53 protein-coding genes, 1 tRNA gene and 2 pseudogenes (1 of these 56 running past the window's edge) are annotated in these 57671 nt (G+C 38.9%); 50 read left to right on the top strand and 6 right to left on the bottom strand.

The window, feature by feature from the left end; all coding sequences use genetic code 11:
• The 28 genes and pseudogenes from KUA57_RS07900 to KUA57_RS07765 all read left to right on the top strand — a co-directional run.
• Nucleotides 1–235: the final stretch of a ribonuclease J gene (locus KUA57_RS07900; protein ID WP_218494023.1), read on the top strand. Its footprint begins 1427 nt before the window's first position; 235 of the gene's 1662 nt are visible here — the last part of the coding sequence; its start codon lies off the left edge, out of view; its stop codon occupies nucleotides 233–235.
• Between the two features lie 67 nt (nucleotides 236–302).
• Entirely contained in the window at nucleotides 303–1082 is a 780-nt protein-coding gene (locus KUA57_RS07895) for an alpha/beta hydrolase (protein WP_218494022.1), read from the top strand.
• A gap of 62 nt (nucleotides 1083–1144) precedes the next feature.
• Entirely contained in the window at nucleotides 1145–1846 is a 702-nt protein-coding gene (locus KUA57_RS07890) for a M57 family metalloprotease (protein WP_218494021.1), read from the top strand.
• A gap of 38 nt (nucleotides 1847–1884) precedes the next feature.
• Nucleotides 1885–3732, top strand: coding sequence for an excinuclease ABC subunit UvrC (gene uvrC, locus KUA57_RS07885; RefSeq protein WP_218494020.1), 1848 nt, complete (start codon nucleotides 1885–1887; stop codon nucleotides 3730–3732).
• On the top strand, nucleotides 3722–4576 hold the full coding sequence (locus KUA57_RS07880; RefSeq protein WP_218494019.1) for a metallophosphoesterase family protein: 855 nt from the start codon (nucleotides 3722–3724) through the stop codon (nucleotides 4574–4576). Before uvrC ends, KUA57_RS07880 begins: the two co-directional genes overlap by 11 nt.
• A 174-nt stretch (nucleotides 4577–4750) precedes the next feature.
• Nucleotides 4751–5356: a nitroreductase family protein gene (locus KUA57_RS07875; protein ID WP_061589892.1), complete on the top strand. Its 606-nt coding sequence runs from the start codon at nucleotides 4751–4753 to the stop codon at nucleotides 5354–5356.
• A 12-nt stretch (nucleotides 5357–5368) separates the two neighbouring features.
• Complete coding sequence (gene pepV / locus KUA57_RS07870; protein WP_218494018.1) at nucleotides 5369–6769, top strand: dipeptidase PepV; 1401 nt, start codon at nucleotides 5369–5371, stop codon at nucleotides 6767–6769.
• A 53-nt stretch (nucleotides 6770–6822) separates the two neighbouring features.
• A complete protein-coding gene (locus KUA57_RS07865; protein ID WP_218494017.1) occupies nucleotides 6823–7401 on the top strand; it encodes a uracil-DNA glycosylase family protein in 579 nt (192 codons plus the stop codon).
• A gap of 113 nt (nucleotides 7402–7514) precedes the next feature.
• The gene (locus KUA57_RS07860; protein WP_218494016.1) at nucleotides 7515–7802 is read left to right on the top strand and encodes a rhodanese-like domain-containing protein; all 288 of its coding nucleotides are present in this window, start codon (nucleotides 7515–7517) and stop codon (nucleotides 7800–7802) included.
• A gap of 171 nt (nucleotides 7803–7973) precedes the next feature.
• On the top strand, nucleotides 7974–9299 hold the full coding sequence (gene brnQ, locus KUA57_RS07855; RefSeq protein ID WP_049492399.1) for a branched-chain amino acid transport system II carrier protein: 1326 nt from the start codon (nucleotides 7974–7976) through the stop codon (nucleotides 9297–9299).
• Between the two features lie 96 nt (nucleotides 9300–9395).
• Complete coding sequence (locus KUA57_RS07850; RefSeq protein WP_218494015.1) at nucleotides 9396–10433, top strand: M42 family metallopeptidase; 1038 nt, start codon at nucleotides 9396–9398, stop codon at nucleotides 10431–10433.
• A gap of 1 nt (nucleotide 10434) precedes the next feature.
• Entirely contained in the window at nucleotides 10435–10905 is a 471-nt protein-coding gene (locus tag KUA57_RS07845; protein WP_218494014.1) for an HIT family protein, read from the top strand.
• Nucleotides 10906–10907: 2 nt separating this feature from the next.
• On the top strand, nucleotides 10908–11624 hold the full coding sequence (gene ldcB / locus KUA57_RS07840) for an LD-carboxypeptidase LdcB/DacB (RefSeq protein WP_049510676.1): 717 nt from the start codon (nucleotides 10908–10910) through the stop codon (nucleotides 11622–11624).
• A gap of 122 nt (nucleotides 11625–11746) precedes the next feature.
• Nucleotides 11747–12172, top strand: a complete 426-nt coding sequence (gene rplK / locus KUA57_RS07835; protein WP_001085806.1) for a 50S ribosomal protein L11 — start codon at nucleotides 11747–11749, stop codon at nucleotides 12170–12172.
• 207 nt (nucleotides 12173–12379) lie between these two features.
• Entirely contained in the window at nucleotides 12380–13069 is a 690-nt protein-coding gene (gene rplA, locus KUA57_RS07830; protein ID WP_001085675.1) for a 50S ribosomal protein L1, read from the top strand.
• A gap of 487 nt (nucleotides 13070–13556) precedes the next feature.
• The gene (locus tag KUA57_RS07825; protein ID WP_218494013.1) at nucleotides 13557–14315 is read left to right on the top strand and encodes a class I SAM-dependent methyltransferase; all 759 of its coding nucleotides are present in this window, start codon (nucleotides 13557–13559) and stop codon (nucleotides 14313–14315) included.
• An 86-nt stretch (nucleotides 14316–14401) separates the two neighbouring features.
• Nucleotides 14402–14914, top strand: coding sequence for an adenine phosphoribosyltransferase (locus tag KUA57_RS07820; protein ID WP_001049318.1), 513 nt, complete (start codon nucleotides 14402–14404; stop codon nucleotides 14912–14914).
• 182 nt (nucleotides 14915–15096) lie between these two features.
• Entirely contained in the window at nucleotides 15097–16041 is a 945-nt protein-coding gene (metA, locus tag KUA57_RS07815) for a homoserine O-acetyltransferase MetA (RefSeq protein ID WP_054367748.1), read from the top strand.
• Between the two features lie 8 nt (nucleotides 16042–16049).
• The gene (locus KUA57_RS07810; protein ID WP_061864300.1) at nucleotides 16050–16727 is read left to right on the top strand and encodes a DnaD domain-containing protein; all 678 of its coding nucleotides are present in this window, start codon (nucleotides 16050–16052) and stop codon (nucleotides 16725–16727) included.
• A gap of 97 nt (nucleotides 16728–16824) precedes the next feature.
• Complete coding sequence (tpiA, locus tag KUA57_RS07805) at nucleotides 16825–17583, top strand: triose-phosphate isomerase (RefSeq protein ID WP_000087891.1); 759 nt, start codon at nucleotides 16825–16827, stop codon at nucleotides 17581–17583.
• A gap of 90 nt (nucleotides 17584–17673) precedes the next feature.
• Nucleotides 17674–18248, top strand: a pseudogene (locus KUA57_RS07800) (ATP-binding cassette domain-containing protein); the annotation flags it as partial.
• 217 nt (nucleotides 18249–18465) lie between these two features.
• Nucleotides 18466–18984 carry a Dps family protein gene (locus KUA57_RS07795; protein WP_049510669.1) on the top strand — a complete coding sequence of 173 codons (519 nt, stop codon included), beginning with the start codon at nucleotides 18466–18468 and terminating at the stop codon, nucleotides 18982–18984.
• A 207-nt stretch (nucleotides 18985–19191) separates the two neighbouring features.
• A complete protein-coding gene (locus tag KUA57_RS07790; RefSeq protein WP_001061584.1) occupies nucleotides 19192–19530 on the top strand; it encodes a zinc ribbon domain-containing protein YjdM in 339 nt (112 codons plus the stop codon).
• A 2-nt stretch (nucleotides 19531–19532) separates the two neighbouring features.
• Nucleotides 19533–20162, top strand: a complete 630-nt coding sequence (locus tag KUA57_RS07785; protein WP_124787806.1) for a Pr6Pr family membrane protein — start codon at nucleotides 19533–19535, stop codon at nucleotides 20160–20162.
• A 239-nt stretch (nucleotides 20163–20401) separates the two neighbouring features.
• Nucleotides 20402–21553, top strand: a complete 1152-nt coding sequence (locus tag KUA57_RS07780; protein WP_049510666.1) for an MFS transporter — start codon at nucleotides 20402–20404, stop codon at nucleotides 21551–21553.
• A gap of 99 nt (nucleotides 21554–21652) precedes the next feature.
• Nucleotides 21653–22402, top strand: a complete 750-nt coding sequence (gene truA / locus KUA57_RS07775; RefSeq protein ID WP_125416066.1) for a tRNA pseudouridine(38-40) synthase TruA — start codon at nucleotides 21653–21655, stop codon at nucleotides 22400–22402.
• A complete protein-coding gene (locus KUA57_RS07770) occupies nucleotides 22392–23165 on the top strand; it encodes a bifunctional hydroxymethylpyrimidine kinase/phosphomethylpyrimidine kinase (RefSeq protein WP_218494012.1) in 774 nt (257 codons plus the stop codon). Before truA ends, KUA57_RS07770 begins: the two co-directional genes overlap by 11 nt.
• Nucleotides 23143–23604 (top strand): ECF transporter S component, encoded by a 462-nt coding sequence (locus tag KUA57_RS07765; RefSeq protein ID WP_061864297.1) that lies wholly within the window; start codon nucleotides 23143–23145, stop codon nucleotides 23602–23604. Before KUA57_RS07770 ends, KUA57_RS07765 begins: the two co-directional genes overlap by 23 nt.
• Before the next feature lie 252 nt (nucleotides 23605–23856).
• Here KUA57_RS07765 and KUA57_RS07760 read toward each other — a convergent pair whose 3' ends face one another.
• From KUA57_RS07760 to KUA57_RS07745, 4 genes are all read right to left on the bottom strand, one after another.
• Nucleotides 23857–24939: a M24 family metallopeptidase gene (locus KUA57_RS07760; protein ID WP_061864295.1), complete on the bottom strand. Its 1083-nt coding sequence runs from the start codon at nucleotides 24937–24939 to the stop codon at nucleotides 23857–23859.
• Between the two features lie 127 nt (nucleotides 24940–25066).
• Nucleotides 25067–25849, bottom strand: a complete 783-nt coding sequence (gatD, locus tag KUA57_RS07755; RefSeq protein WP_218494011.1) for a lipid II isoglutaminyl synthase subunit GatD — start codon at nucleotides 25847–25849, stop codon at nucleotides 25067–25069.
• On the bottom strand, nucleotides 25849–27192 hold the full coding sequence (gene murT, locus KUA57_RS07750; protein WP_218494010.1) for a lipid II isoglutaminyl synthase subunit MurT: 1344 nt from the start codon (nucleotides 27190–27192) through the stop codon (nucleotides 25849–25851). Before murT ends, gatD begins: the two co-directional genes overlap by 1 nt.
• A 98-nt stretch (nucleotides 27193–27290) precedes the next feature.
• Entirely contained in the window at nucleotides 27291–28607 is a 1317-nt protein-coding gene (locus KUA57_RS07745) for an FAD-containing oxidoreductase (RefSeq protein ID WP_000958933.1), read from the bottom strand.
• 329 nt (nucleotides 28608–28936) lie between these two features.
• Here KUA57_RS07745 and cshA point away from each other — a divergent pair, with 329 nt between their 5' ends.
• From cshA to KUA57_RS07695, 10 genes are all read left to right on the top strand, one after another.
• Nucleotides 28937–30514, top strand: a complete 1578-nt coding sequence (gene cshA, locus KUA57_RS07740; RefSeq protein ID WP_004269842.1) for a degradosome RNA helicase CshA — start codon at nucleotides 28937–28939, stop codon at nucleotides 30512–30514.
• A 255-nt stretch (nucleotides 30515–30769) separates the two neighbouring features.
• Complete coding sequence (gene codY / locus KUA57_RS07735; RefSeq protein WP_000940721.1) at nucleotides 30770–31558, top strand: GTP-sensing pleiotropic transcriptional regulator CodY; 789 nt, start codon at nucleotides 30770–30772, stop codon at nucleotides 31556–31558.
• Complete coding sequence (locus tag KUA57_RS07730; RefSeq protein ID WP_050390880.1) at nucleotides 31558–32133, top strand: cysteine hydrolase family protein; 576 nt, start codon at nucleotides 31558–31560, stop codon at nucleotides 32131–32133. Before codY ends, KUA57_RS07730 begins: the two co-directional genes overlap by 1 nt.
• 80 nt (nucleotides 32134–32213) lie before the next feature.
• Nucleotides 32214–32299, top strand: a tRNA-Leu gene (locus KUA57_RS07725).
• Between the two features lie 136 nt (nucleotides 32300–32435).
• Nucleotides 32436–33713: an ABC transporter permease gene (locus KUA57_RS07720; RefSeq protein ID WP_218494009.1), complete on the top strand. Its 1278-nt coding sequence runs from the start codon at nucleotides 32436–32438 to the stop codon at nucleotides 33711–33713.
• 12 nt (nucleotides 33714–33725) lie between these two features.
• On the top strand, nucleotides 33726–34373 hold the full coding sequence (gene vex2, locus KUA57_RS07715; protein WP_000173751.1) for an ABC transporter ATP-binding subunit Vex2: 648 nt from the start codon (nucleotides 33726–33728) through the stop codon (nucleotides 34371–34373).
• A gap of 55 nt (nucleotides 34374–34428) precedes the next feature.
• Nucleotides 34429–35808, top strand: coding sequence for an ABC transporter permease subunit Vex3 (gene vex3 / locus KUA57_RS07710; protein WP_218494008.1), 1380 nt, complete (start codon nucleotides 34429–34431; stop codon nucleotides 35806–35808).
• 141 nt (nucleotides 35809–35949) lie between these two features.
• Nucleotides 35950–36606, top strand: a complete 657-nt coding sequence (gene vncR / locus KUA57_RS07705) for a response regulator transcription factor VncR (protein WP_004269838.1) — start codon at nucleotides 35950–35952, stop codon at nucleotides 36604–36606.
• Nucleotides 36603–37931, top strand: a complete 1329-nt coding sequence (gene vncS, locus KUA57_RS07700; protein WP_218494007.1) for a sensor histidine kinase VncS — start codon at nucleotides 36603–36605, stop codon at nucleotides 37929–37931. Before vncR ends, vncS begins: the two co-directional genes overlap by 4 nt.
• Nucleotides 37932–38071: 140 nt before the next feature.
• Complete coding sequence (locus tag KUA57_RS07695) at nucleotides 38072–38953, top strand: class II fructose-bisphosphate aldolase (RefSeq protein WP_001019001.1); 882 nt, start codon at nucleotides 38072–38074, stop codon at nucleotides 38951–38953.
• Nucleotides 38954–39190: 237 nt separating this feature from the next.
• Here the strand turns inward: KUA57_RS07695 and KUA57_RS07690 are convergent, their stop codons facing one another.
• Nucleotides 39191–39412: a hypothetical protein gene (locus KUA57_RS07690; protein WP_218494006.1), complete on the bottom strand. Its 222-nt coding sequence runs from the start codon at nucleotides 39410–39412 to the stop codon at nucleotides 39191–39193.
• A 437-nt stretch (nucleotides 39413–39849) separates the two neighbouring features.
• Here KUA57_RS07690 and KUA57_RS07685 point away from each other — a divergent pair, with 437 nt between their 5' ends.
• The 12 genes and pseudogenes from KUA57_RS07685 to KUA57_RS07635 all read left to right on the top strand — a co-directional run bounded on the left by KUA57_RS07685 (nucleotide 39850) and on the right by KUA57_RS07635 (nucleotide 56560).
• Nucleotides 39850–40155 (top strand): helix-turn-helix transcriptional regulator, encoded by a 306-nt coding sequence (locus tag KUA57_RS07685; RefSeq protein WP_169446481.1) that lies wholly within the window; start codon nucleotides 39850–39852, stop codon nucleotides 40153–40155.
• The gene (locus KUA57_RS07680; RefSeq protein ID WP_218494005.1) at nucleotides 40148–41356 is read left to right on the top strand and encodes an AbiTii domain-containing protein; all 1209 of its coding nucleotides are present in this window, start codon (nucleotides 40148–40150) and stop codon (nucleotides 41354–41356) included. Before KUA57_RS07685 ends, KUA57_RS07680 begins: the two co-directional genes overlap by 8 nt.
• Nucleotides 41349–41927, top strand: coding sequence for a hypothetical protein (locus tag KUA57_RS07675; RefSeq protein WP_218494004.1), 579 nt, complete (start codon nucleotides 41349–41351; stop codon nucleotides 41925–41927). Before KUA57_RS07680 ends, KUA57_RS07675 begins: the two co-directional genes overlap by 8 nt.
• Before the next feature lie 9 nt (nucleotides 41928–41936).
• The gene (locus tag KUA57_RS07670) at nucleotides 41937–43373 is read left to right on the top strand and encodes a beta-carotene 15,15'-monooxygenase (protein WP_218494003.1); all 1437 of its coding nucleotides are present in this window, start codon (nucleotides 41937–41939) and stop codon (nucleotides 43371–43373) included.
• 177 nt (nucleotides 43374–43550) lie between these two features.
• On the top strand, nucleotides 43551–43943 hold the full coding sequence (locus KUA57_RS09645; RefSeq protein ID WP_250646339.1) for a hypothetical protein: 393 nt from the start codon (nucleotides 43551–43553) through the stop codon (nucleotides 43941–43943).
• Nucleotides 43944–43946: 3 nt separating this feature from the next.
• Nucleotides 43947–44312: pseudogene (locus KUA57_RS09640) on the top strand (N-acetylmuramoyl-L-alanine amidase family protein); the annotation flags it as partial.
• A 492-nt stretch (nucleotides 44313–44804) separates the two neighbouring features.
• The gene (locus KUA57_RS07660; RefSeq protein ID WP_001240792.1) at nucleotides 44805–45797 is read left to right on the top strand and encodes an ABC transporter ATP-binding protein; all 993 of its coding nucleotides are present in this window, start codon (nucleotides 44805–44807) and stop codon (nucleotides 45795–45797) included.
• 1 nt (nucleotide 45798) lies between these two features.
• Nucleotides 45799–46617 carry an ABC transporter permease gene (locus tag KUA57_RS07655; protein WP_218494002.1) on the top strand — a complete coding sequence of 273 codons (819 nt, stop codon included), beginning with the start codon at nucleotides 45799–45801 and terminating at the stop codon, nucleotides 46615–46617.
• A gap of 1 nt (nucleotide 46618) precedes the next feature.
• Entirely contained in the window at nucleotides 46619–47404 is a 786-nt protein-coding gene (locus KUA57_RS07650) for an ABC transporter permease (protein ID WP_218494001.1), read from the top strand.
• Between the two features lie 582 nt (nucleotides 47405–47986).
• Nucleotides 47987–54478 (top strand): S8 family serine peptidase, encoded by a 6492-nt coding sequence (locus KUA57_RS07645; RefSeq protein ID WP_218494000.1) that lies wholly within the window; start codon nucleotides 47987–47989, stop codon nucleotides 54476–54478.
• A 601-nt stretch (nucleotides 54479–55079) separates the two neighbouring features.
• Nucleotides 55080–55991: a DUF6287 domain-containing protein gene (locus KUA57_RS07640; RefSeq protein WP_185756780.1), complete on the top strand. Its 912-nt coding sequence runs from the start codon at nucleotides 55080–55082 to the stop codon at nucleotides 55989–55991.
• Nucleotides 55992–56242: 251 nt separating this feature from the next.
• A complete protein-coding gene (locus KUA57_RS07635; RefSeq protein ID WP_004269832.1) occupies nucleotides 56243–56560 on the top strand; it encodes a hypothetical protein in 318 nt (105 codons plus the stop codon).
• A 31-nt stretch (nucleotides 56561–56591) separates the two neighbouring features.
• On the opposite strand, the gene KUA57_RS07630 is transcribed toward KUA57_RS07635, so the two are convergent.
• The coding region (locus KUA57_RS07630; protein ID WP_218493999.1) for an N-acetylmuramoyl-L-alanine amidase at nucleotides 56592–57671 on the bottom strand (1080 nt) is incomplete at its 5' end.

The following is a 57671-nucleotide window of genomic DNA, read 5'->3' as shown; positions in this document are numbered from 1 at the left end:
AATCGTGGCTAAGGCCCGTGTTCATACGCGTGGATTTGTTTATCTCAAGAAGAGTCGTGATATTCTCCGTGAAAGTTCAGAATTGATTAACCAAACTGTAGAAGACTATCTGCAAGGAGATGACTTTGACTGGGCAGATCTTAAAGGGAAGGTTCGTGATAATCTGACCAAGTATCTCTTTGACCAAACCAAGCGTCGTCCAGCTATTTTACCAGTAGTCATGGAAGCAAAATAATTGTTGAAATAAACAGAGAGAAAGTCGAGTTTCGGCTTTTTCTTATAGAAAAATAGAGGAAAAAATTATGGCAGTAATGAAAATCGAGTATTACTCACAAGTTTTGGATATGGAGTGGGGGGTGAATGTCCTCTATCCTGATGCCAATCGAGTTGAAGAACCAGAGTGTCAAGATATTCCCGTCTTATACCTCTTGCACGGGATGTCTGGTAATCATAATAGCTGGCTCAAGCGGACCAATGTAGAACGCTTGCTTCGAGGAACCAATCTCATCGTTGTCATGCCCAATACCAGCAACGGTTGGTACACCGATACCCAATATGGTTTTGACTATTACACAGCTCTAGCAGAGGAATTGCCACAGGTTCTGAAACGCTTCTTCCCTAATATGACTAGCAAGCGTGAAAAGACCTTTATCGCTGGCCTCTCTATGGGAGGCTATGGCTGTTTCAAATTGGCTCTTGCTACAAATCGTTTTTCTCATGCAGCTAGTTTTTCAGGTGCGCTTAGCTTTCAAGATTTTTCTCCTGAGAGTCAAGATCTGGGAACACCAGCGTATTGGAGAGGTGTGTTTGGGGAGATTAAGGATTGGACAGCTAGCCCCTATTCTCTTGAAAGTCTGGCTAAAAAATCGGATAAAAAGACCAAGCTTTGGGCTTGGTGTGGTGAACAGGATTTCTTGTATGCATCCAATAATCTGGCAGTGAAAAACCTCAAAAAAATAGGATTTGATGTGACCTATAGCCATAGCGCTGGAACTCACGAGTGGTATTATTGGGAAAAACAATTGGAACGGTTTCTAGCAACTCTGCCAATTGATTTCAAATTAGAAGAGAGATTGTCATAATTTAGCTTTCTTTCAGCTTGTTTTAGTAAAATAGACTTTATTTGCTAGAAAGGTGGAGAGACATGCGCTGGATTTTTCGTTTGATAGGGGCTTTCTTTTCTTTTGTGTGGCGTTTGTTTTGGCGTCTAGTTTGGATAGTTTTTCTTTTGTGTGCTTTTGCTTTTGGACTTCTCTGGTATCTGAACGGTGATTTTCAAGGAGCGCTAAAGCAAGCAGAGCGGTCAGTAAAAATTGGTCAACAAAGTATCGACCAATGGGAAAAAACAGGGCAACTGCCTAAGTTGAACCAGACAGATAGCCACCAACACTCTGAAGGAAGGTGGCCACAGGCTTCAGCTCGTATTTATCTAGATCCGCAAATGGATTCACGTTTTCAAGAGGCTTATGTAGAAGCAATTCAGAACTGGAATCAAACAGGTGCTTTTAACTTTGAAATTGTGACTGAGTCTAGTAAGGCAGATATTATGGCTACGGAGATGAATGACGGAGGCGCTCCTGTGGCGGGAGAGGCGGAAAGTCAGACTAATCTCTTAACAGGGCAGTTTTTGTCTGTAACGGTTCGGTTGAATCATTATTATCTGTCCAATCCTGACTATGGCTATTCCTTTGAGCGCATTGTCCATACGGCAGAACATGAGTTGGGGCATGCGATTGGCTTGGACCATACAGATGAGAAGTCTGTGATGCAACCTGCAGGTTCCTTTTATGGTATCCAGGAAGAGGATGTTGCAAACCTCCGAAAAATATATGAGACTAGTGAGTAGGGAACAATCTTTCCCTACTTTTTTGTTATAATGGAACTATGAATAACTTGATTAAATCAAAACTAGAGCTCCTGCCGACCAGCCCTGGTTGCTACATTCACAAGGATAAAAACGGCACGATTATCTATGTAGGAAAGGCTAAAAATCTGCGAAACCGTGTGAGGTCCTATTTCCGCGGAAGTCATGATACTAAGACAGAGGCTCTGGTATCTGAAATTGTGGATTTTGAATTTATCGTTACGGAGTCTAATATTGAGGCGCTTCTCCTAGAAATTAATCTGATTAAGGAAAATAAGCCTAAATACAATATCATGCTCAAGGATGATAAGTCCTATCCTTTTATCAAAATTACCAATGAACGCTATCCTCGTTTAATTATTACCCGACAGGTCAAGAAGGACGGAGGTCTTTATTTTGGACCTTATCCAGATGTGGGAGCAGCCAATGAAATTAAGCGACTACTGGATCGGATTTTCCCTTTTCGCAAGTGTACCAATCCACCGTCTAAGGTCTGTTTTTACTACCATATCGGCCAATGTATGGCCCACACCATCTGTAAAAAAGATGAGTCTTATTTCAAGTCTATGGCCCAGGAGGTTTCTGACTTTCTAAAAGGGCAGGATGATAAAATCATCGATGACCTAAAGGGCAAAATGGCAGCTGCAGCCCAGTCTATGGAGTTTGAACGTGCGGCAGAATACCGTGACCTGATTCAGGCTATTGGAACACTTCGAACCAAGCAACGGGTCATGGCTAAGGATCTCCAAAATCGCGATGTTTTTGGCTACTATGTGGACAAGGGCTGGATGTGTGTGCAGGTTTTCTTTGTCCGTCAGGGCAAGCTCATTGAGCGCGATGTCAATCTTTTCCCCTACTACAATGATCCGGACGAGGACTTCTTAACCTATGTGGGACAATTTTATCAAGAAAAATCTCACCTAGTTCCCAATGAGGTGCTGATTCCACAGGATATTGACGAAGAAGCCGTTAAGGCCTTGGTGAATACCAAGATTCTCAAACCCCAGCGTGGAGAGAAAAAACAGCTGGTCAATCTAGCCATAAAAAATGCTCGTGTTAGTCTGGAGCAGAAGTTCAATCTACTAGAAAAATCTGTCGAAAAGACTCAGGGTGCAATTGAAAATCTAGGACGCTTGCTCCAAATTCCGACCCCAGTCCGTATCGAATCTTTCGATAACTCCAACATCATGGGAACCAGTCCTGTTTCAGCCATGGTGGTCTTTGTCAACGGCAAACCAAGTAAGAAGGATTACCGTAAGTACAAGATAAAAACCGTTGTTGGACCAGACGACTATGCCAGTATGAGAGAAGTCATTCGCAGGCGCTATGGTCGAGTACAGCGTGACGGTTTAACTCCTCCAGATTTGATTGTCATTGATGGGGGACAAGGTCAAGTCAATATTGCCAAGCAAGTCATTCAAGAGGAGCTGGGCTTGGATATCCCCATTGCAGGTCTGCAAAAGAATGATAAGCACCAAACCCATGAATTGCTCTTTGGAGATCCGCTTGAGGTGGTGGAGTTGTCTCGCAATTCTCAGGAGTTTTTCCTCCTCCAACGCATTCAAGATGAGGTCCACCGATTTGCCATTACTTTCCACCGCCAACTGCGCTCCAAAAATTCCTTTTCATCACAACTGGATGGAATTGAAGGGCTGGGACCTAAACGCAAGCAGAATCTCATGAAGCATTTCAAGTCTCTCACTAAAATCAAGGAAGCCAGTGTGGATGAGATTGTCGAAGTTGGAGTACCTAGAGCGGTTGCAGAGGCTGTGCAGAGGAAGTTGAATCCGCAGGAGGAAGAGGAATTAGCTCAAGTTGCGGAAGAACAAGTAGATTACCAAACAGAAGGAGAACACAATGAATCATAAAATTGCAATTTTATCAGATATTCATGGCAATACGACAGCCTTAGAAGCAGTGATTGCAGATGCTAAAACTCAAGGAGTCAGTGAATATTGGCTTATGGGAGATATTTTTCTTCCCGGTCCCGGTGCAAATGACTTGGTCGCTCTGTTAAAGGACCTTCCTATCACAGCCAGTGTTCGAGGCAATTGGGATGATTGTGTCCTTGAGGCCTTGGATGGTGAATATGGTTTGGAACATCCACAAGAAATCCAATCAATGCGAATGACCCAGTTTTTGATGGAGCGAATGGATCCTGCAACGATTGTCTGGCTACGAAGCTTGCCTTTGCTGGAAAAGAAAGAAGTTGAGGGATTGCGTTTTTCTCTCTCACATAATTTACCTGACAAAAATTATGGGGGTGACTTGTTGGTTGGGAATGATACAGAAAAATTTGACCAACTGCTAGATGAGGAAACGGACGTGGCAGTCTATGGTCATGTTCACAAGCAATTGCTTCGTTATGGAAGTCAGGGTCAACAAATCATCAATCCAGGTTCGATTGGTATGCCTTATTTTGATTGGGAGGCGTTAAAAAATCATCGTGCCCAGTATACCGTGATAGAAGTTGAAGATGGGGAATTGGTAAATATCCTATTTCGTAAAGTTGCTTATGACTATGAAGCGGAGTTAGAATTGGCCAAATCCAAGGGGCTTCCTTTTATCGAAATGTATGAAGAGCTACGACGAGAAGACAACTATCAGGGGCACAATCTGGAACTCTTAGCAAGCTTAATAGAAAAGCATGGGTATGTAGAGGATGTGAAAGATTTCTTGGAGGCTATAAAGTCAGAATATAAGATAGACTAGTTTCTTTAAGCCGCTGAAAAATAGTTGGAACTGGATGAGGGGAGTCCCTGATTTAAATGATGGGCTTCATTTTGTTTCTTATTTTTGCTGCAGTTTGTTTCTATGAAAAATCTCTGCAAGCTCTTTCAAATTATGGTAGAATGGAAGCAGTAGAATTAGAAAAGGAAATCGATTATGAAATTTCTTGAATTAAATAAAAAACGTCATGCGACTAAGCAGTTCACTGATAAGCCAGTTGATCCAAAAGATGTGCGTACGGCTATCGAAATTGCAACCTTGGCTCCAAGCGCCCACAACAGCCAGCCTTGGAAATTTGTGGTGGTTCGTGAGAAAAATGCTGAATTGGCAAAGTTGGCTTACGGTTCCAACTTTGAGCAGGTATCATCAGCGCCTGTAACTATTGCCCTCTTTACAGATACGGACTTAGCGAAACGCGCTCGCAAGATTGCCCGTGTCGGTGGTGCAAAGAATTTCTCAGAAGAACAACTTCAGTACTTTATGAAGAATTTGCCTGCTGAATTTGCCCGTTACAATGAACAGCAGGTCAGTGACTATCTAGCCCTCAATGCAGGTTTGGTTGCTATGAACTTGGTTCTCGCTCTTACAGACCAAGGAATCGGGTCAAATCTGATTCTTGGTTTTGACAAATCAAAAATCAACGAAGTTTTGGACATCGAAGACCGTTTCCGCCCAGAACTTTTGATTACGGTAGGCTATACGGACGAAAAATTAGAACCAAGTTACCGCTTGCCAGTAGATGAAATCATCGAGAAAAGATAGAAGGAAGATATTATGACAGCAATTGATTTTACAGCAGAAGTAGAAAAACGCAAAGAAGACCTCTTGGCTGACTTGTTTAGCCTTTTGGAAATTAACTCAGAACGTGATGACAGCAAGGCGGATGCTGAACATCCATTTGGTCCTGGGCCAGTAAAAGCCTTGGAGAAATTCCTTGAAATCGCAGACCGTGATGGCTACCCAACTAAGAATGTTGATAACTACGCAGGGCATTTCGAGTTTGGTGATGGAGAAGAAGTCCTCGGAATCTTTGCCCATATGGACGTAGTGCCTGCTGGTAGCGGTTGGGACACAGACCCTTACACACCAACTATCAAAGATGGTCGTCTTTATGCGCGTGGTGCTTCTGATGACAAGGGACCTACAACAGCTTGTTACTATGGCTTGAAAATCATCAAAGAACTAGGCCTTCCAACTTCTAAGAAAGTTCGCTTCATTGTCGGAACTGATGAAGAATCAGGCTGGGCAGACATGGACTACTACTTCGAGCACGTAGGACTTGCAAAACCAGACTTCGGTTTCTCACCAGATGCTGAATTCCCTATCATCAACGGTGAAAAAGGAAACATTACAGAATATCTCCACTTTGCAGGTGAAAATGCAGGTGCTGCTCGTCTTCATAGCTTTACAGGTGGTTTGCGTGAAAATATGGTACCTGAATCAGCAACAGCAGTCGTTTCAGGTGACTTGACTGACTTGCAAGTTAAATTAGATGCCTTTGTTGCAGAACACAAACTCAGAGGAGAAATTCACGAAGAAGCTGGTCAATACAAGGTGACTATCATTGGGAAATCAGCCCATGGTGCCATGCCTGCTTCAGGTGTCAATGGTGCGACTTACCTAGCCCTCTTCCTCAGCCAGTTTGACTTTACTGGACCAGCAAAAGACTACCTTGATATTGCTGGTAAGATTCTTTTGAACGACCATGAGGGTGAAAGTCTCAAGATTGCCCATGTGGACGAAAAGATGGGCGCCCTTTCTATGAATGCCGGTGTCTTCCGCTTTGACGAAACAAGTGTTGATAATACCATTGCCCTTAACATTCGTTATCCGAAAGGAACAAGTCCTGAGCAAATCAAGTCAATCCTTGAAAACTTGCCAGTTGCTTCTGTTAGCCTTTCTGAACACGGTCACACGCCTCACTATGTGCCAATGGAAGATCCACTTGTTCAAACCTTGTTGAATGTCTATGAAAAACAAACAGGCCTACAAGGTCATGAGCAAGTCATTGGTGGTGGGACCTTTGGTCGTTTGCTAGAACGCGGTGTTGCCTACGGTGCTATGTTCCCAGACTCAATTGATACCATGCACCAAGCCAATGAATTTATCGCCTTGGACGATCTCTTCCGAGCTGCAGCAATCTATGCCGAAGCTATTTACGAATTGATCAAATAAAACGATAGAAGTCTGAGATTGTATGCTTAGACTTCTTTTTGGAGGGAAAGTAGATGTCTCAAATTGAAAGAATCAAGCAGGCTATTATGGCAGATCCGCAGAATGCTACCTATACAAAGCGTGGCATCGAGCCTCTCTTTGCAGCGCCAAAGACTGCTCGCATCAATATCGTCGGTCAGGCACCGGGACTTAAAACCCAAGAAGCAGGCCTTTACTGGAAGGACAAAAGTGGTGACCGCTTGCGGGACTGGTTAGGTGTGGATGAAGATACCTTTTACAATTCAGGTTATTTTGCGGTTTTACCCATGGATTTCTACTTTCCAGGGCATGGCAATTCAGGTGATTTGCCACCGCGAGCAGGTTTTGCTGAAAAATGGCATCCTCAGCTCTTGCAAGAATTGCCAGATATTCAATTGACCCTCTTGATTGGGCAATATGCTCAAGCCTACTATTTACAGGAAAAAATTAGTGGCAAGGTGACAGAACGGGTAAAACATTACCAGAACTACTTGCCAACCTATTTTCCACTAGTTCACCCCTCACCGCGAAATCAAATCTGGATGGCCAAAAATCCTTGGTTTGAGTCAGAAGTGGTGCCAGATTTGAAAAAAAGAATTAAAGCAATTTTATAGTCAATGAAAATCAAAGAACAAACTAGGAAGCTAGCCGCAGGCTGTACTTGAGTACGGTAAGGCGACGCTGACGTGGTTTGAAGAGATTTTCGAAGAGTATTAGGAGAAAAAGAATGAAAGAAATTTCCTTTGACGCATTTTACCAGCTTTACCAAAACGACCAACTTTCTCTAGTGGACGTGAGAGAAGTGGATGAGTTTGACGCTCTTCATTTAGAAGGCGCACATAACCTGCCACTTAGTCAATTGGCTGATACCTATGATCAGTTGGACAAAGATCGCTTGCATTATATTATTTGTAAATCTGGAATGAGATCGGCGCGTGCTTGTCAATTTCTAGCTGAACAAGGTTATGAGGTTATCAATGTCCAAGGTGGCATGATAGCTTTTGAAGAATTTTAAACATTACAATTTTCTCCTACTTGGTGTGAACTAGGTAGGAGAATGTTATTTTTAGATAATTCTCATTTTTAAGAATCTTGAAAACATTCAATATTTACTTCGTGAAGCTTTTTTCATACTCCTATTCATGATATACTAGGTCAGTATTTTATAAATATGAAGGAGATTTACATGGCTAAAAAAGGTGCCCTAACAGGTTTACTCCTGTTTGGAATATTTTTTGGTGCGGGAAACTTGATTTTTCCGCCTTCTCTGGGTGCTCTATCTGGAGAACATTTTCTTCCTGCCATCGCAGGTTTTGTCTTTTCAGGCGTCGGTATCGCCGTCTTGACCCTTATTATTGGAACGCTAAATCCTAAAGGATACATCTACGAGATTTCAACAAAGATAGCGCCTTGGTTTGCGACTCTTTACCTCTCAGTTCTTTACTTGTCAATCGGTCCATTCTTTGCTATTCCACGTACTGCTACAACGGCTTACGAAGTAGGGATTAGCCCCCTTTTGTCGGATGCAAATAAAGGGCTTGGCTTGATTGTCTTTACCGTGCTTTACTTTGCAGCGGCGTATTTAATCTCGCTTAATCCATCAAAAATCTTGGACCGTATCGGCCGTATTTTAACACCAGTCTTTGCGATTTTGATCGTTATCTTGGTTGTTTTAGGAGCTTTCAAATACGGTGGAACAAGTCCTCAAGCTGCTTCAGCTGCTTATCAAGCTTCTGCCTTTGGGACAGGTTTCCTAGAAGGTTATAATACCTTGGATGCCCTTGCCTCTGTTGCTTTTAGTGTAATCGCAGTTCAAACCTTGAAACAACTTGGATTTTCAAGTAAGAAAGAATACATTTCAACTATTTGGGTTGTTGGTATCGTTGTTGCCCTTGCCTTCAGCGCTCTTTATATCGGTTTAGGTTTCCTTGGAAATCATTTCCCGGTACCAGCTGAAGCTATGAAGGGTGGAACACCAGGTGTTTACATCTTGTCACAAGCCACTCAAGAAATCTTTGGCTCAACAGCCCAACTCTTCCTTGCAGCTATGGTTACCGTAACCTGCTTCACAACAACAGTTGGTTTGATTGTGTCAACAGCTGAGTTCTTTAATGAACGCTTCCCACAAATCAGCTACAAGGTTTATGCGACAGCCTTTACCTTGATTGGATTTGCCATTGCTAATTTGGGTCTTGATGCGATTATCAAGTACTCCATTCCAGTACTGGTTATCTTGTACCCAATCACCATTGCCATCGTTATGATTGTCATTGTCAACAAATTTGTGGCTCTTTCAAAACCTGGTATGCAATTGACAATTGCTGTGGTTACAGCTATTGCCATTGCAAGCGTATTAGGAAGCTCGTTTAAGGTTGAGTTTCTTGCAAGCCTTGTCAACGCTCTTCCTTTTGCCAAGGCATCTCTCCCATGGTTGGTGCCAGCTATTGTCGGAATCTTGCTCTCATTGGTTCTACCAAACAAGCAAGAAAGCGATGTTTTTGAAATGGAATAATCATTAAAATCACTTTTGTAGTCAAGTCTACAGGAGTGATTTTCTTTTTTATCCGATGATAAATGTGTTATAATAGGTAGCAAAAGAGGTGAAGAAATGAATCAAACAGTAGAATATATCAAAGAACTGACAGCCATCGCATCGCCAACTGGTTTCACTCGTGAGATTTCGGACTATTTAGTCAAGACTCTAGAAGGTTTTGGTTACCAGCCGGTTCGCACAGCTAAGGGTGGTGTCAATGTAACCATTAAAGGTCAAAATGATGAAGAACACCGCTATGTGACTGCCCATGTAGATACGCTGGGTGCTATTGTCCGTGCTGTTAAAGCAGATGGTCGTCTCAAAATGGATCGTATCGGTGGTTTTCCTTGGAACATGATTGAAGGAGAAAACTGTACCGTTCACGTAGCTAGTACAGGTCAAAAGGTATCAGGAACCATTCTCATCCACCAGACTTCTTGCCATGTCTATAAGGATGCAGGAACTGCAGAACGCACGCAAGACAATATGGAAGTGCGTTTGGACGCAAAAGTAAGGAGTGAAAAAGAAACTCGTGCCTTGGGAATTGAAGTCGGTGATTTTATCAGCTTTGACCCACGAACCGTCGTGACAGAGACAGGTTTTATCAAGTCTCGTCATTTGGACGATAAGGTCAGCGCAGCGATTTTGCTTAACCTCCTTCGTATTTATAAGGAAGAGAAGATTGAATTGCCAGTAACAACCCATTTTGCTTTTTCAGTCTTTGAAGAAGTGGGACATGGTGCTAATTCTAATATTCCTGCTCAGGTAGTCGAATATCTGGCTGTGGATATGGGAGCCATGGGAGATGACCAGCAAACAGATGAATATACAGTGTCTATTTGTGTCAAGGATGCTTCAGGGCCTTATCACTATGACTTCCGTCAACATTTGGTCGCCTTGGCGAAAGAACAAGATATTCAATTTAAGCTGGATATCTATCCATTTTATGGTTCTGACGCTTCAGCGGCCATGTCCGCAGGTGCAGAGGTCAAACATGCCCTTCTCGGTGCTGGTATCGAGTCTAGCCACTCATATGAGCGTACCCATATTGACTCGGTGGTTGCAACGGAACGTATGGTTGATGCCTATCTTAAGAGCGATTTGGTAGATTGATATGTGCCTTATTTGCCAGAGAATTGAGCTCATCAAGAAGGGAGAAAATCCCTATTTTGTCAAAGAGTTGGAAACAGGCTATCTTGTGATTGGAGACCACCAGTATTTTGTAGGCTATAGTCTCTTTCTAGCCAAGGAACATGTCACGGAATTGCATCATTTAGAGAAGGAAACTAGAATCCGTTTTCTAGAGGAGATGAGTTTAGTCCAAGAGGCAGTTGCTAAGGTCTTTGATGCCGAGAAAATGAATATCGAACTGCTAGGAAATGGTGATGCCCATCTTCATTGGCATCTTTTTCCTAGACGAAGAGGTGACATGAATGGTCACGGTCTAAAGGGGCGTGGGCCAGTCTGGTGGGTTCCCTTTGAAGAAATGACAGCAGAAACCTGCCAAGCAAAACCGGATGAGATTAAAAAATTAGTCAATTGTTTATCGCCAGAAGTAGACAACCTATTAGAAATAAAGGAGTAGAAATGAAGAAAAGATACCTTATCTTGACAGCCTTGCTAGCCTTGGGTCTAGCAGCTTGTTCACAAGAAAAAGCAAAAAATGAAGATGGAGCAGCTAAGACAGAACAAACAGCCAAAGTTGATGGAACAGTCGGAAATAAGTCTCAAGAAGCTACCCAGAAAAAAGCAGAAGTGGTTAATAAGGGTGACTACTACAGTATCCAAGGGAAATACGATGAAATTATCGTAGCAAATAAACACTATCCATTATCGAAAAACTACAATCCAGGTGAAAATCCAACAGCTAAGGCTGAGTTGGTCAAACTCATCAAAGCGATGCAAGAGGCAGGCTTCCCAATTAGTGATCAATACAGTGGTTTTAGAAGTTACGAGACTCAGACTAACCTCTATCAAGATTATGTCAATAAAGATGGAAAGGCTGCAGCAGACCGTTACTCTGCCCGCCCTGGCTATAGCGAGCACCAGACAGGCTTGGCCTTTGATGTGATTGGGACAAATGGTGATTTGGTGACAGAAGAAAAAGCGGCCCAATGGCTCTTGGACCATGCGGCTGATTATGGTTTTGTTGTCCGTTATCTTAAAGGTAAGGAAAAGGAAACAGGCTATATGGCTGAGGAATGGCACCTTCGTTATGTCGGAAAAGAGGCTAAAGAGATTGCAGCTAGTGGCCTCAGTTTGGAAGAGTATTTCGGCTTTGAAGGTGGAGATTACGTCGATTAAAAAATAAACTTTTCTCTTGCAATTCTAGATAAATAGTGTATAATAGATGAGTATGTGTAAAGCATACTTGTGGGAGGTAAAAATCTTTAATTACCGCCAAAACCACAAAGGAGGATTTAAAAATGGCTAAAAAAGTCGAAAAACTTGTAAAATTGCAAATCCCTGCTGGTAAAGCTACACCAGCTCCACCGGTTGGACCTGCTCTTGGTCAAGCTGGTATCAACATCATGGGATTCACAAAAGAGTTCAACGCTCGTACAGCTGACCAAGCTGGTATGATCATTCCAGTTGTTATCTCAGTTTACGAAGATAAATCATTTACTTTCATCACTAAAACACCACCAGCTGCTGTTCTTTTGAAAAAAGCTGCAGGTGTTGAAAAAGGATCAGGTACACCTAACAAAACTAAAGTTGCTACAGTTACTCGTGCACAAGTACAAGAAATTGCAGAAACTAAGATGCCAGATTTGAACGCAGCAAACATTGAGTCTGCAATGCGTATGATCGAAGGTACTGCTCGTTCTATGGGATTCACTGTTGTTGACTAATCAATAACACGGTAGAAAATCTCACAGCAGTCTATTAGTTGCTTTTCATACTAGGCAAGTGACTGATGCTTGTACATGAGTACAGCAAGGGAACTTAACGACGTAGGAAAAGAAAAATAATAGACTGAAAACCCGCAAGACTTCATCATTTCGAGAAGTGACGTGGGAGATGAAAATCGATTGAACCACTTACAAGGAGAATAGAAAATGGCTAAAAAAAGCAAACAACTTCGTGCTGCTCTTGAGAAAATCGACAGCACAAAAGCATACAGTGTAGAAGAAGCTGTAGCACTTGCAAAAGAAACTAACTTTGCAAAATTTGACGCAACTGTAGAAGTTGCTTACAACTTGAACATCGACGTTAAAAAAGCTGACCAACAAATCCGTGGAGCAATGGTATTGCCAAACGGTACTGGTAAAACTTCACGCGTTCTTGTTTTCGCACGTGGTGCAAAAGCTGAAGAAGCAAAGGCTGCTGGTGCAGACTTTGTTGGTGAAGATGACCTTGTTGCTAAAATCAACGACGGTTGGTTGGACTTCGACGTAGTTATTGCTACACCTGACATGATGGCTCTTGTTGGACGTCTTGGACGTGTCCTTGGACCACGTAACTTGATGCCAAACCCTAAAACTGGTACTGTAACAATGGATGTTGCTAAAGCAGTTGAAGAGTCTAAAGGTGGTAAAATCACTTACCGTGCTGACCGTGCAGGTAACGTTCAAGCAATCATCGGTAAAGTATCATTTGAAGCTGAAAAATTGGTTGAAAACTTCAAAGCTTTCAACGAAACAATCCAAAAAGCAAAACCAGCTACAGCTAAAGGAACTTACGTAACAAACTTGACTATCACAACTACTCAAGGTGTTGGTATCAAAGTTGACGTAAACTCACTTTAATCAGTAGTTTATATCAGAGAACGAGTACGAAAGTACTCGTTTTTTTAGGTGCGACGGACATTTCGTTCATCTGAGGTGTAAATCCTCTGCGGGGATCATATACTAGTAAACCCAAAAGTGATTCCCAAGTCTAACTATTGTGAGTAGCTGATCGAACGGAATTAGGATAGACTGTTTAAGTCTGACGTTGGAAATAAGAATCGGCAGAGAAAGAGATAGAGAAATCTTGGCTCTATGAATAGGCACGTGATAGTAAAGCGTATATAGCGGATAAGGAGGCCAGAAACTCTAAAGTACAAATATGTAGTCGTAAGCTATATGCGTAAACTACGTGAGCAATTGAATTCGAACTAGAGAGGTGATTAATAGATTCATGCTATAGTCATGGCAGCTTGTATGCTTTTGATTCTAGTTTATCAAAAACTAGATTAGAATTGTCAGACAATATCATTTTATGTTATAATGAAGAAAAAACAGAGGTGTTCAAATGTCAGAAGCAGGTCATAAGTTTTTAGCAAAACTGGGGAAAAAACGCTTACGTCCAGGTGGAAAACGTGCCACAGATTGGTTAATTGCAGAAGGAGGATTTTCAAAAGAAAAGAGAATATTAGAGGTTGCGTGTAATAGGGGAACTACAGCAATTGAGTTGGCACAGCGTTTTGGTTGTAAGATAACTGCTGTTGATATGGATGGACAAGCCTTAGAAGTGGCTAAAAAATCTGCTGAAACGGCAGGTGTTGGTCATTTGATCAGTTTTGAACGAGCAAATGCAATGAAACTTCCTTATGAAGATGCTAGTTTTGATATTGTTATAAATGAAGCTATGCTGACTATGCAAGCCGATCAAGCTAAGAAAAAATGTGTAATGGAGTATCTAAGGGTTTTAAAACCTGAAGGTCTTCTTTTGACACATGATGTGCTTCTTAAGGAAGCTAAAGAGTCTATCAGACATGAATTGTCACAAGCAATTCATGTAAATGTAGGTCCTTTAACTCAAGATGGTTGGGAACAGGTGATGATAGAATCAGGTTATCGTGATGTGAAAGTATTGACTGGTGAAATGACATTAATGAAATTATCAGGTATGATTTATGACGAAGGTTGGCTAGGAACTTTGAGAATTTGTATAAATGCTTGTAAAAAGGAGAATAGAAAGCAGTTTTTAACGATGTATAAAATGTTTGATAAGCATAAAAAGAACTTGGGCTTTATTGCTATGGCTAGTTATAAATCGTCAAATCGTTAGATAATTATTGAAGTTAACTTTTCCTTTTTTCTTTCTTAAAAAATATGCTATAATAGAGAGTAAAAAACTTTGAAAGAAAGAAAAAGATGAATTTAAAAGATTACATTGCAACAATTGAAAATTATCCAAAGGAAGGGATTACCTTCCGTGATATCAGTCCTTTGATGGCTGATGGAAATGCTTATAGCTATGCTGTTCGTGAAATCGTTCAATATGCTACTGACAAGAAAATTGATATGATCGTGGGACCTGAGGCTCGTGGTTTTATCGTGGGCTGTCCAGTTGCCTTTGAGTTGGGAATTGGATTCGCACCTGTTCGCAAACCAGGTAAATTGCCACGCGAAGTTATTTCTGCTGACTATGAAAAAGAGTACGGTGTTGATACCTTGACTATGCACGCGGATGCCATCAAGCCAGGTCAACGTGTTCTTATCGTAGATGATCTCTTGGCAACAGGTGGAACTGTTAAGGCAACTATCGAAATGATTGAAAAACTTGGTGGTGTTGTAGCAGGTTGTGCCTTCCTTGTTGAATTGGATGAATTGAATGGCCGTGAAAAAATCGGTGACTACGATTACAAGGTTCTTATGCATTATTAATCAAAAACAGTCCCTAGGGCTGTTTTCTCTACATTAGGATATAAAAATAGACTATAGCTAGTTAGAGAAAAAGTATAATTGAAAACTATATCTTCTTGCAGTATAATAAAAGGACTAGGTGTTTGAGATTTGGCTTCAAACATATGCAATTATTCCTGAAAGAGTACAGTTAGGAGAGGGTTATGCCGATTCGAATTGATAAAAAATTACCAGCTGTTGAGATTCTACGGACAGAGAACATCTTTGTCATGGATGATCAACGTGCTGCCCACCAAGATATCCGTCCTTTGAAGATTTTAATTTTAAATCTCATGCCACAGAAAATGGTCACAGAAACCCAATTGTTACGCCATTTGGCGAATACGCCCTTGCAACTGGATATTGATTTTCTTTATATGGAAAGCCATCGTTCTAAGACAACTCGTTCAGAGCACATGGAGACCTTCTATAAAACTTTTCCAGAGGTTAAGGACGAGTATTTTGATGGGATGATTATCACGGGTGCTCCAGTTGAGCATTTACCATTTGAGGAAGTGGACTATTGGGAGGAATTCAGTCAGGTAATAGAGTGGTCCAAGACCCATGTCTATTCGACCCTTCATATCTGTTGGGGTGCTCAGGCTGGGCTTTATCTGCGTTATGGAGTGGAAAAATACCAGATGGACAGTAAGTTATCAGGTATCTATCCTCAGGACACCTTAAAGGAAGGTCATCTTCTTTTTAGAGGCTTTGACGATAGCTATGTATCCCCTCATTCTCGGCACACGGAGATTTCTAAAGAAGAGGTCTTAAACAAAACCAATCTCGAGATTTTATCAGAGGGTCCTCAGGTTGGGGTTTCGATTTTGGCCAGTCGTGATTTGCGAGAAATTTATAGTTTTGGGCATTTGGAATATGATCGTGATACCTTGGCAAAAGAGTATTTTAGGGATCGTGACGCAGGTTTAGACCCACATATTCCAGAAAATTACTTTAAGGATGATGATGTTAATCAGACCCCTTGTCTTTGTTGGTCTTCATCAGCAGCCCTCTTTTTCAGTAACTGGGTGAACTATGCCGTCTATCAGGAAACCCCTTTTGACTGGAGAAAAATAGAAGATGATGCATCTGCATTTGGGTATTTATAAGAGGAATTATGACATATTTAGACGCTTTTAAATCAGGGAACTTGGTTTTACCGAGTGCCCTGCTCTTGCATTTTAAGGAACTCTTTCCTTCTAGCGACGATTTTCTGGTCTGGCAATTTTTCTATTTGCAAAATACGACAGGTTTGGATGAAATGTCCCCAAGCCAGATTGCTGAAAGGATTGGCAAGGAAATTTCGGATGTCAATCAGGCTATTTCCAATCTGACAGAGAGGGGACTGCTTCAGTATCGAACCATCGAATTGAATGGTGAAATTGAATTGCTTTTTGATGCTAGTTTGGCATTGGAACGTTTGGATGACCTGCTTGGAGCCGCTCATTCAAGTTCAGACCAGTTGCCACCTCAAAATCAGCTCAAGAATTTGGTGGAAACTTTCCAGCAGGAGTTGGGGCGCTTGTTGACGCCTTTTGAGATTGAGGATTTGACCAAGACCCTTAAGGAAGATGGAACCAGTGCTGATTTGATTAAGGAAGCTCTTCGTGAAGCTGTTTTGAATGGGAAATCAAACTGGAAGTACATTCAGGCGATTTTAAGAAACTGGCGCCATGAAGGCATCAAAAGTGTGGCTCAAATCGAGGCTAAGCGAGCAGAGAGAGAAGCAAGCAATCCTCAGTTGACACAGGTATCTGCAGATTTCAGAAATGCCATGGATCTTTGGAAAGATTAATCGTTGGAAGCAGGCTTGAAATCCGAGTAAGATTTGCAAGCTGTGTATAATTGTGATAAAATAAATAGAAAATAAATTGAAAAAAGAGGTATGTGAAATGTCACGTAAACCATTTATCGCTGGTAACTGGAAAATGAACAAAAATCCAGAAGAAGCTAAAGCATTCGTTGAAGCAGTTGCGTCAAAACTTCCTTCATCAGATCTTGTTGAAGCAGGTATCGCTGCTCCAGCTCTTGATTTGACAGCTGTTCTTGCTGCTGCAAAAGGTTCAAACCTTAAAGTTGCTGCTCAAAACTGCTACTTTGAAAATGCAGGTGCTTTTACTGGTGAAACTAGCCCACAAGTTTTGAAAGAAATCGGTACTGATTACGTTGTTATCGGTCACTCAGAACGCCGTGACTACTTCCATGAAACTGACGAAGATATCAACAAAAAAGCAAAAGCAATCTTTGCAAATGGTATGCTTCCAATCATCTGTTGTGGTGAGTCACTTGAAACTTACGAAGCTGGTAAAGCTGCTGAGTTTGTAGGTGCTCAAGTATCTGCTGCATTGGCTGGATTGACTGCTGAACAAGTTGCTGCCTCAGTTATCGCTTACGAGCCAATCTGGGCTATCGGTACTGGTAAATCAGCTTCACAAGACGACGCACAAAAAATGTGTAAAGTTGTTCGTGACGTTGTAGCTGCTGACTTCGGTCAAGAAGTTGCAGACAAAGTTCGTGTTCAATACGGTGGTTCTGTTAAACCTGAAAACGTTGCTTCATACATGGCTTGCCCAGACGTTGACGGTGCCCTTGTAGGTGGTGCGTCACTTGAAGCAGAAAGCTTCTTGGCATTGCTTGACTTTGTAAAATAATCTAAGTTATTCCAGACAGACAGTCAAAAGTACTAGGTGACTTTGACTGCCTGTCTTATTTTTATTTAGAGAGTTCTTGTGAAATAGGAAGTTTTTCCTACAGGAGCTAGTAAGACAAACTTGATCAATCTACTCATACGTTTTTACGATGTTAGAGCAGGTTCTATCTTGGTTGACGGGTAGAATATTCGCAAATTGTCACGCCAAGAGTACCGCCGTCAGTTTGGGATTGTCTTACAGGATGCTTGGCTTTATGAAGGTACGATCAAAGAAAACCTACGTTTTGGAAATCTTGACGCCAGTGACGAGGAAATAATAGAAGCTGCCAAAGCAGCAAATGTAGACCATTTTATTCGAACTCTTCCTGGTGGTTATAACATGGATATGGACCAATACTCCAGCAATATTTCCCTCGGGCAAAAACAACTGTTGACCGTCGCGCGTGCTCTCTAACCAATTTTAAAATTCTCATTTTTGATGAAGCGACTTCCTCTGTTGATACCCGTTTGGAGCTTTTAATTCAAAAAGCTATGAAACGCTTGATGAAAGGAAGAACCATCTTTATCATCGCACACTGTCTCTAGAACATTCAAGAAGTAAATAAGATTCTTGTTCTTAAGGATGGACAGATTATTGAGCAGAGAAATTGCGAAAGCTCACTCTAAGCAAAAGGCTTTTATTATGATCTTTACCATAGCCAATTTTCAAGTAAATCTGATAAAGTGAGCTAATCAGAACTAACTAAACTTTTCTTAAATTATCAGTCTATTGCAACTTTTCTCATGTGAGTCATTTGGCTTGCTATTGGTTTTCATTAGTAGTATACTAAGGGAGTAAACACTAAGAAGTGGTTACAAATAATAATGAATGAGGTAAAATAAAATGGTAGAATTGAAAAAAGAAGCAGTAAAAGACGTAACATCATTGACAAAAGCAGCGCCAGTAGCATTGGCAAAAACAAAGGAAGTCTTGAACCAAGCTGTTGCTGATTTATACGTAGCCCACGTTGCCTTGCACCAAGTGCACTGGTACATGCGTGGTCGTGGTTTCCTTGTATGGCATCCAAAAATGGATGAATACATGGACAGCCTTGATGGCTATCTTGACGAAATCAGCGAACGCTTGATTACACTTGGGGGAAGCCCATTCTCTACTTTGACAGAATTCCTTCAACATAGTGAAATCGAAGAAGAAGAAGGAGAATTCCGTAGTGTTGAAGAAAGCTTGGAACGTGTCCTAGATGTTTATCGTTATCTCATCACTCTGTTCCAAAAAGCTTTGGATGTTACTGATGAAGAAGGTGATGATGTGACAAACGATATCTTTGTTGGTGCTAAAGCTGAACTTGAGAAAACGGTTTGGATGCTTGCGGCAGAACTTGGACAAGCACCTGGTTTGTAAGATAAATGCATCCCTTTCTATCATGAGTTTCTGTATCACTACTCATGATAAACTATCTTTTAAAAATCATGTAGCAGACAAAGTTACATGATTTTTTCTTTGCTTCTCCGGCGACTCATTTGTCAAAATGCTGATTTTAAGGTATAATAGTTGCTGTTCGAGAAATTTTGATTTTCAAAGAATAGTGAATGATGATAAGGAGAAACCATGAACAACCTACCAAATTGCCCAAAATGTAATTCAGAGTATGTCTACGAAGACGGTGCCCTACTGGTTTGCCCAGAGTGTGCTCATGAGTGGAATCCTGCTGAAGTTGCAGATGTAGAAGAGGGCCTTGTTGCTATCGATGCCAACGGGAATAAATTGGCTGACGGTGATACAGTAACCCTCATCAAGGACTTGAAAGTAAAAGGTGCGCCAAAAGATTTGAAACAAGGGACGCGCGTGAAAAATATCCGCATCGTAGAAGGCGACCACAATATCGACTGTAAGATTGATGGCTTCGGTGCCATGAAACTCAAATCAGAGTTTGTGAAGAAAATTTAAGCATGTCAAAAAACTACAAACTTACATTTTATAGCCGTATCTTCTTGTTTCTAGCGGCTTTTACGGGAGTTTATCTTGAAATCGCCAAGCATGGTGGATTTGGGATGCTTCTCTATTACACGGTTCTGTCCAACCTCTTAGTAGCGATTTTTACGCTCTATCTACTAAAGGTTATGAGCCGTTTAGGTGAAAACTGGCAAAGGCCAAGTCTCCTGCGCTTAAAAGGTGGGGTCACCATGAGTATCATGATTACCTGTGTGATTTACCATTTCCTTTTAGCGCCCATTGCGACTAATTTCTATACTCTGGAAAATTTCCTTTGCCACTATATCGTTCCCCTCTGGTTTTTAGCAGATACCCTCTTTTTTGACAAACAGGGTCAATACAAGATTTGGGATCCAGTTGTGTGGACGATTTTACCCTTGCTTTATATGATTTTTGCTCTTTTTAATGGCTTGGTACTGAAACTAGAAATTCCTAATTCTAAGGTCAGTCCCTTCCCTTACTTCTTTTTGAATGTGAACAAGGGGTGGGATGTCGTGTTCAAGTGGTGTCTGATTATCTTTGTTGCCTATATGGTGGCAGGATTTATCTTCTACTTTATTAAGCAAATCAAGAGAAAGTCATCCTAATACTCTTCGAAAATCTCTTCAAACCACGTCAGTTTCCATCTGCAACCTCAAAACACTGCTTTGAGCAACCTGCGGCTAGCTTCCTAGTTTGCTTTTTGATTTTCATTGAGTATAAGACACAAGAGATTCATTTTCGAGTTTAAGAAGGAGTCTATACACCCAAGAGGCTTTTTCTTTTCTTGCCTGTTTGATAACTATCAAAAAAGTAGAAGATTAAGAGAAATATAGAAAGAGATTTCATGAAACAATTTTTAGAACGGGCCAGTATTTTGGCTCTCTCCCTCGTTTTGATTACATCCTTTTCCATCTCGAGTGCTCTGCCAGCCATGTTTGACTATTATCAAGGTTATCCTAAGGAACAAATTGAGCTCTTGGCGAGCTTGCCTTCCTTTGGAATCATGATTATGTTATTACTAAATGGTTTCTTAGAAAAAATATTTCCTGAGCGATTACAGATTAGTTTGGGCTTGCTAATATTATCTCTTAGTGGAATCGCACCTTTCTGGTATCAAGCCTACCCCTTTGTTTTTGGAACACGGATTCTTTTTGGTTTGGGTGTTGGGATGATTAATGCCAAGGCCATTTCCATTATCAGTGAACGCTATCAAGGAAAAACGCGAATTCAGATGTTAGGGCTACGCGGTTCTGCAGAGGTCGTTGGGGCTTCTCTCATTACCTTGGCAGTCGGCCAATTGTTGGCCTTCGGTTGGACAGCTACCTTCCTAGCCTATAGTGCTGGATTTTTGGTACTGACCCTTTATCTGCTCTTTGTCCCTTATGGAAAGGAAAAGAAAGAAGTCAAGAAAAAAGCGAAGGAAGTAAGTCGCTTAACTCGAGAAATGAAAGGCTTGATTTTTACCCTAGCTATTGAAGCGGCAGTTGTAGTTTGTACCAATACAGCTATTACCATCCGTATTCCAAGTTTGATGGTGGAAAGAGGACTTGGAGATGCCCAGTTATCTAGTTTTGTTCTTAGTATCATGCAGTTGATTGGGATTGTGGCTGGGGTGAGTTTTTCTTTCTTGATTTCTATCTTTAAGGAAAAATTGCTCCTCTGGTCTGGTATTACCTTCGGCTTAGGGCAAATTGTGATTGCCTTGTCTCCATCCTTGTGGGTGGTAGTGGCAGGGAGTATTCTGGCTGGTTTTGCCTACAGTGTAGCCTTGACGACGGTCTTTCAACTGGTCTCTGAACGAATTCCAGCTAAACTCCTCAATCAAGCAACTTCATTTGCTGTATTAGGCTGTAGTTTCGGAGCTTTTACGACTCCATTCGTTCTAGGTGCGATTGGCTTACTAAGTCACAATGGTATGTTGGTCTTTAGTATCTTAGGAGGGTGGTTGATTGTAACCTCTATCTTTGTCATGTACTTACTTCAAAAGAGAGCTTAGGATTGGTTTCCTAAGTTTTTCTTTTTGTGAATTTTGCACCCAGACAATATTTGTTTTTGAACCTTGTTTTCAGATTATTTTCTTGATAAAATAGAAGTTATGACGAGATATAAAGCAACTATTTCCTATGATGGTTACGCCTTTGCGGGCTTTCAACGCCAGCCCCATGCGCGTAGCGTTCAGGAAGAAATAGAAAAAACCTTGACCAGGTTAAATAAGGGGCAAGCCATTACTGTTCACGGTGCTGGTAGGACAGATAGTGGGGTTCATGCCTTGGGACAGGTTATTCATTTTGACCTGCCTTATCAAATGGATGAGGAGAAGCTCCGTTTTGCTCTAGACACTCAGTCCCCTGAAGATATTGATGTGATTTCGATTGAGCTTGTGGCGGATGATTTTCATTGCCGTTATGCCAAGCACAGTAAGACCTATGAGTTTATCGTGGATAGGGGCCGTCCCAAGAATCCTATGCGCCGTCACTATGCCACTCACTTTCCCTATCCACTCGATGTGGAACGCATGCAGATTGCAATCAAAAAGCTAGAGGGAACACATGATTTTACCGGTTTTACAGCCTCTGGGACTAGTGTAGAGGACAAGGTTCGTACTATTACAGAAGCTAGTCTTAGGGTTGATGAGACAGGCCAGTTTTTGACTTTTACCTTTTCAGGAAATGGTTTCTTGTATAAGCAGATTCGCAATATGGTGGGGACACTGCTCAAAATCGGCAATAACCGCATGCCAGTAGAGCAGATTGACCTCATCTTGGAGAAAAAGGACAGGCAGCTTGCAGGTCCCACTGCAGCACCAAATGGTTTATATTTAAAGGAGATTCGTTATGAAGAATAATCGTATTTTAGCACTTTCTGGAAACGATATTTTTAGTGGTGGTGGTTTGTCCGCGGATTTGGCTACCTATACCTTGAACGGCTTGCATGGCTTTGTAGCAGTGACCTGTTTGACAGCCTTGACGGAAAAGGGCTTTGAAGTCTTTCCAACTGACGATACCATTTTTCAACATGAATTAGATAGCTTGCGTGATGTGGAGTTTGGGGGGATTAAGATTGGTCTTTTACCAACTGTCAGTGTGGCTGAGAAGGCCTTGGACTTTATCAAGCAACGCCCAGGAGTGCCTGTGGTTCTGGATCCTGTCCTGGTCTGCAAGGAAACGCACGACGTAGCAGTTAGTGAACTCTGCCAAGAGTTGATTCGTTTTTTCCCTTATGTTAGTGTGATTACGCCTAATCTTCCTGAAGCAGAATTATTGGCTGGTCAGGAAATTAAAACCTTGGAAGACATGAGGGCTGCAGCACAGAAATTGCATGACTTAGGAGCACCAGCAGTCATTATCAAGGGAGGCAATCGCCTTAGTCAGGACAAGGCTGTAGATGTCTTTTATGATGGACAAACCTTTACAGTCTTAGAAAATCCTGTCATCCAAGGGCAAAATGCTGGTGCAGGTTGTACCTTTGCTTCTAGCATTGCCAGTCACTTGCTTAAAGGTGATGAACTTTTACCAGCAGTAGAAAGCTCTAAGGCTTTCGTTTACCGTGCCATTGCACAAGCAGATCAGTATGGAGTAAGACAATATGAAGCAAACCAAAACAACTAAAATCGCCCTTGTATCCCTATTAACCGCCCTCTCTGTGGTTCTAGGTTATTTCTTAAAAATTCCAACACCGACAGGCATTCTAACTCTTTTAGATGCAGGTGTCTTCTTTACGGCCTTCTACTTTGGTAGTCGTGAAGGGGCTGTAGTAGGAGGACTAGCAGGTTTTTTGATTGACCTCTTATCAGGATATCCTCAGTGGATGTTCTTTAGCTTGGTCAACCATGGCTTGCAGGGATTTTTCGCAGGATTTAAAGGAAAAACTCAGTGGTTAGGCCTTATCTTAGCAACGATTGCCATGGTAGGGGGTTACGCCTTGGGTTCTACATTGATGAATGGCTGGGCTGCAGCTCTACCAGAAATTTTACCAAATTTCATGCAAAATATCGTGGGAATGGTTGTAGGGTTTGTGCTTAGTAAAAGTATCAAGAAGATTAAGTAAAGAGGCTGAGTCAAAAGTCTTTCAAATAAGAAAAACGCATAATATCAGGTGTTGAACCTTGATACTATGCGTTTTATTGTGGGAAGATTTTATACTCTTCTAAAATCTCTTCAAACCGCGTCAACGTCGCCTTACCGTAGATATGGTTACTGACTTCATCAGTCTTATCTACAACCTCAAAACAGTGTTTTGAGCAACCTGTGGCTAGTTTCCTAGTTTGCTCTTTGATTTTCATTGAGTATTAGATGAATATTAATCAAAATAAAGCAAGTCTTTGCTGGTGCTTGTAAAGAGGTCAAAGCCATCCTTGGTAACAACACCGCAGTCTTCAATACGAACACCGACTTTACCAGGGATATAGATACCCGGTTCAACAGAGAAGCACATGCCTTCTTCGATGATCATGTCGTTTCCTTCCATGATAGATGGGAATTCGTGAACATCCATACCGATACCATGACCGAGACGGTGGTTGAAGTACTCGCCGTAACCAGCTTTTTCAATGACCTCACGGGCAGCGCGGTCCACTTCATGGGCAGTCACACCTGGTTTGATAAAGTCAAGAGCAGCTTGTTGGGCTTCAAGAGTCAAGTTATAAATATCTTTCTTGAAATGGTCTGGTTTACCAACAGCGACTGTACGAGTCATATCTGAAGCATAGCCGTTGACGAGAACCCCTAGGTCAAAGAGGAGAAGAGAATCATTTTCAACCTTATTAGCTGCTGGAATACCGTGTGGATTTGCAGCATTATCACCAGTCAAGACCATGGTATCAAAACTCATTTCATAGCCTTCACGTTTCATGGCAAAGTCGATTTGAGCGATGATATCTGTCTCCGTCTTATCAAGAGAAATATTGTCAAACCCCACTTTAACAGCCTTGTCCGCATAGAGACCTGCAACCATCATTTTTTGCACTTCGTCAGCTGATTTGATGAGGCGCATGCGTTGGATACGAGGTGTGAGGTTTTCAAACTCAGCAGTTTCAAAAACGGTTTTTAAACCATGATATTTTGTCAAGATGAGATTGTCAAACTCAACAGCGACACGTTTGAAGTCAAGTTGTGGAAGAGCATGTTTTATTTTTTGCCATGGATTTTCAGAATCCACATAGCCCACAACTGGGAAGGAAACAGTACTACTTGCACGCTCCACTTCAAGGGCTGGGACAAAGAGGAGAGGTTCCTGATCTGCTAGGACAAAAAGGAACATTTGGCGTTCATGGGGATCACTGTAAAAGCCAGTGAGATAATTGATTGTGACGGGGTCAGATACGACAGCGACGTCTAGTTTTTCTGATTCAAGATATGTTACGATTTGTTGTAATTTAGACATATGCTACCTTCTTTCTACCCCTCTATTTTGGCAAAAAATGAGAGAAAATGCAAGGGAGAAGGGTAAAAGAACAGACAAAAAGAACTCCGACAAGATAACGGAGTTCTTTGATATAGTTTCACTTTGTTTAAGAAAAGTCAGCTTTGCTTTTGACGTCGCTGTATTCCTCAGCGATTTCTTGGCTGAGAATGTCCTCATAGGCAGGGAGTTGGATGTCCTGACCATATTTCTTCTTGAGGGCAGTAGTGACTAGGCGATAAGCTAGATTGGCATTACGAGAGAGGATAGGCCCGTGGAAGTAGGAACCAAAGACATTCTTATAATGAACCCCTTCGCCGACTTTTTCTTCGTTATTTCCATTACCATAGACAACCTGTCCCAGCGGTTTTTGGTCATCTGAGAGGAAGGTACGGCCCTGATGATTTTCAAAACCATAGTAGGTTTCATCGAAATCTTCATTGTGAATCTTGATGTCACCGATAAAACGGTTATTGGTCTGGTTGAGGGTGTAGTGGCCCATGACACCTAGACCTTCGATACGTCTCCCTGAAGCTTCAACATAATATTGCCCCAATAGTTGGAAACCACCGCAGATAGCCAGAACTACACCGTTGTTTTGGATGTAGTTGTCAATGCTCTCTTTTTTAGCAGGTAGGTCGTCTGCAATAATACTTTGTTCAAAGTCTTGACCGCCACCGAAAAAGGCGATGTCGTAGTGATTTTCATCAAAATCATCATGAAGTGAAACGATGTCAACCGTCACATGGGCTCCCAGTTTTTCAGCCACATACTTGAGCATGAGGATGTTTCCATTGTCCCCGTAGGTATTCATGAGATTTCCGTAGAGGTGAGCAATGTTGAGCTGATAAGGGTAATTGCCAGCTTTTGAGGAAAGTGAAGTATAAACCATTAGTTCATCTCCTTTCTAACAATCTGACGACTAGCCAGCAGTTCGCGGAATTCAAGCATAGCAGTATAGGTAGCTAGGATATAGGCATGTTTGCAGTCTTGGTTCTCAATGGTTTTAAGAACTTGTTCCAGCCTACTTGTTTCAGTAATTTTATCAGCTGGATAGCCTGTTACTCGGAGACGACGTGCAATTTCAGAATGACGGACACCACCAGCGTTGATTTCAGGAATGTCCATCTCAGTGATTTGTTCAAAATCAGCATCCCAGATCCAGCTTGTATCAATTCCATCTGCATAGTTAGCGTTAAGGAGGACAGATAGGCTAAATGGATAAGGTGCTAGTTTGATCATTTCGATAGCTTGGGTTGCACCGACTGGATTTTTAATCAAGACGAGGGTACATTCCTTGTCCCCGATATGGAAGGTTTCTTGACGTCCAAAAACAGCACGGCTCTTATCAAATCCCTGCTTGATTAGTTGGGAATCTGCACCAAGGAAACGGGCGATGGCAACCGCAGCTAGGGCGTTGTAGATATTGTAGAGTCCCCCGATTTGGATACCGTATTCTTGGCCGTCAATGACAAAGCGAGAGCGATTGTTGGTTAACTCAACCAATTCTGTCAAGCGATAGTCAAGATCAGGACGTTTACATCCGCAGTCTTCACAGATATAGGCACCCAAGTTTGCATAGGTATTATGCTCATATTTGAGGATGCCTTGGCAGTCAGGACAGAGAATCCCTTCGGTATTATAGTGAGCCAGCTGGGCTGAACCTTTCTCCAAGTCAAAACCAAAATACTCTACAGGATTTGGAATAGCTGGCTTGTAGAAAAGTGGACTGTCTCCATTAAGGAGAACAGTGGCAGTAGGCACCTTACGAATAGCATCTAAAATCATCTTGTAAGTTGTGTAAATCTCACCATAGCGGTCCATCTGGTCACGGAAGATATTCGTGATGACAAAAAGGCTTGGCTGGATATAGTCACAGATACGAGATAGACTGGCTTCATCGATTTCTAGAACGGCAATATTTTTCCCAGTTTTAGAAGATTTGGCTGTTAAGAAGGTTGTCGCAATTCCTGTAATCATGTTGGCACCGCTTGGGTTGGTAAGAACCTGACCATAAACCTCTTTTAAAATGCCGACAGTGAGGGCAGTTGTCAAGGTTTTTCCGTTGGTTCCAGTGACCACGACAATCTCATAGTTCTTAGCTAGGTTTTGTAAAATATCTTTATCAAATTGAAGGGCAAGTTTTCCTGGAAGCGTACTTCCACGGCCAAGATGGCTCAAAACGAAGTGGGAAGAACGCCCAGCAAGAAGGCCCAAAGTAGTTTTTAATTTCATGTTTCTATTATATCATAAAAGAAGGAAAAGACAGATTTGAGATTTCGCAGAAATAAAAACAGCCCGAAGAGGGCTGTTCGATACGATTAAATCTCAACTTAAATAGCAAACAAGTCATTCAAGTTCTCAGCCAAGGTTGGGTGAGTGAAGATTTGTTTTGTGAAGTAAGTGTAAGGAATCTTGTTGTCCATAGCAACAGTGATGATGTTGATAATTTCTTGAGAACCTTCTGAGAAGATGCTTGCTCCAAGAATTTCTTTTGTTTCAGTATTAACTACAGCTTTGAAAGCTCCACGAAGGTCTCCATTTACGTGACCACGAGGCATTGCTGCAACAGGGATTTCCTTAACGGCGTATGGAAGTTTCAAATCAGCTGCTTGGCTTTCAGTCAAACCGACTTGTGAAAGTGCAGGTGTGATGAACATAGTATTTGGTACATTGAGACGGTCTTCAAGTGTGTAGCTGCCATCTCCAGCAAGGTAGCTGTAAACAACACGGAAGTCATCAAGTGAAATGTAAGTAAATTGAAGGCCACCGTTGACATCTCCAACTGCAAAGACACCAGGAACGTTTGTTTGACAATGTTTGTCCACTTTAATAGCGCCACGTTCAGTTAGTTCAATATCTGTATTTTCAAGTTGAAGTGGTTCTACATTTGGTTTGCGTCCAGTTGCGTAGAGAAGGGCATCGAAACGGTAAGTTTCGTTTTCAGTCACGACAAGCACTTGGTCACCGTCGTTTTTGATTTCAGTAGTACGGATATTTTGAAGCAATTCAATACCGTCTTCTTCCATGTATTGTTTAGCAAGAGCTGCGATGGAAGGTTCTGCACGAGGTAGGAATGTATCCAAGGCATCTAGGACTGTAACCTTGCTTCCAAGTTTGTTGTAAAGGCCGGCAAATTCAAGACCGATATTTCCACCGCCAAGGACTCCAAGGTTTTCAGGTAATTTGTCCAAGTTTTGGATACCTGTTGAGTCAAAGACGTTTTTGCTTGTAGCAAGTCCAGGGATTGGCAAGACGTTTGAAACAGCACCAGTGTTGATGACGATTGTTTCAGCAGTCAGTTCTTTCTTCTCATCACCAGCTTGGATTTCGATGACTTTATTTGAAAGGAAGTGAGCTTCCGCATCAAAAATATCGACGCCTGTACCAGCAACAGTCGCATAGTTTTTACCGTTGAGGCGACCAGTGATAGTGTTTTTGGTAGCAATGACTTCTTCAAAAGACAAGTCTTTCTCAGCAGCAACCAGCAAAGTTTTAGTTGGGATACAACCGATGTTGATACAAGTTCCACCGTACATAGCTTTGCTACGTTCAACGAGGGCAACTTTTTTACCAGCTGAAGCCAATTTACCTGCTAGTGTTTTACCAGCTTTACCAAATCCGATAACGATTAAATCATAAGTTAACATTTAGAGTTCCTCCTATTCGAATTTCATTCTAGCACAAGAAAAAAACTTTTGCACAATTCTGCTACGCTTTAAAAAAGTTTATGAAATAGTGGAAATTTCAGCCTTATTTTATCAGAAAAATCGTTTACATGAGTTTATCGATGGATTGGGCTATCTTTTGCTTCTCTCTTGTGTTATACTAGATAGGTTGCAAAGAAAACAGTACTTTTCTTTTGTGGAAAAGAAGCAACACGATTTTGTATCCAGTATATGAAAATACGTCATAAAAAGAAAAGTATAAACTAAGCCCTATAGGGTGGCTTCGCACCACCTTTAGAAAGAAGAATAACGTGAAATTTAATGAATTAAACTTGTCTGCCGATTTGCTAGCAGAGATTGAAAAAGCTGGTTTTGTAGAAGCCAGTCCAATCCAAGAACAAACCATTCCCTTGGCCCTTGAAGGCAAGGACGTTATCGGTCAAGCTCAGACTGGTACAGGAAAAACTGCAGCCTTTGGCTTGCCTACCCTTGAAAAAATCCGTACAGAAGAAGCGACCATCCAAGCTTTGGTCATCGCTCCAACTCGTGAACTCGCTGTCCAAAGTCAAGAAGAACTCTTCCGCTTTGGCCGTAGCAAGGGAGTCAAAGTCCGTTCAGTATATGGCGGATCAAGCATTGAAAAACAAATTAAGGCTCTTAAATCTGGTGCCCATATCGTGGTGGGAACTCCAGGTCGTCTCTTGGACTTGATTAAACGCAAGGCCTTGAAATTACAAGATATTGAAACTCTTATCCTTGACGAAGCGGATGAAATGCTTAACATGGGCTTCCTTGAAGACATTGAAGCGATCATCTCCCGTGTCCCTGAAAGCCGTCAAACCTTACTTTTCTCAGCAACTATGCCAGATGCCATCAAACGTATCGGTGTTCAGTTTATGAAAGAACCTGAGCATGTCAAGATTGCGGCTAAGGAATTGACAACAGAATTGGTTGATCAATACTATATCCGTGTTAAAGAACAAGAAAAATTTGATACCATGACTCGTCTCATGGATGTGGAACAGCCAGAACTTGCTATCGTATTTGGTCGTACCAAACGTCGTGTAGATGAATTGACTCGTGGTCTGAAAATCCGAGGCTTCCGTGCAGAAGGAATTCATGGTGATTTGGACCAAAACAAACGTCTTCGTGTCCTTCGTGACTTTAAAAATGGCAATCTTGATGTTTTGGTTGCGACAGACGTTGCAGCGCGTGGGTTGGATATTTCAGGTGTGACCCATGTCTATAACTACGATATTCCACAAGATCCTGAAAGTTATGTTCACCGTATCGGTCGTACAGGTCGTGCTGGTAAGTCAGGTCAGTCTATTACTTTCGTATCACCAAATGAAATGGGCTACCTCCAAATCATTGAGAACTTGACTAAGAAACGCATGAAAGGACTCAAACCTGCAAGTGCAGAAGAAGCCTTCCAAGCAAAAAAACACGTAGCTCTCAAGAAAATTGAACGTGATTTTGCAGATGAGACTATCCGTGCCAACTTTGAGAAATTTGGTAAGGATGCTCGTAAGCTAGCTGCCGAATTTACTCCAGAAGAATTGGCAATGTATATTTTGAGTCTGACAGTTCAAGATCCAGATAGTCTTCCAGAAGTGGAGATTGCGCGTGAAAAACCACTGCCATTTAAACCATCAGGTAATGGCTTCGGTGGTAAAGCTAAGGGAGGTCGTGGAGGCCGTCGTGGGGACGACCGTCGAGACCGTGATCGCCGTGGCAATGGTCGTCGTGATGATTTCAAAAAAGGAAGTCGTGGCAATGATCGTTTTGATAAAGACAGACGTTACCGTAATAAAGACAATAAAAAACCACGCAATACTTCAAGCGAAAAGCAAACAGGCTTTGTGATTCGTAACAAGGGCGATAAATAAGAAAAAGCGGTTCAAAATGAATCGCTTTTTTATATAAGGAGACCGAATGGAAAAGAAAGATAAATAAAATAGATATATTATCTTCTTGTAATATTATAATACAAAAAAGTAGGGAGCTTGTCAATAGAAAAGAAGCAATTTAATTAAAAATATTCTTGTTTTTTCAAATTGCAATTAAATAAGCAATTTTCAGATAATAATTGAAAATTCAAGCTGTTTATGTTATAATGATAGCGATTAAATTCGAGGTGAAAAATGGCACATTTATTAGAAAAAACTAGAAAAATTACTTCTATCCTGAAGCGCTCAGATGAGCAGTTGCAGGAAGAACTTCCCTACAATGCGATTACCCGTCAATTGGCAGATATTATTGACTGTAACGCATGTATCGTTAATAGCAAGGGACGTCTCCTTGGCTATTTTATGCGTTACAAAACCAATACAGATCGTGTAGAGCAATTCTTCCAAACTAAAATTTTCCCGGATGACTACATTCAAGGTGCGAACATGATTTACGATACAGAAGCCAATCTGACAGTTGATCATGATTTAAGTATTTTCCCTGTGGAAAGTCGTGCCGACTTTCCAGATGGTTTGACGACTATTGCACCGATTCATGTATCAGGGATTCGACTTGGTTCTTTGATTATTTGGCGCAATGATAAAAAATTCGAAGACGAGGACTTGATTCTTGTTGAGATTGCGAGTACCGTTGTTGGGATTCAACTCCTTAATTTCCAGCGTGAAGAAGATGAGAAAAATATCCGCCGCCGTACTGCTGTTACCATGGCAGTCAACACTCTTTCTTACTCCGAACTCCGTGCTGTTTCAGCAATTTTAGGGGAATTAAATGGAAATGAAGGGCAGTTGACTGCGTCAGTGATTGCAGATCGTATCGGAATCACTCGCTCTGTGATTGTCAATGCCCTTCGTAAACTTGAGTCTGCAGGGATTATTGAAAGTCGCTCACTTGGAATGAAGGGAACCTATCTTAAGGTCTTGATTTCAGATATTTTTGAAGAAGTGAAGAAAAGAGATTACTAATGGCAAAGGCTTTAATTTCGATTGACTATACAGAAGATTTTGTTGCTGATAGTGGAAAATTGACAGCAGGCGCTCCAGCTCAGGCGATTTCGGATGCCATCAGCAAGGTAACTCGATTAGCTTTTGAACGTGGAGATTACATCTTCTTTACCATTGATGCTCATGAAGAAAACGATTGTTTCCATCCAGAAAGCAAGCTATTTCCTCCTCACAATTTGATTGGGACTAGTGGACGCAATTTATACGGAGATTTGGGGACCTTTTATCAAGAGCATGGTTCAGACAGTCGTGTCTTTTGGATGGATAAACGCCATTACTCAGCTTTTTCAGGGACTGACCTGGATATCCGTTTGAGAGAGCGTCGAATTTCTACAGTTATTTTAACCGGAGTCTTGACGGATATCTGTGTCCTGCATACAGCCATAGATGCCTATAATCTAGGATATGACATCGAGATTGTTAAACCAGCTGTTGCTTCCATCTGGCCTGAAAATCATCAATTTGCCCTAGGTCATTTCAAAAATACACTCGGAGCTAAGTTAGTAGATGAAAATCTAAATGAACTTTCTGAGTAATTTGGTTGATGAAATGAAAAAAATTGAAAAAAAGTGTTGACAAGCATCCTAAAAGTTGATATACTAGTAAAGTAATCGACGCGGGGATGGCGGAATTGGCAGACGCGCAGGACTAAGGATCCTGTGACCGCTTTAGGTCGTGAGGGTTCAAGTCCCTCTCTCCGCATAGGATAAGAGTTAGCTTAGGCTAGCTCTTTTTTTATCTAATTTAAGTAGAGCAAAAAATTTTTGCTCTTTTTTTGTATTTCATAAACATTTCATATTTGGATTTTATAATAGTCTTACAAATATGGAGGTGACGAATGAATCCAATCCAAAGAGCTTGGGCTTATGTCAGCAGAAAACGACTGAGAAGTTTTATTTTATTTCTGATTTTATTGGTCCTATTGGCTGGAATTTCGGCCTGTTTGACTCTGATGAAGTCCAACAAAACAGTTGAAACCAATCTTTATAAATCACTCAACACATCTTTTTCTATTAAGAAGATAGAAAATGGTCAGACCTTCAAGTTGTCAGACCTAGCATCTGTAAGCAAGATTAAGGGGCTAGAAAATGTTTCTCCTGAACTCGAGACGGTCGCAAAACTAAAAGACAAGGAAGCAGTGAGTGGCGAGCAGAGCGTGGAACGTGATGATTTGTCCGCTGCGGATAAGAATTTGGTTAGCTTAACGGCTCTTGAAGATTCATCTAAGGATGTTACCTTTACCAGCTCGGCTTTCAATCTAAAAGAAGGGCGACACCTTCAAAAAGGGGATTCCAAGAAAATCTTGATCCACGAAGAGTTGGCCAAGAAGAACGGTCTTTCGCTTCATAACAAGCTTCGCTTGGATGCTGGACAGTCAGAATCTGGCAAAGGACAAACAGTAGAGTTTGAAATCGTCGGAATCTTCTCTGGTAAAAAACAAGAGAAATTTACAGGTTTGTCTTCTGACTTCAGTGAAAACCAAGTCTTTACAGACTATGAAAGTAGTCAAACTCTTTTAGGAAATAGTGAAGCTCAAGTCAGTGCAGCACGCTTCTATGTAGAAAATCCTAAGGAAATGGACGGACTCATGAAGCAGGTAGAAAACTTGGCCTTGGAAAATCAAGGCTACCAAGTTGAGAAGGAAAACAAGGCCTTTGAACAAATCAAAGACTCAGTGGCTACTTTCCAAACCTTTCTGACAATCTTCCTTTATGGGATGTTGATAGCTGGAGCTGGAGCCTTAATTTTGGTCTTATCTCTCTGGTTGAGAGAAAGGGTCTACGAAGTGGGAATTTTACTTGCACTTGGAAAAGGCAAGAGCTCGATTTTCCTACAATTCTGTTTAGAGGTAGTTTTGGTATCTCTCGGTGCCTTGCTTCCATCCTTTATCGCTGGAAATGCCATTACATCCTATCTGCTCCAAACCCTACTAGCAAGTGGAGATCAGGCAAGCTTACAAGATACACTAGCCAAAACAAGCAGTTTATCAACCAGCATCTTATCTTTTGCAGAATCCTATGTTTTTCTAGTTCTGCTTAGTTGCTTATCTGTAGCTCTTTGTTTCCTATTCTTATTTAGAAAATCACCGAAAGAAATTTTATCATCTATTAGTTAAGAAGGAGAAATCATGACTTTATTACAATTACAAGATGTTACCTACCGTTATAAGAACACTGCTGAAGCAGTCCTATATCAGATCAATTATAATTTTGAACCCGGGAAATTTTACAGTATTATTGGGGAGTCAGGAGCAGGAAAATCCACTCTCTTGTCCCTACTGGCTGGTCTAGATAGTCCTGTTGAAGGTTCTATCCTTTTCCAAGGAGAGGATATTCGTAAGAAGGGCTATTCCTACCATCGTATGCACCATATTTCCCTGGTCTTTCAAAATTATAACTTGATAGATTATCTTTCTCCACTGGAAAATATCCGCTTGGTCAACAAAAAGGCAAGCAAGGATACACTGCTTGAGCTTGGTTTGGATGAAAGTCAGATCAAGCGGAATGTTCTCCAGTTATCAGGTGGTCAACAACAACGTGTTGCTATTGCTCGTAGTTTGGTATCAGAAGCTCCAGTTATTCTAGCGGATGAGCCAACGGGAAATCTGGACCCTAAAACTGCTGGAGATATTGTCGAACTGCTCAAATCACTTGCCCAGAAAACAGGTAAATGTGTCATCGTCGTAACTCACAGCAAAGAAGTGGCACAAGCGTCAGATATTACACTTGAGTTGAAGGACAAGAAACTGACTGAAACTCGCAATACTACGAAATAATATGAGCTTTTTCTGTTAGAACTATAAAATAGAACAAAATCTAGAAAGGGAACCTATGTTATACAACGCATTTGCCTATGTTACAAGGAAGTTTTTCAAATCGATTGTCATCTTCCTGATTATTCTCCTCATGGCGAGCTTGAGTTTGGTTGGCTTGTCAATCAAGGGAGCTACTGCCAAGGCTTCTCAGGAGACCTTTAAAAATATCACCAACAGCTTCTCCATGCAAATCAATCGTCGCGTCAATCAAGGAACGCCACGTGGTGCTGGGAATATCAAGGGTGAAGATATCAAAAAAATCACCGAAAACAAGGCCATTGAGTCTTATGTAAAACGCATCAACGCTATCGGAGATTTGACTGGCTATGAACTCATCGAAACGCCAGAAACCAAGAAAAATCTGACTCCTGACCGTGCTAAACATTTTGGAAGTAGCTTAATGATTACAGGTGTCAATGACTCCTCTAAAGAAGACAAGTTTGTCTCGGGCTCTTATAAATTGGTTGAAGGAGAGCACTTAAACAACGACGACAAGGACAAGATTCTCCTGCACAAGGACTTGGCAGCCAAATACGGCTGGAAAGTAGGGGACAAGGTCAAACTAGACTCTAATATCTACGATGCAGACAATGAAAAAGGTGCCAAGGAAACAGTCGAAGTGACAATCAAGGGACTCTTTGATGGTCACAATAAGTCGGCAGTAACCTACTCGCAAGAACTCTATGAAAACACAGCTATCACAGATATCCATACGGCTGCCAAACTTTATGGATACACAGAAGACACAGCTATTTATGGGGACGCAACCTTCTTTGTAACAGCAGACAAGAACTTGGATGATGTTATGAAAGAGTTGAATGGCATCAGTGGTATCAACTGGAAGAGCTACACACTCGTTAAGAGTTCCTCTAACTACCCAGCTCTAGAGCAATCCATTTCTGGTATGTACAAGATGGCCAACCTCCTCTTCTGGGGTAGCTTGAGCTTCTCAGTCCTTCTCCTTGCACTCTTGCTTAGTCTTTGGATCAACGCCCGTCGTAAGGAAGTGGGCATTCTCCTATCTATCGGTCTCAAGCAGGCAAGTATCTTGGGTCAATTTATCACCGAATCCATCTTGATTGCCATCCCTGCTCTTGTTTCTGCTTACTTCTTAGCTACTTACACAGCGCGTGCAATCGGAAATACTGTTCTTGCCAACGTCACTTCAGGTGTTGCTAAGCAAGCCAGCAAGGCTGCTCAAGCCTCTAACCTTGGTGGTGGTGCAGAAGTAGATGGCTTTAGCAAGACCTTGTCGAGCCTAGACATTTCCATTCAGACATCAGACTTTATCATCGTCTTTGTCCTTGCCTTGGTTCTAGTGGTTCTCGTTATGGCGCTTGCTTCAAGCAATCTCCTTAGAAAACAACCAAAAGAGCTTCTGCTGGATAGCGAATAACAAACTTGCTACCTATTCTCCCCTAAATGGGGTATAATATAGGTAGCATTTTTATCTATTTTATCTTGATAAGGCCTCTTTCTTTCAGGATGAACTTGAGATGATTTACAAGAAATTTAAAGGAATGTGAAACGTTTTTTTATGAAAATTTTAATTGTAGAAGATGAAGAGATGATCCGTGAGGGGGTCAGTGACTATTTGACGGATTGCGGTTATGAAATCATTGAGGCGGCAGACGGGGAGGAAGCCTTAGAAAAATTTTCCAGCTATGAAGTAGCCTTGGTTTTACTAGATATCCAGATGCCCAAGCTCAATGGCCTAGAAGTCCTAGCTGAGATTCGTAAAACCAGCCAGGTCCCTGTCTTGATGTTGACCGCTTTTCAGGATGAGGAATACAAGATGAGTGCTTTTGCTTCTCTGGCAGATGGCTATCTGGAAAAACCTTTTTCTCTCTCCCTCTTAAAAGTGAGGGTGGATGCGATTTTCAAGAGATACTACGATACGGGACGAATCTTCTCCTATAAGGATACCCAAGTGGACTTTGAGAGCTACAGTGCCAGTCTAGCAGGAGAGGAAGTAGCCATCAATGCCAAAGAGTTGGAAATTCTGGACTATCTGGTAAAAAATGAAGGACGGGCCTTGACCCGATCTCAGATAATCGATGCCGTCTGGAAAGCGACAGATGAGGTTCCCTTTGACCGTGTCATTGATGTTTATATCAAGGAATTGCGGAAAAAGCTAGACTTGGACTGCATCCTCACTGTGCGCAATGTTGGTTATAAATTGGAGCGAAAATGAAACGAACAGGTTTATTTACAAAGATATTTATCTACACCTTCTCGATATTTAGTGTTCTGGTTATCTGCCTTCATTTAGCCATTTATTTTCTTTTTCCTTCGACTTATCTGAGTCATCGGCAGGAAAGCATTGGCCAGAAAGCGACAGCCATTGCCCAGTCCCTAGAAGGTAAGGATAGGCAGAGTATTGAGCAAGTGTTAGACCTATATTCCCAGACTAGTGATATCAAGGGGGCTGTCAAGGGCGAGATGACCGAGGACAAGTTAGAAGTCAAGGACAGTCTTCCTCTGGACACAGACCGCCAGACTACCTCGCTTTTTATTGAGGAACGGGAGGTGACAACGCAAGACGGTGGTACCATGACTCTCCAGTTTTTAGCGTCCATGGATTTGCAAAAGGAAGCAGAGCAAATCAGTCTCCAGTTTCTTCCCTATACCTTGTTGGCATCCTTTCTGATTTCCCTCTTGGTGGCCTATATCTATGCTCGGACCATTGTTGCTCCGATTTTGGAAATTAAGCGAGTGACCCGACGGATGATGGATTTGGATGCCCAAGTGCGATTGCGCGTGGATTCTAAGGATGAGATAGGTGATCTCAAGGAACAAATCAATAGCCTCTACCAGCATCTTTTGACTGTCATTGCGGACTTGCATGACAAGAATGAAGCCATTCTCCAGCTGGAGAAGATGAAGGTCGAATTCCTACGAGGGGCTTCTCATGAATTGAAAACACCGCTGACTAGTTTGAAAATCCTGATCGAAAACATGAAAGAAAATGTCGGTCGCTATAAGGATAGAGACCGCTATCTGGGAGTAGCCTTAGGAATTGTGGATGAGCTCAATCACCACGTTCTCCAAATACTTTCTCTCTCGTCTGTGCAGGAGTTGCGAGATGATAGGGAACAAATTGACCTACACCAGATGACACAAAGTCTGGTTAAGGATTATGCTTTACTAGCCAAGGATAGAGAGCTCCAGATAGACAATAGTTTGACCCATCAGCAGGCCTATCTAAATCCATCGGTGATGAAATTGATTCTGTCTAACCTCATCAGCAATGCTATCAAGCACTCTGTTCCAGGTGGCTTGGTTCGCATTGGAGAAAGAGAAGGTGAACTTTTTATAGAAAATAGCTGTAGTCCAGAAGAACAAGAAAAACTAGCCCAATCTTTTTCTGATAATGCTAGTCGCAAGGCTAAGGGGTCTGGGATGGGACTCTTTGTTGTCAAGAGTTTATTAGAACATGAAAAATTAGCTTATCGTTTCGAGATGGAGGATAATCGTTTAACCTTCTTCATAGCTTTTCCAAAAGTTGTCCAAGACTAGGGAGAGAAAGGGTTTACATAGATGAAGCTAGAAGAAATTCAATCGAAACTGCGGGAAAAACTAGATTTTTTTGTCAAAAAGTGATAAAATGAACAATGTAAATGGGATGACCCATAAAAATATACAGGAGGCCTGATAAAATGGCAATCGTTTCAGCAGAAAAATTTGTCCAAGCAGCTCGTGACAACGGTTATGCAGTTGGTGGATTTAACACAAACAACCTTGAGTGGACTCAAGCTATCTTGCGTGCAGCAGAAGCTAAAAAAGCTCCAGTTTTGATCCAAACTTCAATGGGTGCTGCTAAATACATGGGTGGTTACAAAGTTGCTCGCAACTTGATCGCTAACCTTGTTGAATCAATGGGTATCACTGTACCAGTAGCTATCCACCTTGACCACGGTCACTATGAAGATGCACTTGAGTGTATCGAAGTTGGTTACACTTCAATCATGTTTGACGGTTCACACCTTCCAGTTGAAGAAAACCTTAAATTGGCTAAAGAAGTTGTTGAAAAAGCACACGCTAAAGGTATCTCAGTAGAAGCTGAAGTTGGTACTATCGGTGGTGAAGAAGACGGAATCATCGGTAAAGGTGAATTGGCTCCAATCGAAGACGCTAAAGCAATGGTTGAAACTGGTATCGACTTCTTGGCAGCTGGTATCGGTAACATCCACGGTCCTTACCCAGCTAACTGGGAAGGTCTTGACCTTGACCACTTGCAAAAATTGACAGAAGCTCTTCCTGGATTCCCAATCGTATTGCACGGTGGATCAGGTATTCCTGATGAGCAAATCCAAGCAGCTATCAAACTTGGTGTTGCGAAAGTTAACGTTAACACTGAATGCCAAATCGCATTCGCTAACGCAACTCGTAAATTTGCTCGTGACTACGAAGCAAACGAAGCAGAATACGACAAGAAAAAACTCTTCGACCCACGTAAATTCTTGGCTGACGGTGTAAAAGCTATCCAAGCATCAGTTGAAGAACGTATCGACGTATTCGGTTCAGAAGGTAAAGCTTAATCTAGCTGAATGATACAGATGAAACCTGCCCCTGGGGGTGGGTTTTTTGGTTGGGAAAAATAAAATAAATGATATAGATTTTGTATTATGCCTTTGATATAGTTAATTTAGCTTAGAGGTAAATATCATGTTTTTTTAATACATTTCCGTTTTTATTATGATGCACTATGTAGTTTTATAACTTTAAAAAGTTACTAGATAGCTAGTTTTAGTATATTAGAATTATTGGGGTTGAGGTTAGAGATGAAAGATAATACCGTGAGTTTTTTCAGTATTTTTTATTGCTTGAATAACAGTATTAAGCGAATGTCTTAATTCTCTATATATTTTTCTTAGACTCTGCTTATCAGTATCAAGTAATACTGTTAAACGGTTTATATTGATATAAATTGATTTGTCTAGATTTGATAAATCTACTTCACTCTGATACTTGCGTAAAGTTTGAATTTTATATTGCACAATATACACCTCCTTTATTATTAAATTTGTTAGTTGCCTTTAGTCAGGACAAAATTTTGCTCGAGACTCATTATTCTGGCTTTAGCTCTTGGTGTATCTTTTTGCTGGCTGTTAGAATCGTCAGATTACTGTCAAAGCTAGTAGAGCTGCAGCCTTCGAGAGATTTGCCTCCGGCGATCTCCTTTGCCTTTGTCTCCTAGCTTTGACAGTAATTAACGAAAACTTTATTATAAGCTAAACATTGATTATCATAGACTTTATATAACCATTTTGGTATAATTAATGTGATTTTATAATAAAGCTTCAAAATAGCTTAGTAGAGCTTTATTAGCTTGCAATTATACTATTAAGTATACGAAAAGTATTACCATTTGATTATAAATGTAATACTATCCTTTTGGTTATAATCCAATGAAAAAGTAAAGGAAAATTTAAATATGTTAAAAGATAATTTGAAAAAAGAAAGGCTTAAAAATGGGTTAACTCAAGCTCAAGTTGCAGAAAGATTAGGGGTATCACAAGCTCAATATGCCAGGTGGGAAAATGGGGGAAGGAATCCTAAGTACGAAACAATCCAAAAACTAGCTGATATTTTTAATACCACAACGGAAGCATTAAATGGAAGATATGACGGAATTGAAGTAATTGTGAGATTGCTTAGAGAATATGATTTGACAGATGAAGATAAAAACGAAATATATAATATGGTAGAGCAATATCTTAAGGAGAGAAAATATGAGTAGTGTTTATGATAAATATGTGCGTACGACTATAAAATATGTGCGTCCGATTATATATTTTTTAGTTATCGCATTTGCTAAACTGTTTGTTGATATTGTAGTCATCACAGCTACTCGTTGGGAATATACTCATTTAATTTTTTTTGAGGCATTTTTTGCTTCTTGTTGTTTGTGTTTTAAATATATAAAACAAAGTAAAAAACAACAAGAAGAGGTAGGATTAAATACCCAATTTGATTTTTCATTTTATAAAAATACTCATTATAAAATTTATAAATCACGATATATCAGGTTTTTAAAAGATAATAAACTCGTGTTGGTATTTTTATTTCTGTCTAATGGAAATTTGTTATCTATCATTGAAAACGTAAATAAAGAATTTCTTCCTATGATTAGCAAAATAGAATTTAAGAATGAAAATTTACAAAATAATTTAATCGATTTTCTATTGTATTTGAACTATCATGAAGTTCTTGTTAACTTCTTGTTCAGTTGTTATTTTTGCCTGATTGTATGGATTTTTATTAACCAAATTGAATTCCAATTATTAGAAACAGAATCATTAAAAAAGGGGGAGAGAATGACAAAAAGTCAATTAATTCTAGATATCGCTGGAAATAATATTAGTTTAGAAAATGCACTATTAAGATTAAAAATAATTACATACTCACTAAATAATTTAAGTTTGCAGAAATGGATTGAAAATGAGTTAAGAGGATATAAGATAGATGATGAAATTCCTCAGTATAGGAAAGGTATTGCGTATAATATAAGATATTCAGGGATAAATGGAAATTTTACAGTTAAGTCAGTACCACTGTCAGAATCATTTTTTACAGATGAAATAAAAAAAATTTTAAGAGAACGGAAAATTACTAATGGTATAGGTACGATTGAACGTAATTTATCAATTAAAATGAGCTATGACCTAATTGAATTTGCCCCAATGGTTTATACTGCAAGTAAAGGTGGTATTCAGTGTTATACATTAGAACAAGTAGTAAATAAAGCTAGTTTGGAGAATATCTTAAGTAATGTGAAAATAAAGTTGATAGATATATTGCTAGATTTAGAATCGACGTTTGGTGAACTAGACCAATTAGATATTGATGTGAAATGTATTAGTAGTGAGGAACTACAAACAGTAAATGAAACATTGTTAGATAAAATTTATTATGATGGGAAAAGAGAAAACAATGAGTGAGTTTTTAAGTTACTTTTTGAATAATTCGACGTTATTAGGTGCATTTATTTCAATAATATCTTCATCTATTACTCTGCTTATACAAGCATATATTAAGAAGCATTTGATGGAACAAGGGGAAACCAATATTTACTATAAAACAGTTTACAATAAAATGACATCAAATCCTTGGGGATTTTATAAAGAAAATGATGTACTATATTTTGATCTACCACTATGGATTGAAATTCATAATACAAAAGGAACTAGACAGATTGTGAGAAATCTAAATTTATCTTTATATTCGGCTGGAAAATTTGTTTCTAAAACAAAACAGTCAACGCATTCTGGGAGAACTGTTTTGGGAGATAATGGCTCATATTCATTCTTAGTTGATGCAGGAGAAATAAAAAGATATGACTTGGAATTCATTATAAAAGGGAAAGATATAGACTTTCATGACTTTGATGAAGTTAGATTATCTTATTTTGATACAAATGATAAGTATAAAGAATATAAAATATTTGAAATTAAAGATTCATGGAAACAGTCTAATTATAAAATAAGTGATGATTGGGAAAAGTTACAGTAGGAGAAGAATATGGATTTTGAAAAGTTTGAAAAAAATAATAGGTTTCAACTACTAAGAAATAAAATATTAAGAATAAGTGATGGTGACCTAGTAAAAAAAGACTTAATCTCAGGATTAATGCTATTAAGTGTAATTGCTTATATTTTAGGAACTATAAAATTTTTCTGGGATAATTTTTTGGCAGTTTTATTTAATGATTTAATTATCTATGCAACTGTTTTGCATACTAATATTAAACAACTACTCAATTATTTAATAGGGTATTCTACGAGAATAGATTTGAGTGAATTTCCTGAATTAAAGGTTCCAAATATTGGAAATCCGTTTAATGTTTTCGGTGTCCTAATAATAAGAATAATAATTGTTGGTATTATACTTTTCGTCATTTCTTTAATGTTTAAGCAAGAAAGTTTCATTAATCAAATAATTAAAAGTCTTGCAATAATTATCTCATCAGTTATAGTTTATGGTGAATATCAGATTACAATATTCATTGGAGTAATTATCATTTCAATCACTCTAACACAACTTGGTAAAGGGAGTGTATATAGGTTTCTATGCAATATAATCCTATTTCTAGGGCCATTAAATCTTATAGAGAATGATAGATTTGATGGAAAACAAATAAATACGATAAAAACATTAGTTCAAGTTCTAGCATGCTATATAATTTCTTTAATAGTTTCCGTGCTATTTAAACTACCATTTGGTATTTGTCTGTTGTTAGTCTTAGTTTTAGTAATGAGATTCGGCCTACAATTTCAAACAAAGAATCCGCATTTAGAAATTATATTAAAATTCATTATCTATGTTACAGTATTTACTACTGTATTGTTAACTGAACAAATAAAGGATAGTGTAAGCATCTTTACGGTATTATTTGCGTTATATTTTGCGCTTGATAGATTTTTTAGTTTATACAATGAAATAGAGACTCTTGTAAAAAAAGATGAAATTAATTATTATTTGTACTTTGATAATTCATTTGAACTTTTAGAGCAAAAATATTTAACAGATGAATTTTTAGTAGCTACAATTGCTGAAATAGATGAGATTAAATTATTGGGTCAATTAATAATAAGAACAGAACTTGATATGAAAGATAGTTTCGAAAAATTATTACAATTAATTAGAGAAAAAAGAAAAATAGAGTATGAGAATTACCAGTTATTAATAATATCACTTGGATATAGAATAAAGAAAAAGGAAAATGGAAAACTTACAATAATAGATTTCATTAAAAACAAATTAAATGATGAAAAATTGTTAGACAACCAAAAAGTATTTCCAATTGAATTTTTAGTTCTCTATGGTGAGGAATTAAAAGTGAAAAAACAATATAAAAGAGCTACTAAATTTTTGAGATTTTCAGGATTTTATAGTTCGTATCATTATATAGAAAGCTATAATGAATGTATAAAAAAAATAGATAATGCACAAAATTAATTTTTAAGATATAAAAAATTTAATTTAGTTCAGTTTATGGTAGCTAAAGAAACAAAAAAGACTATTTTTTCTATGTTTACATAAAAAGAATGTTGATTTATCAGCATTCTTTTTTATTTCAAATGTATTCACAGAATTATTTATAGGGGGGGAAAATTGATATCCAAAGGAGGTAATTTGACATCGATTAAATTTGATGCAATTGCTGGACCAATAGGAGCATTTGCTGGTGCAATTATAGGAGGAATTGCAGGAGGAATAGGAGCAAAAGCAATTGCAGATCAATTCATAGAAGACGATTGTGTGGAAATGTTTGCTCAATTAAAAGAAGAGTTTATTGATGTTGTGATGGTTATTTCGCTATCTCAGAAAGAGTTTAATAAAATCCAAGAAGATGTCTTTAATGAACAATTAGAAAATTTACTGAAGGACATGTTCCAGAGGAAAGAAAATAGTCGAACTTATGCGAAAGAGTTTGTTGAGGAAAAAGTTAAATCTGTCATAAAAGATAGAAAACGAGTTGAATTGAAGGAAATTATTGAGGCTGTTCAAGTAATAAATGATGTTTAAGATTCATCGGAATCAGGATGGAAACAAAATGATGGTGCTTGGTACTGTCTAAATAATAGCGGTTCTTTAGCAAGGGGTTGGATTCAAGATAATGAACATTGGTACTATCTAAGTGATGATGGAGTCCTTGTAACAGGTTGGTTTAAGTATAATGATATCTGGTATTACTTGAAAGATAATGGAGCTATGGCGACAGGTTGGATTCAAGATTCAGGGAAATGGTATTATTTAAATGAAGACGGATCAATGGTAACAGGTTGGTACCAAGTTGGAGAAAAATGGTATTATTTATATTCTTCAGGAGAACTCGCAGTTAATACTACCATAGACGGGTATAGAGTTAATGAAAATGGGGAATGTGTTGATTAAATTGAATATTTGAGATGAAATCATTTTTAATACTAACCTACCCATTGGGTGGGTTTTTTGGTGTTTTAAGGAGACTATTCAGCCAGAATTTTGGACTAATACTCTTCGAAAATCTCTTCAAACCACATCAGCTTCGACTTGCCGTAGGTATATGATACTGACTTCGTCAGTTCCATCCACAACCTCAAAACAGTGTTTTGAGCTGACTTCGTCAGTTCTATCTACAACCTCAAAGCAGTGTTTTGAGCAACCTACGGCTAGCTTCCTAGTTTGCTCTTTAATTTTCATTGAGTATAAAAATACCATTTTAAGAGAGAAATCTCTAATTTTATAATCTGTAGGCAAACGCTTGCATTCTAGTTTTTATTGGACTATAATAGGTTGGTATAAAGCCTTCAGTAGCAATAAAATGTAGAAGGTGTAGAAAGTAGGGATTTAGAATATTTGTATGCAAAATACAATGTTGCTATTCCTTGCGATAGGGAGATAGATATGGCAATGATAGAAGTGGAACATCTTCAGAAAAATTTTGTGAAGACTGTTAAGGAACCGGGATTGAAGGGGGCTTTGCGTTCTTTTATTCATCCTGAAAAGCAGACTTTTGAAGCCGTCAAGGATTTAACATTTGAGGTTCCAAAAGGGCAGATTTTAGGCTTCATCGGAGCTAATGGTGCTGGGAAGTCGACAACTATTAAAATGCTGACAGGGATTTTGAAACCGACATCTGGTTTTTGTCGGATTAATGGCAAGATTCCCCAGGACAATCGTCAAGATTATGTCAAAGATATTGGCGTCGTTTTCGGACAACGTACCCAGCTATGGTGGGATTTGGCTCTGCAAGAGACCTACACGGTTTTAAAGGAGATTTACGATGTGCCAGATTCGCTCTTCCATAAGCGCATGGATTTTTTGAATGAAGTCTTGGATTTGAAGGACTTTATCAAGGACCCCGTGCGAACTCTTTCACTGGGACAGCGCATGCGGGCGGACATTGCAGCTTCCTTGCTTCACAATCCCAAGGTTCTCTTTTTAGATGAGCCGACCATTGGTTTGGACGTTTCGGTCAAGGATAACATTCGTCGGGCTATTACTCAGATCAATCAGGAGGAAGAAACCACCATTCTCTTGACTACCCATGACTTAAGTGATATTGAGCAACTTTGTGATCGAATTTTTATGATTGACAAGGGGCAGGAGATTTTTGATGGAACGGTGAGCCAGCTCAAGGAAACCTTTGGCAAGATGAAGACACTCTCCTTTGAACTGCTACCAGGTCAAAGTCATCTCGTTTCTCATTATGAAGGCTTTTCGGATATGACAATTGATAGACAGGGGAATAGCCTCAACATTGAATTCGATAGTTCACGCTACCAGTCAGCTGACATTATCAAGCAAACCCTGTCTGATTTTGAAATCCGCGATTTGAAAATGGTGGATACAGATATCGAGGATATTATCCGCCGCTTCTACAGAAAGGAGCTCTAAGATGGTCAAATTGTGGAGACGTTATAAACCCTTTATTAATGCAGGGATTCAGGAGTTGATTACCTATCGAGTCAACTTTATTCTCTATCGGATTGGCGATGTCATGGGAGCTTTTGTGGCCTTTTATCTCTGGAAGGCTGTCTTTGATTCCTCACAGGAGTCCTTGATTCAGGGCTTTAGTATGGCAGATATCACCCTCTACATCATCATGAGTTTTGTAACCAATCTTCTGACTAGATCCGATTCTTCCTTTATGATTGGGGAGGAGGTCAAGGATGGTTCTATCATCATGCGCTTGTTGAGACCGGTGCATTTTGCGGCCTCATATCTTTTCACCGAGCTTGGGTCCAAGTGGTTGATTTTTATCTCTGTTGGCCTTCCATTTTTAAGTGTCATCGTGTTGATGAAAATCTTATCTGGGCAAGGCGTTGTTGAAGTGTTGGGTTTAACTGTCCTTTATCTCTTTAGTCTAACGCTAGCTTATCTGATTAACTTTTTCTTTAATATTTGCTTTGGATTTTCAGCCTTTGTGTTTAAAAATCTTTGGGGTTCCAATCTACTCAAGACTTCCATAGTGGCCTTTATGTCTGGAAGTTTGATTCCCTTGGCTTTCTTTCCAAAGATCGTTTCAGATATTCTGTCCTTCTTGCCTTTTTCATCCTTGATTTATACTCCGGTCATGATCATTGTTGGGAAATACGATGCCAGTCAGATGATTCAGGCGCTCGCTTTGCAGTTTTTCTGGCTCTTAGTGATGGTGGGTTTGTCTCAGTTGATTTGGAAACGAGTCCAGTCCTTTATCACCATTCAAGGAGGTTAGTATGAAAAAATATCAGCGTATGCATCTGATTTTTATCAGACAATATATCAAGCAAATCATGGAATACAAGGTGGATTTTGTGGTTGGTGTCTTGGGAGTTTTTCTGACCCAAGGCTTGAATCTCTTGTTTCTCAATGTCATCTTTCAACATATCCCCTCGCTAGAAGGCTGGTCCTTCCAAGAGATTGCCTTTATCTATGGTTTTTCCTTGATTCCCAAGGGACTGGACCATCTCTTTTTTGACAATCTCTGGGCACTAGGGCAACGCCTAGTCCGAAAAGGGGAGTTTGACAAATACCTGACTCGTCCTATCAATCCTCTCTTTCACATCCTGGTTGAGACTTTTCAGATTGATGCTTTGGGAGAACTCTTGGTTGGTGGCATTTTACTAGCAACAACTGTGACCAGCATTGCCTGGACTCTTCCCAAATTCCTGATTTTTCTAGTCTGTATTCCTTTTGCGACCTTGATCTATACTTCTTTGAAAATCGCAACAGCCAGTATCGCTTTTTGGACCAAGCAATCAGGTGCCATGATCTACATTTTCTATATGTTTAATGATTTTGCCAAGTATCCCATTTCAATTTATAATTCATTTCTTCGTTGGTTAATCAGTTTTATTGTACCTTTTGCCTTTACGGCATACTATCCTGCCAGCTATTTCTTGCAGGATAAGGATGTGTTCTTTAACATCGGAGGTTTGATGTTGATTTCCCTTGTCTTCTTTGCCATTTCCCTTAAACTTTGGGATAGGGGCTTGGATGCTTACGAAAGTGCCGGTTCGTAAATAATAGAATATCAAAGCCTTGTCTCAGGACAGGCTTTTTTTAATAGAGATGAAAATTTCTTGACACCTATTCTCAGAGTGCTATACTGTATGTGTAATCGCCGATTTAGCTCAGTTGGTAGAGCAAGGCACTCGTAAAGCCTAGGTCACAGGTGAATAAATGATCGAATATCTGAAAAATTTATATATAGAAAATAACCGTTAAGCCTTTTTCTTAGCGGTTATTTCTATTATTTAATAGCATTGATATTTCATTAATTATGTCTGTCTCTGTGATTCTGGTAGTGCTTCAACTTGATTGCTACTATTTTTGATGGTGTGAATGTGCTGATAATGTATCTCAGTTAAGTACGAAATTTTTATATCTTTTTTAACACATATTAAAAATAAAATTAATATCCCTTAATTTTTCTTGACTTAAATTTTTTAAATTGATATACTATTTTTCAGAGAGCTAACAATTATATATAAATGTACTACTCTATTTCCTAGATAACACTTAGTAAAACTTTTTATAACAAAGGCTAGCAAAGTTAAAGTTTTCTATCTATTGGAAGTTAAATAAATATGTAAGGAATTAAAATGAAAAAAAGTACAGTATTGTCATTAACCACAGCTGCAGTTATTTTAGCAGCATATGTCCCTAATGAGGTAGTCTTAGCAGATACATCTAGTTCTGAAGATGCTTTAAGTATCTCTGATAAAGAAAAAGTAGTAGATAAACAAAAAGAAAACAAAGAAAAACATGAAGATATTCATAATGCTATAGAAACTTCAAAGGATACTGAAGAGAAGAAAACAACAGTTATTGAGGAAAAAGAAGTTGTTAGTAAAGAATCTGTGGTAAACAATAAAACTAACAATGAAAAAGCAACAATCAAAAAAGAAGATTCCAATCAATACAAAGGAGATAATGCAGACTCGTCTGCAAGTAAAGACACGGAAAGTCCCAAAAAAGAAGATAGAGTTGTCTATATTGCTGAATTTAAAGATAAAGAATCTGGAGAAAAAGCAATCAAGGAACTATCAAATCTTAAGAATACAAAGGTTTTATATACTTATGATAGAATTTTTAACGGTAGCGCTATTGAAACAACCAAAGATACTCTGGACAAAATTAAACTAATAGAAGGTATTTCATCGGTTGAACGATCACAAAAAGTCCAACCTATGATGAATCATGCTAGAAAAGAAATTGGAGTTGAAGAGGCAATCGATTACCTAAAATCTATCAATGCACCATTTGGTAAAAATTTTGATGGTAGAGGTATGGTCATTTCAAACATCGATACTGGGACTGATTATAGACATAAGGCTATGAGAATCGATGATGATGCCAAAAGCTCAATGAAATTTAAAAAAGAAGACTTAAAAGGTACTGATAAAAATTTCTGGTTGAGTGATAAAATTCCTCATGCTTTCAATTATTATAATGGTGGTAAAATTACTGTAGAAAAAGCTGATGATGGAAGCGATTATTTTGATCCACATGGGATGCATATTGCAGGGATTCTTGCGGGAAATGATACTGAAAAAGATATCAAAAACTTTAACGGAATAGATGGAATTGCTCCTAATGCACAGATCTTCTCTTATAAAATGTACTCTGACGTAGGGTCTGGGTTCGCAGGAGATGAAACAATGTTTCATGCTATTGAAGATTCAATCAAACACAATGTCGATGTTGTTTCGGTATCATCTGGCTTTACAGGAACGGGCCTTGTAGGTGAGAAATATTGGCAAGCTATTAGGGCGTTAAGAAAAGCAGGCATTCCAATGGTCGTAGCTACAGGTAACTATGCAACTTCTGCTTCAAGTTCTTCATGGGATTTAGTGGCAAATAATAATCTGAAAATGACCGACACTGGAAATGTAACACGAACTGCAGCACATGAAGATGCGATAGCAGTTGCTTCTGCTAAAAATCAAACAGTTGAGTTTGACAAAGTTAAGATTGGAGGAGAAAGTTTTAAATACAGAAATATAGGGGCCTTTTTCGATAAGAATAAAATCATAACAAACGAAGATGGTTCAAAAGCTCCTAGTAAATTGAAATTTGTATATATAGGCAAAGGTCAAGACCAAGATTTGATAGGTTTGGATCTTAAGGGCAAAATTGCAGTAATGGATAGAATTTATACAAAGGATTTAAAAAATGCTTTTAAACGAGCAACGGATAAGGGCGCACGCGCCATTATGGTTGTAAATACTGTAAATTACTACAATAGAGATAATTGGACAGAGCTCCCAGCTATGGGATATGAGGAGGATGAAGGAACTACTAGTCAAGTTTTCTCAATTTCAGGAGATGATGGTGTAAAGTTATGGAACATGATTAACCCTGATAAAAAAACTAAAGTCAAAAAAAATAATAAAGAAGATTTTAAAGATAAATTGGAGCAATACTATCCAATTGATATGGCAAGCTATAATTCTAATAAACCGAATGTAGGTGATGAAAAAGAAATTGACTTTAAGTTTGCATCTGACACAGACAAAGAACTGTATAAAGAAGATATCATAGTTCCAGCAGGGTCCACATCTTGGGGACCGAGAACAGATTTACTTTTAAAACCTGATGTTTCAGCACCTGGTAAAAATATTAAATCCACTCTCAATGTCATTAATGGGAAATCAACTTATGGCTATATGTCAGGAACTAGTATGGCAACTCCAATCGTAGCAGCTTCTACTGTCTTGATTAGACCAAAGTTAAAGGAAATGCTTGAAAGACCTGTATTGAAAAATCTTAAGGGAGATGACAAAATAGATCTTACAAGTCTTACAAAAATAGCCCTACAAAATACTGCACGTCCTATGATGGATGCGACTTCTTGGAAAGAAAAAAGTCAATACTTTGCATCACCTAGACAACAGGGGGCAGGGCTAATTAATGTTGCCAATGCTTTGAGAAATGAAGTCGTAGCGACTTTTAAAAACACGGATTCTAAAGGTTTGGTAAACTCTTATGGTTCTATTTCTCTTAAAGAAATAAAAGGAGATAAAAAATATTTTACAATTAAGCTTCACAATACATCAAACAGACCTTTGACCTTTAAAGTTTCAGCATCAACTGTAACTACAGATGCTCTAACTGACAGACTCAAACTGGATGAAACATATAAAGACGAAAAATCACCAGATGGGAAGCAAATTGTTCCAGAAATCCACCCAGAAAAAGTCAAAGGAGCAAATATTACATTTGAGCATGATACTTTCACTATAAGCCCAAATTCTAGCTTTGATTTAAATGCGGTTATAAACGTTGGAGAAGCTAAAAATAAAAATAAATTTGTAGAATCATTTATTCATTTTGAGTCAGTGGAAGAAATGGAAGCTTTAAACTCCAATGGGAAGAAAACAAATTTCCAACCTTCTTTATCGATGCCTCTAATGGGATTTGCTGGGAATTGGAACCACGAACCAATCCTTGATAAATGGGCCTGGGAAGAAGGTTCAAAATCAAAAACAATGGAAGGTTATGATGATGATGGCAAACCAAAAATTCCAGGAACCTTAAATAAGGGAATTGGTGGAGAACATGGTATAGATAAATTTAATCCAGCAGGAGTTATACAAAATAGAAAAGATAAAAATACAACATCCCTAGATCAAAATCCAGAATTATTTGCTTTCAATAACGAAGGGATCAACGCACCATCATCAAGTGGTTCTAAGATTGCTAAAATTTATCCTTTAGATTCAAATGGAAATCCTCAAGATGCTCAACTTGAGAGAGGATTAACACCTTCTCCACTTGTATTAAGAAGTGCAGAAGAAGGATTGATTTCAATAGTGAATACAAATAAAGAGGGAGAAAATCAAATCGACTTAAAAGTCATTTCGAGAGAACACTTTGTTAAAGGAATTTTAAACTCTAAAAGAAATGATGCAAAGGGAATCAAATCTTCTAAGCTAAAAGTTTGGGGCGACTTGAAATGGGATGGACTCATCTATAATCCTAGAGGGAAAGAAGAAAATGCACCAGAAAGCAAGGATACCAAAGATCCTGCTACTAAGATAAGAGGTCAATTTGAGCCAATTGCAGAAGGTCAATATTTCTATAAATTTAAATATAGATTAACTAAAGATTATCCATGGCAGGTTTCCTATATTCCTGTAAAAATTGATAACACAGCACCTAAGATTGTTTCTGTTGATTTTTCAAATCCTGAAAAAATTAAGTTGATTACAAAGGATACTTATCATAAGGTAAAAGAGCAATACAAGAATGAAACTTTATTTGCGAGAGATCAGAAAGAACATCCTGAAAAATTTGACGAGATTGCCAACGAAGTTTGGTATGCAGGAGCCGCTCTTGTTAATGAAGATGGAGAGGTTGAAAAAAATCTTGAGGTCACTTATGCAGGTGAGGGTCAAGGAAGAAATAGAAAACTTGACAAAGACGGAAATACCATTTATGAAATTAATGGTGCAGGAGATTTAAGAGGAAAAATCATTGAAGTCATTGCATTAGATGGCTCTAGCAATTTCACAAAGATTCATAGAATTAAATTTGCTGATCATGCTGATGAAAAGGGGATGATTTCCTATTATCTAGTAGATCCTGATCAGGATTCATCTAAATACCAAAAGCTTGGAGAGATTGCCGAATCTAAATTTAAAAATTTAGAAAATAGAAAAGAGGACAGTCTTAAAAAAGATACAACTGAAGTAGAACATCATCAAGAAAATGAAGAGGCTACCGAAGAAAAATCTAGCTTTACTATCAATAAAGCCATTTCAACAATTAGAGATTTTGAAAGCAAAGACTTAAAAAAACTCATTAAAAAGAAATTTAGAGAAGTTGATGACTTTACAAGTGAAACTGGTAAGAGGACAGAAGAATACGATTATAAATACGATGATAAGGGAAATATCATTGCTTATGACGATGGTAGTGCCTTAGAATATGAAACTGAAAAACTTGACGAAATAAAATCAAAAATTTATGGTGTTCTAAGCCCGTCTAAAGATGGACACTTTGAAATTCTTGGAAAGATAAGTAATGTTTCTAAAAATGCCAAGGTATATTATGGCAATAATTATAAATCGATAGAAATCAAAACGACCAAGTATGATTCCCACTCAAAAACGATGACATTTGATTTATACGCTAATGTTAATGATATTGTGGATGGATTAGCTTTTGCAGGAGATATGAGATTCTTTGTTAAAGATGATGATCAGATAAAAGCTGAGACTAAAATTAGAATGCCTGAAAAAAATAAGGAAACTAAAACGGAATATCCCTATGCATCAAGTTATGGGAATGTAATAGAATTAGGAGAAGGAGATCTTTCAAAAAATAAACCAACCAATTTAACGGACATGGAATCTGGTAAAATCTATGCTGATTCAGAAAAACAACAATATCTATTAAAGGATAACATCATTCTAAGAAAAGGCTATGCACTAAAAGTGACTACCTATAATCCTGGAAAAACGGATATGTTAGAAGGAAATGGAGTTTATAGCCAGGAAGATATAGCAAAAATCCAAAAGGCCAATCCTAATCTAAGAGTCTTATCAGAAAAAATAATTTATGCTGATAGTAGAAATGTTGAAGATGGAAGAAGTACTCAATCAGTATTGATGTCGGCTTTGGACGGCTTTAACATTGTAAGGTATCAAGTGTTTACATTTAAAATGAATGATAAAGGGGAAGCAATCGATAAAGATGGAAATCTTGTGACAGATTCTTCTAAACTGGTATTATTTGGTAAGGATGGTAAAGAGTATACTGGGGAGGATAGGTCCAATGTAGAAGCTATAAAAGAAGATGGCTCTACATTATTTATTGATGCAAAACCAGTAAATCTTTCAATGGACAAGAACTACTTTAATCCATCTAAATCTAATAAAATTTATGTACGAAATCCAGAATTTTATTTAAGAGGTAAGATTTCTGATAAGGGTGGTTTTAACTGGGAGTTGAGAGTTAATGAATCGGTTGTAGATAATTATTTAATCTATGGAGATTTACACATTGATAACACTAGAGATTTTAACATTAAGCTTAATGTTAAAGACGGTGACATCATGGACTGGGGGATGAAAGACTATAAAGCAAACGGATTCCCAGATAAGGTAACAGACATGGATGGAAATGTTTATCTTCAAACTGGCTATAGCGATTTGAATGCGAAAGCGGTTGGAGTACACTATCAATTTTTATATGATAATGTTAAACCAGAAGTAAACATTGATCCAAAAGGAAATACTAGTATCGAATATGCTAAGGGAAAATCTGTAGTCTTTAATATTAATGATAAAAGAAATAATGGATTCGATGGTGAGATTCAAGAACAACATATTTATGTAAATGGAAAAGAATATAAATCATTTGCTGATATTAAACAAATAGCAGATAAGGCACTAAACATTAAGATAGTTGTAAAAGATTTTGCAAGAAATACAACCGTAAAAGAATTCATTTTAAACAAAGATACGGGAGAGGTAAGCGAACTAAAACCTCATACAGTAACTGTGACCATTCAAAATGGAAAAGAAATGAGTTCAACGATAGTGTCGGAAGAAGATTTCATTTTACCTGTCTATAAGGGGGAATTAGAAAAAGGATATCAATTTGACGGCTGGGAAATTGCTGGTTTCGAAGGGAAAAAAGACGCTGGATATGTTCTTAATCTATCAAAAGATACCCTTATAAAACCTGTATTCAAGAAAATAGAGGAGAAAAAGGAGGAGGAAAATAAACCTACTTTTGATGTATCCAAAAAGAAAGATAACCCACAGGTAAATCCTAGCCAATTAAATCAAAGCCATAGAAAAGAGGACTTACAAAGAGCAAATCATTCACAAAAATCTGATTCAACTAAGGATGTTACAACTACAGTTCTTGATAAAAACTTTGAAAATAAGAAGGAAGTCTATCTTAATAAACAAGCGAACATAGCTAATAAACATACTAACATTGATAGTAAGTCGGATACTAACCATTCTGACAGGTTGCCAAAAACCGGAACAGTTAGAGCAGTTCTTACACCATTTATTGCTGGAATATTGTTTATAGTAGGAGCACTTCTTGGATTGAAGAAAAAAGATCAAGATTAAGACAAAATCTATAGAAAAAATGTTTATGTGTTGAGATTAGATACTGTGATGGTTAAACAGTTTGTTGACAATTACTATTTAATACTTAATTCTTAAGTTTACATTGATAATTATACACTTTTAGAATGTATTAATGGACTTCATTTAGATAACAAAAAATCTTCTTATTACAGATAGGAAGATTTTTTGGATTTTACCAATTTCATAAAATACAGTATCGAACTATATATTAAAAACTGTGCTTTTACAATTGTAGTAAAAACTCAAGATTTATTTGATGAAGTACAGGCTATATGAAATATGATAAGTAAATATGCCTATTAGATTTTTTATAAACATAATATAAGTGAATAATATGAAAGGATAGCTCCTTTTCATTATCATAGTTAGACTATAAAAATATATAAAATTCTTAAAAATTATGGTATAATTTATGTTAATAAATTCGATATAGAGTTTAATGGATGATTCTATTGCTGCCAATATTTAAGGGTTAGTTGATTGGTTTTCTTTTGAAAATCCATCCATTCATGGATACTGACAAATCTTACGAATTTGTTTAAGATATAGGTGAAATATAGTGAAAAATGGGAGGAATACTATGACTAAGAAACATTTTGAAGAGAAAAATGGTCCGAAATCAACTGTATCGAAGGTAGTGAAAGGAACTTCTCCATCTAAGATTAGGGGCAAGTTTTTTAAAATAAAAGTCTATATTGGCATTGCCATTAGTCTCTTGGTCGTTGCAATCCTAGCAAGCCTCTTCTTATTCTCACCTAACGCAAAGAAAGAGTCAAATGAAGCCATTTCTTCAGTTGCTAAAAAAGAGAACACAAGTAAAGAAGCGATAGATACTTCGAAAGCGTCTGAGAATGAGAAGAAGAAAGAAGAGGAGATTCAAAAACTCAAGGAACAGCTAACCAGTTTAGATAGCAAGGTCTCTGAGTCAGAGAAGGTAGTTGACAAGCTAAAAGAAGAAACTGCAGTTCCGAAACTGGATATTGAAGCATTAAGAAATAATGATTTATCTAGTTTGAAAGGCACATGGCGTACACCGTCGGGCAATGAATATGTCATTAATGAGTCTGGTGAAATTTATATAACTAGCTTTAGAGATGGTCAAAAATTTGAATATACTGTTGAATTGGACAATAGTTACTCTCATCTGAAAAATCGAAGTTCAGATTCCAACTTTAAAGAAGTTGAAAGTCTAAGTGCACACACTAAAGGTTCTGTCGCAGGAGGATTTGTGGTAGTTGCCGTACCAAGTGGAGTTGTCATGCAACCTGGTGATGATGGAAAACTGACAGATAAAAGCAATCATGACGAGGAGAGACTGTTTGCAGGACAGCAGTATGAAGCGATGTTGTCGAGACCAGAAGATGTTTATTATCGTGTAAAACCAGATACTAGTAAACTTGAGGAAGAGGAGAAGAATTTAGCTCAACTACAGGCTGAACGCGAAGCAATCAAAACTTCTCTAGAATCTAAGGAAAAGAAAAATAATAACTAGAGAAAACTCGTTTAGAATCTAACTTTCGATTGTTTTAGTTCAGAAATACTGTTGCAATCGCTAGAATGAAGAAGCTCATTAGGGCTTCTTTTCTTTTATCTTAACACTTCAACCACTTAGACTGATATAGAGACCAGATAGGCAAAAGAACTTGTTCTTGAAACTGACCTCTGCTATAATGATTTTTGTAAGGGACGTGAGGCGTCACTATCAGATAACTCAAGTTCATAAAAAAGCAATTGGAGATAAAAATGAAAAAATTATTAGGTATTGGATTCTTGCTAGTTTCAGCTTTGGTTTTGTATTTTGGTTCTGTTGGATGGCCAAGTTTGGATGTCAACCTATGGTCACTGATTCCGGTAGGACTGTTCCTCTTTTTCACTCTAGAGAATTTTTTGAAAAAAGACTACAAGGCTAGTCTGATGTGTTTAATTATTGCTTTTATCATTGCAAATGCAATTTTAGACCTTTTGCCAATTTCAAGTGGCTTGGTAATTGGAGCGGGCGTACTAGCTTGCATTGGTATTGGATACCTCTTTCCTGATAAAGATACAAAAGAAGACAAATAGAAAAGGCCTCGAGGTTTCTCGAGACCCTTTTTTACTTACCAGCGTAATATTTTTGAATTCCTTTCACGATACCTGCTACAAGCTTATCTTGATAGTGGCTATCTCGAATCTGTTGATTTTCAGCGAAATTATCTATATAACCAAGCTCTAGGAGGACGGCTGGTTTAGCAGTTTCTCGAAGAACGGCAAAGCTTCTTTCCAATAAACCAGCATCTTTAGCACCAGTCTCAGCTAACAATGAAGAGTGGATAGCGGCTGCAAGACGCTTGCTCTCACTCATACGGTCAGGATGGTTATGCCAGTATGGGTTGATTTTACTTGGATAATCAGGATCATCACTATAGGAATAGGTTTGAATACCGCTAGCTCTAGAGTACGCGCTGCCAGTCGCATTGAAGTGAATACTAATAAAGATATCAGAGTTAGTCTTGTTAACCATACGAGAACGCTCTGTAACAAAATCTACATCAATATCACTATCACGTGAAGTAAGAACTTTGTAGCCAAGTTCTTCTAACTTTTTGCGTAATTTACGATACACCTGCATGTTGAGGTCTTTTTCAGCAACATTGTAATAGTATGCACCTGAGTCTCTTCCACCATGTCCTGGATCTAAAAAGATGGTTTTACTGTATTGGCCTTTTACAAAACCAACTTCTTTTGAGACCTCAGAAATCCATTGACCATTTTTGTGGAATAGATGGTCTTTACCGTCAATTTTGTAAGTTCCGGAAACATAATGTCCATTATCATCTAAGTAGTAGTGAGCCTTATAAGTGTCGTCGTAAATCCACTCTTTTTTAGCCATATAACCACCAGCTTTGAGATAGTAAGCTCCAATCCATTCTTTTGATGCATACATTCCACCACGCTTCAAAAAGAACCAACTGTTATAGTTTTTATCAAATATCCATTCATTATCAGCCATGGCTCCACTTGATTTTAAATAATAATTACCTTGCCATTGGTTACTAGACATAATACCTATTTTGTCAAAATAGTACCAAACTCCATTAATTTTCTCCCATTTATTCTGAGAAATTTTTCCAGAAGAATTAGCGAAGTACCAATGTTTATCAATGAGAACCCATTTGTTTTCAGCCATGGCTCC

The sequence above is a fragment of the Streptococcus vulneris genome (assembly GCF_019218685.1).
Lineage (GTDB): Bacteria > Bacillota > Bacilli > Lactobacillales > Streptococcaceae > Streptococcus > Streptococcus vulneris.
The sequence above is the reverse complement of the archived record's forward strand: the minus strand, read 5'-3'. Positions and strand labels throughout refer to the sequence as shown.

Coding starts and splice junctions, on each gene's coding strand:
- KUA57_RS07895 (WP_218494022.1), top strand. CDS start 303: ATGGCAGTAATGAAAATCGAGTATTACTCACAAGTTTTGGATATGGAG.
- KUA57_RS07890 (WP_218494021.1), top strand. CDS start 1,145: ATGCGCTGGATTTTTCGTTTGATAGGGGCTTTCTTTTCTTTTGTGTGG.
- uvrC (WP_218494020.1), top strand. CDS start 1,885: ATGAATAACTTGATTAAATCAAAACTAGAGCTCCTGCCGACCAGCCCT.
- KUA57_RS07880 (WP_218494019.1), top strand. CDS start 3,722: ATGAATCATAAAATTGCAATTTTATCAGATATTCATGGCAATACGACA.
- KUA57_RS07875 (WP_061589892.1), top strand. CDS start 4,751: ATGAAATTTCTTGAATTAAATAAAAAACGTCATGCGACTAAGCAGTTC.
- pepV (WP_218494018.1), top strand. CDS start 5,369: ATGACAGCAATTGATTTTACAGCAGAAGTAGAAAAACGCAAAGAAGAC.
- KUA57_RS07865 (WP_218494017.1), top strand. CDS start 6,823: ATGTCTCAAATTGAAAGAATCAAGCAGGCTATTATGGCAGATCCGCAG.
- KUA57_RS07860 (WP_218494016.1), top strand. CDS start 7,515: ATGAAAGAAATTTCCTTTGACGCATTTTACCAGCTTTACCAAAACGAC.
- brnQ (WP_049492399.1), top strand. CDS start 7,974: ATGGCTAAAAAAGGTGCCCTAACAGGTTTACTCCTGTTTGGAATATTT.
- KUA57_RS07850 (WP_218494015.1), top strand. CDS start 9,396: ATGAATCAAACAGTAGAATATATCAAAGAACTGACAGCCATCGCATCG.
- KUA57_RS07845 (WP_218494014.1), top strand. CDS start 10,435: ATGTGCCTTATTTGCCAGAGAATTGAGCTCATCAAGAAGGGAGAAAAT.
- ldcB (WP_049510676.1), top strand. CDS start 10,908: ATGAAGAAAAGATACCTTATCTTGACAGCCTTGCTAGCCTTGGGTCTA.
- rplK (WP_001085806.1), top strand. CDS start 11,747: ATGGCTAAAAAAGTCGAAAAACTTGTAAAATTGCAAATCCCTGCTGGT.
- rplA (WP_001085675.1), top strand. CDS start 12,380: ATGGCTAAAAAAAGCAAACAACTTCGTGCTGCTCTTGAGAAAATCGAC.
- KUA57_RS07825 (WP_218494013.1), top strand. CDS start 13,557: ATGTCAGAAGCAGGTCATAAGTTTTTAGCAAAACTGGGGAAAAAACGC.
- KUA57_RS07820 (WP_001049318.1), top strand. CDS start 14,402: ATGAATTTAAAAGATTACATTGCAACAATTGAAAATTATCCAAAGGAA.
- metA (WP_054367748.1), top strand. CDS start 15,097: ATGCCGATTCGAATTGATAAAAAATTACCAGCTGTTGAGATTCTACGG.
- KUA57_RS07810 (WP_061864300.1), top strand. CDS start 16,050: ATGACATATTTAGACGCTTTTAAATCAGGGAACTTGGTTTTACCGAGT.
- tpiA (WP_000087891.1), top strand. CDS start 16,825: ATGTCACGTAAACCATTTATCGCTGGTAACTGGAAAATGAACAAAAAT.
- KUA57_RS07795 (WP_049510669.1), top strand. CDS start 18,466: ATGGTAGAATTGAAAAAAGAAGCAGTAAAAGACGTAACATCATTGACA.
- KUA57_RS07790 (WP_001061584.1), top strand. CDS start 19,192: ATGAACAACCTACCAAATTGCCCAAAATGTAATTCAGAGTATGTCTAC.
- KUA57_RS07785 (WP_124787806.1), top strand. CDS start 19,533: ATGTCAAAAAACTACAAACTTACATTTTATAGCCGTATCTTCTTGTTT.
- KUA57_RS07780 (WP_049510666.1), top strand. CDS start 20,402: ATGAAACAATTTTTAGAACGGGCCAGTATTTTGGCTCTCTCCCTCGTT.
- truA (WP_125416066.1), top strand. CDS start 21,653: ATGACGAGATATAAAGCAACTATTTCCTATGATGGTTACGCCTTTGCG.
- KUA57_RS07770 (WP_218494012.1), top strand. CDS start 22,392: ATGAAGAATAATCGTATTTTAGCACTTTCTGGAAACGATATTTTTAGT.
- KUA57_RS07765 (WP_061864297.1), top strand. CDS start 23,143: ATGAAGCAAACCAAAACAACTAAAATCGCCCTTGTATCCCTATTAACC.
- KUA57_RS07760 (WP_061864295.1), bottom strand. CDS start 24,939: ATGTCTAAATTACAACAAATCGTAACATATCTTGAATCAGAAAAACTA.
- gatD (WP_218494011.1), bottom strand. CDS start 25,849: ATGGTTTATACTTCACTTTCCTCAAAAGCTGGCAATTACCCTTATCAG.
- murT (WP_218494010.1), bottom strand. CDS start 27,192: ATGAAATTAAAAACTACTTTGGGCCTTCTTGCTGGGCGTTCTTCCCAC.
- KUA57_RS07745 (WP_000958933.1), bottom strand. CDS start 28,607: ATGTTAACTTATGATTTAATCGTTATCGGATTTGGTAAAGCTGGTAAA.
- codY (WP_000940721.1), top strand. CDS start 30,770: ATGGCACATTTATTAGAAAAAACTAGAAAAATTACTTCTATCCTGAAG.
- KUA57_RS07730 (WP_050390880.1), top strand. CDS start 31,558: ATGGCAAAGGCTTTAATTTCGATTGACTATACAGAAGATTTTGTTGCT.
- KUA57_RS07720 (WP_218494009.1), top strand. CDS start 32,436: ATGAATCCAATCCAAAGAGCTTGGGCTTATGTCAGCAGAAAACGACTG.
- vex2 (WP_000173751.1), top strand. CDS start 33,726: ATGACTTTATTACAATTACAAGATGTTACCTACCGTTATAAGAACACT.
- vex3 (WP_218494008.1), top strand. CDS start 34,429: ATGTTATACAACGCATTTGCCTATGTTACAAGGAAGTTTTTCAAATCG.
- vncR (WP_004269838.1), top strand. CDS start 35,950: ATGAAAATTTTAATTGTAGAAGATGAAGAGATGATCCGTGAGGGGGTC.
- vncS (WP_218494007.1), top strand. CDS start 36,603: ATGAAACGAACAGGTTTATTTACAAAGATATTTATCTACACCTTCTCG.
- KUA57_RS07695 (WP_001019001.1), top strand. CDS start 38,072: ATGGCAATCGTTTCAGCAGAAAAATTTGTCCAAGCAGCTCGTGACAAC.
- KUA57_RS07685 (WP_169446481.1), top strand. CDS start 39,850: ATGTTAAAAGATAATTTGAAAAAAGAAAGGCTTAAAAATGGGTTAACT.
- KUA57_RS07680 (WP_218494005.1), top strand. CDS start 40,148: ATGAGTAGTGTTTATGATAAATATGTGCGTACGACTATAAAATATGTG.
- KUA57_RS07675 (WP_218494004.1), top strand. CDS start 41,349: ATGAGTGAGTTTTTAAGTTACTTTTTGAATAATTCGACGTTATTAGGT.
- KUA57_RS07670 (WP_218494003.1), top strand. CDS start 41,937: ATGGATTTTGAAAAGTTTGAAAAAAATAATAGGTTTCAACTACTAAGA.
- KUA57_RS07660 (WP_001240792.1), top strand. CDS start 44,805: ATGGCAATGATAGAAGTGGAACATCTTCAGAAAAATTTTGTGAAGACT.
- KUA57_RS07655 (WP_218494002.1), top strand. CDS start 45,799: ATGGTCAAATTGTGGAGACGTTATAAACCCTTTATTAATGCAGGGATT.
- KUA57_RS07650 (WP_218494001.1), top strand. CDS start 46,619: ATGAAAAAATATCAGCGTATGCATCTGATTTTTATCAGACAATATATC.
- KUA57_RS07645 (WP_218494000.1), top strand. CDS start 47,987: ATGAAAAAAAGTACAGTATTGTCATTAACCACAGCTGCAGTTATTTTA.
- KUA57_RS07640 (WP_185756780.1), top strand. CDS start 55,080: ATGACTAAGAAACATTTTGAAGAGAAAAATGGTCCGAAATCAACTGTA.
- KUA57_RS07635 (WP_004269832.1), top strand. CDS start 56,243: ATGAAAAAATTATTAGGTATTGGATTCTTGCTAGTTTCAGCTTTGGTT.